General features: G+C 37.4%; 52 protein-coding genes and 3 riboswitches. Of the genes, 39 read left to right on the forward strand and 13 right to left on the reverse strand.

Annotated features, from left to right (window positions below; translation table 11 throughout):
* Positions 1–235: 235 nt before the first annotated feature.
* Complete coding sequence (ftsW, locus tag J2R98_RS12910) at positions 236–1,363, forward strand: putative lipid II flippase FtsW (protein ID WP_370872003.1); 1,128 nt, start codon at positions 236–238, stop codon at positions 1,361–1,363.
* 47 nt (positions 1,364–1,410) lie between these two features.
* On the opposite strand, the gene J2R98_RS12915 is transcribed toward ftsW, so the two are convergent.
* The 4 genes from J2R98_RS12915 to J2R98_RS12930 form a co-directional block, all read right to left on the reverse strand.
* Positions 1,411–1,821 (reverse strand): Fur family transcriptional regulator, encoded by a 411-nt coding sequence (locus J2R98_RS12915; RefSeq protein ID WP_307069649.1) that lies wholly within the window; start codon positions 1,819–1,821, stop codon positions 1,411–1,413.
* A gap of 5 nt (positions 1,822–1,826) precedes the next feature.
* Positions 1,827–2,672 carry a metal ABC transporter permease gene (locus J2R98_RS12920; RefSeq protein WP_307069652.1) on the reverse strand — a complete coding sequence of 282 codons (846 nt, stop codon included), beginning with the start codon at positions 2,670–2,672 and terminating at the stop codon, positions 1,827–1,829.
* 20 nt (positions 2,673–2,692) lie between these two features.
* Positions 2,693–3,445 (reverse strand): metal ABC transporter ATP-binding protein, encoded by a 753-nt coding sequence (locus J2R98_RS12925; RefSeq protein ID WP_307069653.1) that lies wholly within the window; start codon positions 3,443–3,445, stop codon positions 2,693–2,695.
* 108 nt (positions 3,446–3,553) lie between these two features.
* Positions 3,554–4,702 (reverse strand): metal ABC transporter solute-binding protein, Zn/Mn family, encoded by a 1,149-nt coding sequence (locus tag J2R98_RS12930; protein WP_307069655.1) that lies wholly within the window; start codon positions 4,700–4,702, stop codon positions 3,554–3,556.
* A gap of 167 nt (positions 4,703–4,869) precedes the next feature.
* Here J2R98_RS12930 and J2R98_RS12935 point away from each other — a divergent pair, with 167 nt between their 5' ends.
* From J2R98_RS12935 to J2R98_RS12985, 11 genes are all read left to right on the forward strand, one after another.
* Entirely contained in the window at positions 4,870–5,259 is a 390-nt protein-coding gene (locus J2R98_RS12935) for a DUF302 domain-containing protein (RefSeq protein WP_307069656.1), read from the forward strand.
* A gap of 74 nt (positions 5,260–5,333) precedes the next feature.
* Positions 5,334–5,819 carry a PCYCGC motif-containing (lipo)protein gene (locus tag J2R98_RS12940; RefSeq protein ID WP_307069658.1) on the forward strand — a complete coding sequence of 162 codons (486 nt, stop codon included), beginning with the start codon at positions 5,334–5,336 and terminating at the stop codon, positions 5,817–5,819.
* Positions 5,820–5,889: 70 nt separating this feature from the next.
* Entirely contained in the window at positions 5,890–6,096 is a 207-nt protein-coding gene (gene copZ / locus J2R98_RS12945) for a copper chaperone CopZ (protein ID WP_307069659.1), read from the forward strand.
* Between the two features lie 540 nt (positions 6,097–6,636).
* Positions 6,637–7,554, forward strand: a complete 918-nt coding sequence (locus J2R98_RS12950; protein ID WP_307069661.1) for a proline dehydrogenase family protein — start codon at positions 6,637–6,639, stop codon at positions 7,552–7,554.
* A 149-nt stretch (positions 7,555–7,703) separates the two neighbouring features.
* Positions 7,704–10,088: a 3-hydroxyacyl-CoA dehydrogenase/enoyl-CoA hydratase family protein gene (locus J2R98_RS12955; RefSeq protein ID WP_307069662.1), complete on the forward strand. Its 2,385-nt coding sequence runs from the start codon at positions 7,704–7,706 to the stop codon at positions 10,086–10,088.
* 30 nt (positions 10,089–10,118) lie between these two features.
* The gene (locus J2R98_RS12960; RefSeq protein ID WP_307069664.1) at positions 10,119–11,294 is read left to right on the forward strand and encodes an acetyl-CoA C-acetyltransferase; all 1,176 of its coding nucleotides are present in this window, start codon (positions 10,119–10,121) and stop codon (positions 11,292–11,294) included.
* A 24-nt stretch (positions 11,295–11,318) separates the two neighbouring features.
* Positions 11,319–13,097, forward strand: a complete 1,779-nt coding sequence (locus J2R98_RS12965; RefSeq protein WP_307069666.1) for an acyl-CoA dehydrogenase FadE — start codon at positions 11,319–11,321, stop codon at positions 13,095–13,097.
* Between the two features lie 284 nt (positions 13,098–13,381).
* Positions 13,382–13,738 (forward strand): arsenate reductase family protein, encoded by a 357-nt coding sequence (locus J2R98_RS12970; protein ID WP_307069668.1) that lies wholly within the window; start codon positions 13,382–13,384, stop codon positions 13,736–13,738.
* Positions 13,739–13,816: 78 nt separating this feature from the next.
* Entirely contained in the window at positions 13,817–14,200 is a 384-nt protein-coding gene (gene gcvH, locus J2R98_RS12975) for a glycine cleavage system protein GcvH (RefSeq protein ID WP_146818381.1), read from the forward strand.
* A 112-nt stretch (positions 14,201–14,312) separates the two neighbouring features.
* A complete protein-coding gene (locus J2R98_RS12980) occupies positions 14,313–14,693 on the forward strand; it encodes a toprim domain-containing protein (protein WP_307069671.1) in 381 nt (126 codons plus the stop codon).
* Positions 14,680–14,997, forward strand: a complete 318-nt coding sequence (locus J2R98_RS12985; protein WP_307069734.1) for a thioredoxin family protein — start codon at positions 14,680–14,682, stop codon at positions 14,995–14,997. Before J2R98_RS12980 ends, J2R98_RS12985 begins: the two co-directional genes overlap by 14 nt.
* Positions 14,998–15,041: 44 nt before the next feature.
* On the opposite strand, the gene J2R98_RS12990 is transcribed toward J2R98_RS12985, so the two are convergent.
* Positions 15,042–15,467, reverse strand: a complete 426-nt coding sequence (locus tag J2R98_RS12990) for a TlpA disulfide reductase family protein (protein WP_307069673.1) — start codon at positions 15,465–15,467, stop codon at positions 15,042–15,044.
* Positions 15,468–15,609: 142 nt separating this feature from the next.
* Positions 15,610–15,717: riboswitch (SAM riboswitch) on the forward strand.
* 99 nt (positions 15,718–15,816) lie between these two features.
* Positions 15,817–15,922, forward strand: a riboswitch (SAM riboswitch).
* A 116-nt stretch (positions 15,923–16,038) separates the two neighbouring features.
* On the opposite strand from J2R98_RS12990, the gene J2R98_RS12995 reads away from it, so the two are divergent.
* From J2R98_RS12995 to J2R98_RS13065, 15 genes are all read left to right on the forward strand, one after another.
* On the forward strand, positions 16,039–17,064 hold the full coding sequence (locus tag J2R98_RS12995; protein WP_307069674.1) for a methionine ABC transporter ATP-binding protein: 1,026 nt from the start codon (positions 16,039–16,041) through the stop codon (positions 17,062–17,064).
* The gene (locus J2R98_RS13000; RefSeq protein ID WP_307069676.1) at positions 17,057–17,725 is read left to right on the forward strand and encodes a methionine ABC transporter permease; all 669 of its coding nucleotides are present in this window, start codon (positions 17,057–17,059) and stop codon (positions 17,723–17,725) included. The genes J2R98_RS12995 and J2R98_RS13000 overlap by 8 nt, the downstream gene beginning before the upstream one ends.
* 67 nt (positions 17,726–17,792) lie before the next feature.
* Positions 17,793–18,620: a MetQ/NlpA family ABC transporter substrate-binding protein gene (locus J2R98_RS13005; protein ID WP_307069678.1), complete on the forward strand. Its 828-nt coding sequence runs from the start codon at positions 17,793–17,795 to the stop codon at positions 18,618–18,620.
* Positions 18,621–18,857: 237 nt separating this feature from the next.
* The gene (locus J2R98_RS13010) at positions 18,858–18,998 is read left to right on the forward strand and encodes a YuzK family famiily protein (RefSeq protein WP_307069680.1); all 141 of its coding nucleotides are present in this window, start codon (positions 18,858–18,860) and stop codon (positions 18,996–18,998) included.
* A gap of 430 nt (positions 18,999–19,428) precedes the next feature.
* Positions 19,429–20,214, forward strand: a complete 786-nt coding sequence (gene sufC / locus J2R98_RS13015; protein ID WP_307069681.1) for a Fe-S cluster assembly ATPase SufC — start codon at positions 19,429–19,431, stop codon at positions 20,212–20,214.
* Between the two features lie 19 nt (positions 20,215–20,233).
* On the forward strand, positions 20,234–21,541 hold the full coding sequence (gene sufD / locus J2R98_RS13020; protein ID WP_307069683.1) for a Fe-S cluster assembly protein SufD: 1,308 nt from the start codon (positions 20,234–20,236) through the stop codon (positions 21,539–21,541).
* Complete coding sequence (locus J2R98_RS13025) at positions 21,541–22,764, forward strand: cysteine desulfurase (RefSeq protein ID WP_307069685.1); 1,224 nt, start codon at positions 21,541–21,543, stop codon at positions 22,762–22,764. The genes sufD and J2R98_RS13025 overlap by 1 nt, the downstream gene beginning before the upstream one ends.
* Positions 22,754–23,212, forward strand: a complete 459-nt coding sequence (gene sufU, locus J2R98_RS13030) for a Fe-S cluster assembly sulfur transfer protein SufU (protein ID WP_307069687.1) — start codon at positions 22,754–22,756, stop codon at positions 23,210–23,212. Before J2R98_RS13025 ends, sufU begins: the two co-directional genes overlap by 11 nt.
* A gap of 34 nt (positions 23,213–23,246) precedes the next feature.
* Positions 23,247–24,644: a Fe-S cluster assembly protein SufB gene (gene sufB / locus J2R98_RS13035; protein WP_307069689.1), complete on the forward strand. Its 1,398-nt coding sequence runs from the start codon at positions 23,247–23,249 to the stop codon at positions 24,642–24,644.
* 165 nt (positions 24,645–24,809) lie between these two features.
* Entirely contained in the window at positions 24,810–25,640 is an 831-nt protein-coding gene (locus J2R98_RS13040) for a sulfite exporter TauE/SafE family protein (RefSeq protein ID WP_307069691.1), read from the forward strand.
* Positions 25,641–25,659: 19 nt separating this feature from the next.
* Positions 25,660–27,030 (forward strand): bifunctional metallophosphatase/5'-nucleotidase, encoded by a 1,371-nt coding sequence (locus tag J2R98_RS13045; protein ID WP_307069693.1) that lies wholly within the window; start codon positions 25,660–25,662, stop codon positions 27,028–27,030.
* Between the two features lie 63 nt (positions 27,031–27,093).
* Complete coding sequence (locus J2R98_RS13050) at positions 27,094–27,399, forward strand: YunC family protein (RefSeq protein ID WP_146818354.1); 306 nt, start codon at positions 27,094–27,096, stop codon at positions 27,397–27,399.
* Positions 27,400–27,473: 74 nt separating this feature from the next.
* Complete coding sequence (gene yunB, locus J2R98_RS13055) at positions 27,474–28,259, forward strand: sporulation protein YunB (RefSeq protein WP_307069696.1); 786 nt, start codon at positions 27,474–27,476, stop codon at positions 28,257–28,259.
* A gap of 58 nt (positions 28,260–28,317) precedes the next feature.
* Positions 28,318–28,486: riboswitch (Lysine riboswitch) on the forward strand.
* A 128-nt stretch (positions 28,487–28,614) separates the two neighbouring features.
* Positions 28,615–30,156 (forward strand): Na+/H+ antiporter NhaC family protein, encoded by a 1,542-nt coding sequence (locus J2R98_RS13060; RefSeq protein WP_307069698.1) that lies wholly within the window; start codon positions 28,615–28,617, stop codon positions 30,154–30,156.
* 331 nt (positions 30,157–30,487) lie between these two features.
* Complete coding sequence (locus J2R98_RS13065; protein ID WP_307069699.1) at positions 30,488–31,906, forward strand: sodium-dependent transporter; 1,419 nt, start codon at positions 30,488–30,490, stop codon at positions 31,904–31,906.
* A 45-nt stretch (positions 31,907–31,951) separates the two neighbouring features.
* Here J2R98_RS13065 and J2R98_RS13070 read toward each other — a convergent pair whose 3' ends face one another.
* Complete coding sequence (locus J2R98_RS13070; RefSeq protein ID WP_307069701.1) at positions 31,952–32,932, reverse strand: M23 family metallopeptidase; 981 nt, start codon at positions 32,930–32,932, stop codon at positions 31,952–31,954.
* Between the two features lie 115 nt (positions 32,933–33,047).
* Between J2R98_RS13070 and J2R98_RS13075 the strand changes: the two genes are divergently transcribed.
* Complete coding sequence (locus J2R98_RS13075) at positions 33,048–33,320, forward strand: YutD family protein (protein ID WP_307069703.1); 273 nt, start codon at positions 33,048–33,050, stop codon at positions 33,318–33,320.
* 29 nt (positions 33,321–33,349) lie between these two features.
* Here J2R98_RS13075 and J2R98_RS13080 read toward each other — a convergent pair whose 3' ends face one another.
* The gene (locus J2R98_RS13080) at positions 33,350–33,619 is read right to left on the reverse strand and encodes a cytosolic protein (RefSeq protein ID WP_307069705.1); all 270 of its coding nucleotides are present in this window, start codon (positions 33,617–33,619) and stop codon (positions 33,350–33,352) included.
* 16 nt (positions 33,620–33,635) lie between these two features.
* Positions 33,636–33,923: an SAV0927 family protein gene (locus J2R98_RS13085; RefSeq protein WP_307069707.1), complete on the reverse strand. Its 288-nt coding sequence runs from the start codon at positions 33,921–33,923 to the stop codon at positions 33,636–33,638.
* A 117-nt stretch (positions 33,924–34,040) separates the two neighbouring features.
* Here J2R98_RS13085 and hepT point away from each other — a divergent pair, with 117 nt between their 5' ends.
* Together hepT and nucF are read left to right on the forward strand one after the other, a co-directional pair.
* The gene (gene hepT, locus J2R98_RS13090; protein WP_307069709.1) at positions 34,041–34,490 is read left to right on the forward strand and encodes a type VII toxin-antitoxin system HepT family RNase toxin; all 450 of its coding nucleotides are present in this window, start codon (positions 34,041–34,043) and stop codon (positions 34,488–34,490) included.
* A 1-nt stretch (position 34,491) separates the two neighbouring features.
* Entirely contained in the window at positions 34,492–35,256 is a 765-nt protein-coding gene (gene nucF / locus J2R98_RS13095) for a 5' nucleotidase NucF (protein WP_307069711.1), read from the forward strand.
* Between the two features lie 4 nt (positions 35,257–35,260).
* Here the strand turns inward: nucF and J2R98_RS13100 are convergent, their stop codons facing one another.
* Positions 35,261–35,767, reverse strand: coding sequence for a phosphatidylglycerophosphatase A family protein (locus J2R98_RS13100; RefSeq protein ID WP_370872005.1), 507 nt, complete (start codon positions 35,765–35,767; stop codon positions 35,261–35,263).
* A gap of 120 nt (positions 35,768–35,887) precedes the next feature.
* Here J2R98_RS13100 and J2R98_RS13105 point away from each other — a divergent pair, with 120 nt between their 5' ends.
* Positions 35,888–36,850 carry a 2-hydroxyacid dehydrogenase gene (locus J2R98_RS13105; RefSeq protein WP_307069715.1) on the forward strand — a complete coding sequence of 321 codons (963 nt, stop codon included), beginning with the start codon at positions 35,888–35,890 and terminating at the stop codon, positions 36,848–36,850.
* A 43-nt stretch (positions 36,851–36,893) separates the two neighbouring features.
* Here J2R98_RS13105 and J2R98_RS13110 read toward each other — a convergent pair whose 3' ends face one another.
* On the reverse strand, positions 36,894–37,115 hold the full coding sequence (locus tag J2R98_RS13110; protein WP_017186767.1) for a NifU family protein: 222 nt from the start codon (positions 37,113–37,115) through the stop codon (positions 36,894–36,896).
* A gap of 174 nt (positions 37,116–37,289) precedes the next feature.
* Between J2R98_RS13110 and J2R98_RS13115 the strand changes: the two genes are divergently transcribed.
* The 4 genes from J2R98_RS13115 to J2R98_RS13130 are packed head-to-tail and all read left to right on the forward strand — an operon-like array spanning position 37,290 to position 39,219.
* Positions 37,290–37,613 carry a DUF1462 family protein gene (locus J2R98_RS13115; RefSeq protein ID WP_307069717.1) on the forward strand — a complete coding sequence of 108 codons (324 nt, stop codon included), beginning with the start codon at positions 37,290–37,292 and terminating at the stop codon, positions 37,611–37,613.
* A 58-nt stretch (positions 37,614–37,671) separates the two neighbouring features.
* Positions 37,672–37,911 (forward strand): YuzB family protein, encoded by a 240-nt coding sequence (locus J2R98_RS13120; protein WP_017186769.1) that lies wholly within the window; start codon positions 37,672–37,674, stop codon positions 37,909–37,911.
* Positions 37,912–37,934: 23 nt separating this feature from the next.
* Entirely contained in the window at positions 37,935–38,810 is an 876-nt protein-coding gene (gene dapF / locus J2R98_RS13125; RefSeq protein WP_307069719.1) for a diaminopimelate epimerase, read from the forward strand.
* Positions 38,811–38,862: 52 nt separating this feature from the next.
* Positions 38,863–39,219, forward strand: a complete 357-nt coding sequence (locus tag J2R98_RS13130) for a HesB/IscA family protein (RefSeq protein ID WP_307069720.1) — start codon at positions 38,863–38,865, stop codon at positions 39,217–39,219.
* 52 nt (positions 39,220–39,271) lie between these two features.
* Here J2R98_RS13130 and J2R98_RS13135 read toward each other — a convergent pair whose 3' ends face one another.
* Positions 39,272–40,261 carry an NAD(P)/FAD-dependent oxidoreductase gene (locus J2R98_RS13135; protein WP_307069721.1) on the reverse strand — a complete coding sequence of 330 codons (990 nt, stop codon included), beginning with the start codon at positions 40,259–40,261 and terminating at the stop codon, positions 39,272–39,274.
* 290 nt (positions 40,262–40,551) lie between these two features.
* On the opposite strand from J2R98_RS13135, the gene J2R98_RS13140 reads away from it, so the two are divergent.
* The 3 genes from J2R98_RS13140 (at position 40,552) to J2R98_RS13150 (ending at position 42,984) form a co-directional block, all read left to right on the forward strand.
* Positions 40,552–41,772 (forward strand): NAD(P)/FAD-dependent oxidoreductase, encoded by a 1,221-nt coding sequence (locus J2R98_RS13140; protein WP_307069723.1) that lies wholly within the window; start codon positions 40,552–40,554, stop codon positions 41,770–41,772.
* Between the two features lie 154 nt (positions 41,773–41,926).
* Positions 41,927–42,244 (forward strand): YuiB family protein, encoded by a 318-nt coding sequence (locus J2R98_RS13145; protein WP_307069725.1) that lies wholly within the window; start codon positions 41,927–41,929, stop codon positions 42,242–42,244.
* A gap of 77 nt (positions 42,245–42,321) precedes the next feature.
* On the forward strand, positions 42,322–42,984 hold the full coding sequence (locus J2R98_RS13150; protein WP_307069727.1) for a 3D domain-containing protein: 663 nt from the start codon (positions 42,322–42,324) through the stop codon (positions 42,982–42,984).
* A gap of 128 nt (positions 42,985–43,112) precedes the next feature.
* Here the strand turns inward: J2R98_RS13150 and J2R98_RS13155 are convergent, their stop codons facing one another.
* Positions 43,113–43,586 (reverse strand): divergent PAP2 family protein, encoded by a 474-nt coding sequence (locus J2R98_RS13155; protein WP_307069729.1) that lies wholly within the window; start codon positions 43,584–43,586, stop codon positions 43,113–43,115.
* 141 nt (positions 43,587–43,727) lie between these two features.
* Between J2R98_RS13155 and J2R98_RS13160 the strand changes: the two genes are divergently transcribed.
* Positions 43,728–45,215 (forward strand): leucyl aminopeptidase, encoded by a 1,488-nt coding sequence (locus J2R98_RS13160; protein ID WP_307069730.1) that lies wholly within the window; start codon positions 43,728–43,730, stop codon positions 45,213–45,215.
* Between the two features lie 42 nt (positions 45,216–45,257).
* On the opposite strand, the gene J2R98_RS13165 is transcribed toward J2R98_RS13160, so the two are convergent.
* Positions 45,258–45,869, reverse strand: coding sequence for a biotin transporter BioY (locus tag J2R98_RS13165; RefSeq protein WP_307069732.1), 612 nt, complete (start codon positions 45,867–45,869; stop codon positions 45,258–45,260).
* Positions 45,870–46,119: the final 250 nt, after the last annotated feature.

The raw sequence follows: 46,119 nt of genomic DNA on the forward strand, positions 1-46,119 counted from the left end.
TTTTTCTGGCATAATTACCCCTACCTTTTCTAGACTTAATTTCATGGAAACATTTTGCCTTAGAGTGTGTCCAATTTTGATACTAACCTTAATAGATATATTCAAATAGCTCATAGCCGACAAAATTCGCCAAGAAAAATCTATCGTCTTAAATTTTTTATAAAATAGTCCTAAATTCTACTATCCATATGGTTTGATTTTCCGTTATGATGGTAGATATAGGAGCGTGTTCGAATTGAAGCAACATTTACGAAATATAGATTATCCCTTATTTATCATGATTGTGATTCTATCTTGTATTGGCCTTGTTATGGTTTATAGTGCCAGCTTTGTTTATGCAGGGATGAATCCAGATATAGATAATCCATCATTTTATTTTAATAGACAACGACTTTGGGTTATTTTAGGCTTGGCGGTCTTTTTAGTCGTCAGTCTATTTTCGTATAGAAAATTAGGTAATTTTATTAAGCTATTAATCATTGCAACTCTAGTTATGCTCGTCTTAGTGTTAATTCCCGGTGTTGGGGTGGAGCGTAACTTCTCAACGAGGTGGTTAAGTTTAGGACCTGTATTATTCCAACCGTCTGAATTAGCCAAAGTAGCCATGATTTTGTATTTTGCTAAAGTTTATACGAATAAGCGAAATAAGTTGCACCATTTTGGACAAGGTGTATTGCCACCTTTATTAGTGCTAGCTTTTGTAGGTGGTTTAATCGTATTACAACCAGATTTAGGTACTGCAGCTTCAATCATTTTAGCTTGTGGGATGATTTTATTATTTGCTGGTATTAGAATTCACCACTTACTTTTTTTAGGTACTACAGCAGTTGTTGGTGTGGTTCTGTTAATTTTGGGGGCAGATTATCGAATGGGAAGGTTTACATCTTTTTTAGATCCATTTGCTGACCCTGCTGGGGATGGTTATCAGTTAATTCACTCATTAATAGCGATCGCAAACGGACAAGTTACAGGTGTCGGTTTAGCAAATAGTGTTCAAAAGTCAGGCTTCCTCCCTGAAGCACATACTGACTTTATTATGTCGATCATTGCAGAAGAACTAGGTCTTATTGGTGCAGTAGCTGTTATTAGCATATACTTTGTCTTTATGTTCAAAGGTATTTTAATTGCAAAAAGAGCACCTGATGGTTTCGGTCGATTGTTAGCATTCGGTATTACATTCCAAATCGTAACTCAAGCGATGATTAACTTTGCTGCCGTATCAGGGCTTATGCCGATTACAGGTATTACATTACCGTTAATTAGTTACGGTGGTTCATCGATGTTAATTACCTTTTTCCTTTTAGGAGTCTTAATGAATATTGCTATTAAAGGAAACATTTCAAGAAGAGAGGGAACAAATTAAATCCATTAAAAAAAGGTCTTTTCTCAATTAGAGAAAGGACCTTTACTTTATTGACAACTTGGGCAGCGTCCGTAAATTTCGAATTTATGATTTTCAATCGTATAACCAGGAAAGTCTTGTTGAATAAAATTCATAGGGCAAGCATCAATTGTTTTCGTTTTACCACAAGATTGGCATATAAAATGATGGTGGTGCTCATGATGATCACAAGCTAAACGGAAATGTTTCTCACCATTTAAATCCGTCGATTCTAAAATGTTAAGCTCACGAAATAGATGTAAGTTACGATAAATCGTGTCATAACTTAACCCACCATATCTTTCACCCATGAAGTTAAGGAGGTCACTTGCTGTACGGTAACCATCTTCTTCAGTGAAATATTCTAATATATCTTCTCTTTTCTTCGTATATTTATAGCCCTCTTGCTTCAAAAGACCTAAAGCTTTCTCAAGATTCATAACGCTCACCCTTTATAAATATAAGCCAAATACCATTTCTTAATTAATAATGTTAAGCCTAGTAATATAGCAGATGTAATAACAATCGTCCCACCTGGTGGGATCTCTAAATAATAACCTGCAATTAAACCTATTATAACAGCAAATTCACCAAAAATGATACTATAGACAATCGTTTGTTTAAAGCTTTTTGCTATACGCATTGCTGTAGCAACAGGTAAAGTCATTAAGGCAGAAACTAGTAAAACACCAACAATTCGAATTGATGCAGCAATGACTAAAGCTGTCATAATGATAAATAAATAATGAATGATTTTAGCACGTATACCTGATACTGTAGCGAATTCTTCATCAAATGATAAAGCAAATAGTTCTTTATATAAAAAAATGATAACAACGATGACGAAAACAGCAGTAAATAAAACTAAATATAAATCAGAACGGCTAACAGCAGCTACTGAGCCGAATAAATACGCATATATATCCGTATTGATTCCATCAGCCATCGCAATAAATACGACACTTAAGCCAACACCAATAGACAACGTGATTGGAATGGCAATCTCTTGGAAAGCTTTATATACGCCTCGTAAATTTTCAATGACAATCGCACCGATAATCGAAAATATAATCCCTGTGTGAAACGGTGTCAGCGCGAGTAGTGTATATTTCTTTTGCATAAATAAACCAAAAGAAATTCCTGCTAACGTCACGTGAGACAGTCCATCTGCAATGAGTGACAAGCGACGTACAACAATAAATGTCCCTAATAAAGGGGCAAGTAAACCAACAATTAATCCGGTGTAAAACGTATTTCGTAAAATTTCAAAGTTTAATATAGCATCTAACACAATTGCCCCTCCAATCGACGTTAATGATCATGCGTAATTGTGTGCATGTCGTGTCCGTAAATTTTTGACCTTTGTTCATCTGTCATATGTTCAAAGTCGCCCGGATTACCGTGATAATGAACAGATTTGTTTAAACATAATAAGTCAGTAACATGTGTCGTAATTGTTCCAATATCGTGTGAAACGAGAATTAGCGTAATCCCTAATTCTTCATTTAATTGAGATAATAGTTGGTAGAATTGCTGGACGTTTTCTGTATCAACGCCAACTGTCGGTTCATCTAAGATTAATAGACTTGGGTTGTTAACGATCGCGCGTGCGATGAAAATTCGTTGTTGTTGTCCGCCTGATAAGTCACCGATATTATGGTTAGCATACTCCATCATATTGACGCGATCTAATGCTTCAAAAATTAAATACTCATATTTTTTAGTAGTTGGACGAAGTAAGCTCACTTTAGACGTTAACCCCATACTAACGACCTCTTTAGCCGTTGCAGGAAACCCTCGACTGAACGAGTTGGCTTTTTGTGAGACGAAGCTAACATGTCCTTTATTGTGAAACTTTTCGATTGGCTTTCCAAATGCTTCAATCGAACCTTTCTGTAGCTTTTCAAGTCCAAGAATTAGTTTAATAATCGTCGTTTTACCAGAGCCGTTTGGGCCGACCAAACCGACGAATGAACCAGTTTCAATTGTAAAACTGACATCTTCAAGTACTTTGTGCTTATCATATCGGTGCGTCACACCGTTAACAGTAATTAAATTCGTCACGGTAACTCCTCCTTCCAAAGAGGTAATTAAAATTAACAATAAACAAGAAAAGAAAGGCGATGGGCGAACTATAATTAGTCCGCTTTTCGCCTTTATTATCATAACATATTATTCTTCGATTGTTTCTAGTAAAACGTCTAGGTTTTCTAGCATAATATCAATATAGTCATTGCCATTTTCAATATCTTCTTCTGTTAATGTTTCTAAGTTGTGTAATTCATATACTGCTAGATCAAATTCATCCGCAATAGTTTGCGCTAAACGGTCTTCACGATTTTTTTCCAAGATGACATGATGGATATTTAAGTCGTCTAATGACTCAAATAGCTCTTGAAGCTCTCGCTGTGATGGCTCTTGAGACGATGATAAGCCGCGGATGCCATATTGGTTAATACCGTAAGCTTGTTCCCAATAACCGAAAGCCTCGTGAGCAACTAAAATATTAACATCTTCATCAACTGTTAAAGCTTCTTGGAAAGTTGTGTCTAACTCTAGCATGTTGTTAGCAAATTGTTCATAGTTTTCTTCTAGTAAATCAGCGTGGTCTGGATAAATGTCCTTTAGTTCATCTAAAATCACTTGACCAACCGCAATCATACGAGATGGATCTAACCAAAAGTGTGGATCAAAGTCACCATGGTCATGATCATGATCGTGTCCGTGGTCATGGTCGTGATCTTCATCTTCATGGTTGTGATCATCCTCATGGTTGTGATCATCCTCATGGTTGTGATCATCTTCATGGTTGTGATCGTCTTCATGATTGTGATCATCTTCATGGTTGTGCTCATCTTCATGACCGTGGTCGTGATCATCGCTGTGCTCATCATCATATTCCATAAATAATTCCTCTTCATACTTTGAAAGGGCAAATGTATAAACACCTTCATCTTCAATAGTGTTTGCCATCGTCTCAGCGAATACTTCCATACCTTCACCGATATAGAAGAAAGCATCGCTATCTGCTAATTCGATCATTTCTCTAGTAGATGGCTCATATACGTGAGCATCTGCGCCTGGAGGAATTACTGTTTCTACACCAACTAGGTCTCCAGCAATTTCAGATATGATATATTCAATCGGGTAAATTGAAGTGACAATCGTTCCAAGTTCTTCTTCAATTATTTCTTCATCTACAGTTTCTTCTGATGGAGTGTCCCCATTGTCATCAGCTTTAGTTTCTTCTTCAGATTCTCCACCGCAAGCGGCTAAAATAAATAAAAGAGTAATAAAAATAAAACCTTTAAATAATTTCAACTTGTTTCTCTCCCTTTACTGTTATTTTCCGTTTTTTAAGTAACCAAAAGAATTATATCGTAACCATTACGATTTGTAAATAGTAATTATTACGATTTATAAAAAGTTTTCAATACCTACTATATTGGGTAGACTGAAAATAAATGATTATTAATGGAGGGTTTAGCATGTTTGATTATACGGTAACGACGAGTAAGTCAGTTGATGAAGCAGTTGAAGCGTTAACTAAGTCACTGCAAGAGGTGAAGTTCGGTGTGTTGTGGGATTTTGATGTGAAAGAGACATTACACCAAAAAGGGTTTGACGATTTTGATCAAACCTATCGCATTTTAGAAGTTTGTAATCCGAAAGCAGCAAAGGAAGTATTAGGGATGGAGGAAAAAGTAAGTTACTTCTTACCATGTAAAGTCGTTGTTTATGAAAGTGAAGGAACGACGAAAATTGGTATGCCGAAACCAACTGTATTATTGAGTTACATTGAGAAGGAAGAGGTAACACAATTTGCACAAGATATAGAAGAAACAATGGTTAAAGCAATTGATCAAGCTAAATCGTAATGAAATTGATAAAAAATAGTACTAATTTTTATGATATATTGAGTTTGTACAATATATTAGAAAGGAATAGGGCTATGAAGAAATACTTCCTAGTAATAGTGCTTCTACTTACGATCTTGGCTGCATGTTCGGATCCTATTAGCGAAAATGAGGCGGGAATTAAGTATGATTCCTCATTAGAAGGGTTAACTTATAATGTAGAAGAACAAGCTTGGTCACCGCAACTAGCTGATGTTTTTAAAGACGAAGCATTGGAGCCAATGAAAGAAGCTTATGAAATTGCGATCCATCACGGCGATTTATTGTCGTACATGCCTTGTTATTGCGGTTGTTATGAAATGGGGCATGAAAGCAATCGTGATTGTTTTGTAGAAGGTGTTAATGATGGTATAGCTGAAATTGATCAAATGGGCTTTGGTTGAACGATCTGTGTTGATATAGCCCGTGAGGCTAAACAAATGCATGATGAAGGCTATGATATAGTTGAGATTCGCGAAGCAATTGACGCTCAGTATGAAGACACAGACTTAGAACCTACACCAACTCCAATGCCTGAATAGAAGTTTATGATTGAAAAATATCAGAAAATACGCAATAATAAAGAAAAGGTTGAAAGGTAGGGGACATTAGATGGAATTAACGTTAAATGTACAAGGTATGTCTTGTGGTAATTGTAAACAAGCTGTTCAAAATGCATTGAAAAACTTAGATGGCATTGCCTCAGTAGAGGTTCATTTAGACAGTGGCAAAGTTGATGTTAGCTTTGATGAAGATACGGTTAGCACTGAAGAAGTTAAAGAAGCAATTGAAGAACAAGGTTATGATGTAACAAATTAATAAAGCATACAAGTGGATGGCACAAAAGGAAAGAAATGTTGTGAAACACTTACTTTTGGTATTTTATGTTAGTTGAGCAATTACTGAGCGGAATCAAAATGCGTAGACTCCTGTGGGAGCAAAGGCCAGGGTGAGACCCCGGGGATGCACCTGTGTCTTCTAGCTATGCTTCGAAGTAGGCTTCCTCGGTGCAAAGCACAAGGAGGTTACTCGAAGTAGTAGCTTGGCTCACCAGCCGCCCCGGCAAAGAAAACACTGCGACAAACGACCTTAGGGAGTTTGAGCAGATGTTGCACTTGTGCCCTGCGGGTGAAAGCGAAGCATTTTGATGGAGCGGTGATTAAAAGATAAACCCGAATGAAATCTATTTCTGATTTCGTTCGGGTTTTGTGTATTAATCTGGAGTTTGTCCCAGTGCTTTTTTATTTTTTAATAGTTAAACTTAGTTATTTTACATAAAAAACAATTAAAATTTTAGTCAGAAAATGATAAAATAGAAAACGGTTTCATAGAAATGCACTTACGACTGGGGGAGTAGACATGGAGAAAGTATTACGCCAATTTTTCTTATTTTTATCTAACAATAAATTATTAACAGCGCTTGCGAAGCGTTATGGGTTTAGGTTCGGAGCTAGCCGTTTCGTAGCAGGGACGAACATTGGCCATGCCGCTGAAAAGATCCGTAAGCTAAATCAAAAAGGAATGTCAGTCACATTAGACCACTTAGGTGAATATGTAACTGATAAGGAAGAAGCCATTGAACGTACAAAAGAAACGATTAAATCGATTAAAGTAATCGATAAATTAAACTTAGATTCTCAAGTATCAGTCAAAATGACGTCTATGGGTCTTGATATTTCTGATGATCTAGTATTAAATAACATGCGCCGAATTTTAGACGCAGGGAAAGAGCATAATGTGCTAGTTACAATTGACATGGAAGACTACGAACGTTGTGAAAAGACGGTAACCATTTTCGAAACGTTAAAAGAAGAGTACGATTTATTAAGCACTGTGTTACAGTCTTATTTGTATCGTACAGAAGAGGATCTACAACGTTTAAATAAGTACAGCCCCAATATACGATTGGTTAAAGGTGCATATAAAGAATCAGCAGAAGTCGCTTATCCTGAAAAGAAAGACGTTGATGAGAACTTGAAAAAACTGATTGCATTGCATTTAGACAACGGGAACTTTACTGCTCTTGGATCACACGATGATGCAATGATCGAATTTACGAAGCAATATGTTAAAGAAAATAATATTCCAACTGACCAATTTGAATTTCAAATGTTATACGGTATGAGAAACGAACTTAAAGAGGCGTTAGTTGAACAAGGTTATAACGTAAGAGTTTATGTACCTTATGGCCGTGATTGGTTCGGTTATAACATGCGTCGACTAGCTGAACGACCAGCCAATGTTTTATTTGTATTAAGAGGTGTGTTTAAGAAATAAATTTTATTATAGATAAATGTTTGCGAAATGTCTGAAAATATTTTATAGTATAAACAGATGAATTTTTTGGATAGCTTGCTATCCAAAATTTTTTAAACAAAAATGAATGAGTATTCATTCAAACTAAATAACGGATAGGGGGAGCATTCATGAATGGAAGAATTAAGCGCGCAGCAGTCCTAGGTTCAGGGGTAATGGGAGCAGGAATTGCAGCGCATTTAGCAAATTTAGGCATTCCTACGTTAATGCTTGATATTGTTCCTAAAGATTTATCAGAAGAAGAGAAACAAGATCCACGTGCGCGCAATAAAATTGCGGCAGAAAACAAGAAAAAATTATTAAAACAAAATCCATCTCCAATTACGACGAAGAAAAGTTTAGATCTAGTTTCAGTTGGTAACTTTGAAGACAACATGCAAGATCTAAAAGACGTTGATTGGATTATTGAAGTCGTTGTTGAAAACTTAGAGATTAAACAAAAAGTATACGCTCAAGTTGATGAACACCGCTCAGAAGGTAGTATCGTGAGTTCAAATACGTCAGGTATTTCAATTGAAGCAATGGCTGAAGGGCGTTCAGAAGACTTTAAGAAACATTTCTTAGGTACGCACTTCTTTAACCCACCGCGTTACTTAAAGTTATTAGAAGTGATTCCGACGAAAGATACGGACCCAGAAGTGTTAGAGAATATGAAACGCTTTAGCGAAGACGTATTAGGAAAAGGTGTAGTTGAAGCAAAAGATACACCAAACTTTATCGCAAACCGTATTGGTACATACGGCTTACTAGTCACTGTACAAGAAATGCTAAAAGGTGGCTATAGTGTCGGTGAGGTAGACTCTGTGACAGGACCAATGATTGGCCGTCCGAAGAGTGCGACATTCCGTACACTAGATGTAGTCGGATTAGATACATTTATCCACGTTGCTAAAAACGTTTATGACAAAGTCGAAGGTGAAGAACAGAAAGTATTCGACGTACCTGATTTCATGAAACAAATGAATGAAAAAGGCATGCTAGGTGCTAAATCAGGCAAAGGATTCTACCAAAAGCAAAAAGGTGAAAAAGGTAGTGTCATTTATGAACTAAACCCTGAAACACTTGAGTATGATCAAGAACAACAAAAGCTTAAAACACAAGCTTCTGGTGCTGCTAAGCAAGAAAAAGGACCGAAGCGTAAGTTGAAAGCGCTTGTATCTGCTAAAGGTGACCGTGCTGGTGACTTAGTGTGGAACATTTCGAAGCCGACATTAATTTATTCAGCAGAACTTTTAGGTGAGATTGCTGATGATATAACGCAAATCGATGACGCTATGAAGTGGGGCTTCGGTTGGGAAATCGGCCCATTTGAAATGTGGGAAGCGATTGGCGTTGAGAAAGCTGTTAAACGTATGCAAGAAGAAGGTTCTGAAGTCCCAACTTGGGTTACAGATATGTTAGACAAAGGCTTTGAGACTTTCTACAAGCGTGAAAACGGCAAACTATATTTCTACCATAATGGTGAATATGTTGAGAAGAAAGTGAATGAAAAAGAAATTAACTTAAAACTTCACAAAGATGCTAATGGTGTCATTAAGAAAAATAGTGGAGCTAGTTTAATAGACATTGGTGATGATGTTGCTTTACTTGAATTCACATCTCCAAATAACTCAATTGGTTTAGATGTCATTCAAATGATCAACCAATCCCTTGAAGAAGTAAATAACAATTACCGTGGTTTAGTAATCGGTAACCAAGGTAACAACTTCTGCGTTGGTGCTAACTTAGCGATGATTTTAATGGAAGCTCAAGAGTTTAACTTCTTTGAAATTGATATCGTTATTAAACAGTTCCAACAAGCGATGCAAAACATTAAGTTTAACGAAAAGCCAGTTGTTGCAGCACCATATGGTATGACATTAGGTGGCGGTACAGAGATTGTACTTCCGACTGCAGCACAACAAGCTTCGCCTGAAACTTATATGGGCTTAGTTGAAGCTGGTGTTGGTCTAATTCCTGGTGGTGGTGGAAACAAAGAATTCTACATTAACCAGTTGAATGGTCTACCTGAAGGTGTTGATTTAGATTTACAAAAAGTTGCAAATGACGTCTTTGAGAAAATCGCAACAGGTAAAGTATCAACTTCTGCAGCTGAGGCGGTTGAACATGGCTTCCTAAATGGACCAGAATCAATTAGCTTCAACGGTGATCACCAAATTTATGATGCGAAAAATAAAGTGCTTGCTTTAGACAAAGCGGGTTATCAGCCACCGAAACAAGAGAAAGTACCAGTAGTTGGTGAGGCTGGTTACGCAACGATGGTGTTAGGTGCAAAGCAAATGCAGTTAAGCGGCTATGCTTCAGAGCATGACATTAAGATCGCTAAGAAACTAGCAAACGTATTAGCTGGTGGCCAAATTAAATCTGGAACAAAAGTAGAAGAACAGTACTTACTAGATTTAGAGCGCGAAGCATTCTTAAGCCTAGTCGGTGAACAAAAGACACAAGAACGTATGATTCACATGTTACAAAAGGGTAAGCCTTTGCGTAACTAATAAAAATCCAACGTAAGAGGAGGATCAATCGTGAGAGAAGCAGTTATTGTATCAGGTGCAAGAACACCTGTTGGTAAAGCAAATAAAGGAACACTTGCTCATACACGTCCAGATGATTTAGCTGCTTTAACAGTAAAAGAAACGTTAAAGCGCGCTAACAATTATGATGGCAATGTCGATGATGTCATCATTGGATGTGCCATGCCAGAAGCTGAGCAAGGTATGAATATGGCTAGACAAATTGCAGGTTTAGCAGGTTTAGATAATGATGTACCAGGCATTACGATTAACCGTTATTGCTCTTCTGGACTACAAAGTATTGCCTATGCAGCGGAGCGTATTATGCTAGGTTATTCTGACACGATTATTGCTGGTGGAGCAGAATCAATGTCAATGATTCCAATGGGCGGTAACGTCATTAAGCCAAACCCAACTTTAGTTGATGAAGCACCAGAATATTATATGAGTATGGGGCATACAGCTGAAGAAGTGGCCAATCGTTACGGCGTTAGCCGCGAAGATCAAGATGCTTTTGCTGTTCGCAGTCACGAAAGAGCAGCAAAGGCACTGGCTGAAGGCAAATTCGATGACGAAATTGTCCCAGTAGAAGTAACAGACCGAACAATTGGACCAGATAACAAAGTTCAAGAGCGCACGGTAACACTTTCACAAGATGAAGGTGTACGTGAAGGTACTAGTATGGAAGGTTTAGCAAAGTTGAAGCCAGCTTTCAATGTAAAAGGTTCAGTAACAGCAGGTAACTCATCTCAAATGAGTGATGGTGCAGCATCTGTGTTAGTGATGGACCGTGAAAAAGCTGAAAAAGAAGGACTTCAACCTATGGCTAAGTTCCGCTCATTTACTGTAGCTGGTGTAGAACCAGAAGTAATGGGTGTCGGTCCAGTTGAAGCTATTCCTAAAGCTGTAGAGCTAGCTGGTCTTTCTTTAGACGACATCGGTTTATTTGAGTTAAATGAAGCATTCGCTTCACAAGCTTTACAAGTTTGCCGTGAATTAAATCTAGATGAAGAGATCGTAAACGTTAACGGTGGTGCAATTGCATTGGGCCACCCATTAGGTTGCACAGGTACGAAACTAACACTATCGCTAGTTCATGAAATGAAGCGCCGTGACGTCAAGTACGGTGTCGTGACGATGTGTATCGGTGGCGGTATGGGCGCTGCTGGTGTATTTGAATTACTATAATATAAACTTATAGGGGGAATTAGAATGATCGATGAAAAGTTATTAAAAGGTGGCTCATTCTTAGTTGAAGATGTAGATCCAGATGAGGTTTTAACACCTGAAGATTTTACAGATGAGCATAAAATGATTGCTAAAACGACTGAAGAATATATTAAAAACGATGTATGGCCAGTACTAGAAGACTTAGAGAATCACGAATTTGATAAGTCAGTCACGCTTTTACAAAAAGCAGGTGAACTAGGTTTACTAGGTATTGACGTACCAGAAGAATATGGTGGTCTAGAGCTTGATAAGATCACATCATCATTAGTAACTGAGAAGATGGCACTTGCAGGTGGATTCTCAATTACACACGGTGCTCACGTTGGAATCGGTTCACTTCCAATCGTATTTTTCGGTAACGAAGAACAAAAGCAAAAATACCTTCCTTCACTAGCGACGGGTGAGAAGATTGCAGCATACGCACTTACTGAGCCAGGTTCAGGTTCAGACGCATTAGGTGCTAAAACAACAGCAGTACTGAACGAAGAAGGTACTCATTACGTGTTAAACGGTGAAAAGCAGTGGATCACAAACTCTGCATTTGCTGATGTTTTCGTTGTATACGCTAAAATTGATGGAGAGAAATTCTCTGCATTTATCGTAGAGCGTGACTTCCCAGGCGTTTCAACTGGTCCAGAAGAGAAGAAGATGGGTATTAAGTCTTCTTCAACTCGTACGCTAGTACTTGAGGATGCACAAGTGCCAGTTGAAAACGTATTAGGTGAAATTGGCCGTGGTCACGTGATCGCATTCAACATCTTAAACGTAGGGCGTTATAAGCTAGCAATCGGTGGTGTTGGTGGTGCTAAGCGTGCACTAGAATTAGCTGTTCAGTACGCAAATGAGCGTAAACAGTTCCAAACACCAATTTCAAGCTTCTCATTAATTCAAGAGAAGTTAGCGAACATGGCGACACAAACGTACGCTAACGAAAGTGCAGTATACCGTACAGTAGGTCTATTTGAATCACGTCTAGGTCAGCTTTCTAAAGAAGAGCTTAACGACGGTTCTCAAGTAGCAAAAGGTATTGCAGAGTATGCGATTGAGTGTTCAATGAACAAGTATACAGCAACTGAACTATTAGACTATGTAGCTGACGAAGCGGTGCAGATTCATGGTGGTTACGGCTTTATGGCAGAGTATGAAGTAGAGCGCATTTACCGTGACTCAAGAATTAACCGTATTTTCGAAGGTACGAACGAAATTAACCGTCTAATTGTACCAGGAACGTTCATGAAGAAAGCGATGAAAGGTGAACTTCCATTGCTAGAAAAAGCAATGGGACTACAAAACGAACTAATGGCGATGATGCCAGAAACTCCAGGTGACGAAGCATTAGAACAAGAGAAATACCTTGTTGGTAACGCGAAGAAAATCGGCTTACTAGCAGCTGGTATTGCTGCTCAAAAGTACCAAGAAAAATTAGAGCAAGAACAAGAGTTACTATCTAACATTGCAGACATTGCAGCGGACGTTTATAACATGGAATCAGCTGTTTTACGTACAGCAAAAGCTATTGCAAGAGACGGTGAAGAGAAGAGCAAACAGAAGCTTCTTTACACTCAAGTATTCGTAGAAGAAACGTTAAACAACATTGAAGCTCATGCGAAAGAAACGTTAATTGCTGTAGAAGAAGGCGATAACCTACGTATGATGCTATCAGCACTTCGTAAGTTAACACGTCGCGAGCACATTAACGTTATTGAGAAGAAGCGTGAGATCGCAAGCACGTTAATCGAAGAAGAAAAGTACTTCGTATAATCATTAATCGATCAAAGCACTGACCGCTATAATGGCGGTTAGTGCTTTTGATTTGGTAGAAACTGTTATATCAGCGATTTTGAAGATATATCGGCGAAAAAGCCTATAATTCGGCGATAATTATAATATTCCGGCGAAAAACTAATTATATCGGCGAAAAAATAAATATATCAGCGAACGCTGATTTATATCGGCGTTCGCTGATTTATGGATATTACGACCTATGCTTTTCAAGTGAGCGATTCGATTCTTTATGGTAAACTCACATTAAGGAGGTGTCATATATGGCTTTAACCGTTTATCAGTATCCGAAGTGTGGAACGTGTCGCAAAGCTCTTAAATGGCTAGATGAAAATGAAGTGTCATATGAATCTGTACATATTGTGGACAATCCACCTTCGAAAGAAACGTTAGAAGACCTTATTCAAAAGAGTGACTTACCTGTGAAGAAGTTTTTCAATACATCAGGTAAGAAATATCGTGAATTGGAGTTGAAAGATAAGCTGAAAGATATGCCTGAAACAGATCAAATTGACTTACTCGCATCTGATGGTATGTTAATTAAGCGCCCAATCACAACAGATGGTGAACAAGTAACGGTAGGTTTTAAAGAAGAGCAATTTGACCAAACTTGGAAATAAAAAGCTAGAGAGTAATGCATTAACTAGCTGTTTGTTGTATGATAAATATGTGATATCGATATTAATGGAGGGTCAGAAATGAGTTTACCAAAAGACTTACGTTATTCTGAAGAGCACGAATGGGTAAAAGAAGAAGGGGAAAAACTACGCATCGGAATTACAGACTTCGCACAATCAGAGCTGGGTGATATCGTTTTTGTTGAGTTGCCAGAAGTAGGTGACGAAATCGAATTAGACGAGCCATTTGGTAGCGTTGAATCTGTTAAGACAGTTTCAGAGCTTTATGCTCCTGTTACAGGTAAAGTAGTTGAAGTAAACGAAGAGCTCGAGGACAGCCCTGAATATGTAAATGAATCTCCTTATGAGCAAGCATGGATGGTTGTGGTTGAGCCGAGTGACAGATCACAGCTAGATGACTTAATGGATGCTGATGCTTATAAAGAAATGACTGAAGACGAATAATATAATGTACGAAAGACTGATTCCTATTAATAGGATCAGTCTTTTTAGTACTTCTGGGCAATATAATATTATTGAGTAATACCTTCACATGAATGACAAGTAGGTGTGAATTATGGAAATGGAAACGTTGCAACAAGTATTAATCGTTGAAGGTAAGCAAGATCGAAAAAAGATCGAAAAAGTGTTGGCGAATAAAGAGGAAATCATTTGTACTTATGGCACGTTAAGTGCTTTTGCTTTAGATGAATTAATTGATGAGTATATGCTTTTTGACCGTGATGTATTTATCTTTACAGACACAGATGATCCAGGGAAAAAGTTGCGTAAATTGTTGAACCAAGAACTTTCCCATGCGGAAAACTTGTTCATTGACCCAAAGTATCGTCAAGTTGAAGATACACCTGAGCACGTGTTAGCATCAATATTGCAATCAGCTAACTTTAACGTGAAGACAAACTATTTGAAAGGGTCAGAACGTGATGCAAGAAATTAATCGAGAGCAAGCACAGTTTATTATTCGGAAGAAAAGCTATCATATTTTATTTGTTAATAGTCCTTTTTGTGGTACGTGTAAAGTGGCGAAGAGGATGTTGACTTACATTGAGGAAACATTAGAGAAGGAGTCATTCTTTGAATTAAATGCTACGTTGGCTCCTGATTTTATGCAGCATTTTAATATTAAAAGTGTTCCTTGTTTGATTGTATTCAAGGAAGGCGAACCCGTGGACAGGCTTTATACATTTAACTCAGTTCCTTATTTATTAAAAGAAATGGGTCCTTACTTAATTGAAAAATAGGCTCTGTTAAAGGTTTATTCGAACCTTCAACAGAGCCTTATTTCTTACCGAGCTGGGAAGTAGCTCCCAACGATTTTAATGACTTCTACAAAGTCGTCTTTATCTCCGAATCTGCCTACTATATTACCTTCAAGGTCAATGACAATAGTAGTTGGAACAGAGTCGCATTCAAAGAGATCATAAACTTCTGTGCCGCGATCTTTTAAAGTCGGTTGCGTTAAAAATTGGTCATGGAATTTTTGCGCTTCACCTTCTTCACGCTCACGTCCTGGCACGTTGATTGTTAGCATTTCAATATTGTCGTTACGCATCGTCTTATAGAACTGTTCTTTTTTCGGCATATCTCTGGAACAATCAGGGCACCAAGATACCCAAAATGTTAAAATGACGACTTTTTCACCGATGACGTCTTCTAATTTGAATGTTTCATCTCGATCTAAATATGGTAGCTCAAATAATGGTGCTTTCATGATTCTCATCCTTTTTCATATTTTCTATAATTTTAATTCAAACAAAATTTAAAAGAAAAGGTTTATACTTTTATTAAAAATTTAATTGACGAGTTCCATAACCTATGCTAACATACAATTTATCGAAAGTTGAATAATTAAATTCTTATCAAGAGTGGTGGAGGGAAAAGGCCCTACGAAACCCGGCAACCGTTATGTTCTGCATAATAGGTGCTAATTCCTACAATGTTTACACATTGTAAGATAAGATTGAGATCCGTACTCTTTCTTGTTCTTACAAGGGAGTTTTTTTATTTGTTAACACATTAGTCTAGTAACGTATAAAACTACTAAAATAATAAATATTAATCTCTTATCAAGAGTGGTGGAGGGACTGGCCCGATGAAGCCCGGCAACCGTTATGCTTTGCATAATAGGTGCTAATTCCTTCAAAGCAATGCTTTGAAAGATAAGAGAACAAAAAGGTTAGCCATTTCTTAACCTCTCTGTTCTCTTATCGAGCAGAGGGGTTTTCTTATTTTAGAAAAATACGACTGAACCGGCGAACCGTTCGCTCTAGGAGGGGAATAAATTGATTTCTATAAAAAACCTGTCAAAGGTGTTTAAAATGAAAGATCAAACCGTGCAAGCTGTTGATGATGTTTCAATCGATATTCCAAAAGGTGAAATATTCGGTGTCATCGGTTATAGCGGAGCGGGGAAGAGTACTTTCATCCGTTTAATCAATCGTCTCGAAGATCCATCTGAAGGAGAAATTATTTTAGATGATCAAGATATTGCAGCATTAAAGAAAGAGCCGTTACGAAAACAACGTCAAAAAATCGGGATGATCTTCCAACATTTCAATTTACTTTGGTCACGTACAGTGTTTGAAAATATTGCTTTTCCGTTAGAAATTGCGGGAGTTGCGAAAAACGAAAGAGAAGAAAAGGTTCAAGAGTTAATTGAACTTGTTGGTTTAAAAGGACGAGAAAATTCTTATCCGTCACAACTAAGTGGTGGTCAAAAGCAGCGTGTAGGAATTGCTCGCTCGTTAGCAAATGATCCGACAGTATTACTTTGTGACGAGGCAACTTCAGCATTAGATCCTGAGACTACAGATGACATTTTAGACTTATTAGTTTCAATTAATGAAAAGTTGAATTTAACGATTATTTTAATTACACACGAAATGCATGTGATTCAAAAGGTTTGCCATAGGGTGGCTGTTATGGAGCAAGGACAAGTTGTTGAGCAAGGTGAAGTGCTAAATGTTTTTGTTAAGCCACAATCGAAGACGACGAAACGTTTCGTACAGCAGTTAAGCCCGCTCGAACATCAAATTGACCGTTTAGATGAATTTATAACAGATGATCAACAATCAGAAGTTGTTAAATTACACTTTATCGGCAACAATGCAAAGCGTGCGCTCATTAGTGAAGTATCAAAGCAGCTCGATGTTGCAATCAATATACTGCAAGGTTCGATTTCACCGACACAAGAAGGCGCTTATGGAACTCTTTACGTTGAAATAAAAGGCGAACCGAAAGTGATTCAAGAAGCGATTCAATATATCGAAGCTTCTGGTGTGGAAGTAGAGGTGTTAAAGCATGTTTAATGACATATTTCCAAATGTGCAAATGGATCAAATGTGGGTTGCGACTTATGAAACGTTCTACATGACGATCATTTCAGTCGTTGGCACATTTATTTTAGGAATATTGCTAGGGTTGTTATTGTATTTAACGAATCGCGGGAACTTATGGCAAAACTCAATTATTAATTCAATTACCGCATCAGTCGTTAACATTTTCCGAGCGATTCCGTTTATTATATTAATTTTATTATTATTCCCATTTACTGATTTTTTAGTAGGTACAATCCGTGGACCAAACGCCGCATTACCAGCACTTATCATTGGTGCAGCACCGTTCTACGCACGACTTGTTGAAATTGCGTTAAAAGAAGTGGATAAAGGTGTTATTGAAGCGGCACAAGCAATGGGTGCTAAAGCTCATACGATCATTTTTAAAGTACTATTACCAGAATCGATGCCAGCGTTAATCTCTGGTATTACCGTTACAGCGATCGCGCTGATTAGTTATACAGCGATGGCTGGTGTAATTGGAGCAGGCGGTCTAGGTGACTTAGCTTACATGCAAGGGTTCCAACGCCGTAACTTTGATGTTGTCTTTTTATGCACTGTCTTTATCGTTGTCATTGTATTTATCTTTCAATTTCTTGGAGATTGGTCTTCAAGAAAAGTCGACCATCGTTAATAACAAGCTTGTTATAGCACAAACTTGTTTATAATAATATATTTAAAATTTGAGGGGAGTTTTACAGATGAAAAAATTATATTCAGCACTATTAGTAGCATTTTTAGCTGTTGTATTAGCAGCATGCGGAACAGGTGAAGCAGAAGGAGGAGACGAAGGCCCAGTTGAAATTACAGTTGGTTCAACAAACGTACCTCACTCTGAAGTACTAGAAGAAGCTAAGCCTTTACTAGAGGAAGAGGGTATTGAGTTAGAGGTTGAAGTTTATCAAGATTATGTCCTACCTAATGAGGATTTAGAGAACGGCACATTAGATGCCAATTACTTTCAACATATTCCTTATTTAGAGGATCAAATTGCAGAGGTTGGTTATGATTTCGTTCATCTTGGTGGCATTCATATTGAACCAATGGGGATTTATTCTAAAAACATTACAGACTTAGATGAAATTGAAGAAGGTACAGAAGTTATAATGAGTCGCTCAGTTGCTGATCACGGACGTATCTTATCTTTACTACAAGAAAATGGTCTAGTTGAAATTGACCCAGAAGTTGATCCAGTTGCAGCTGAGATTGACGATGTAGTAGAGAACCCATACAATTTAGAATTTGATCCAAGCATTGAAGCAGGCTTACTACCTGAATTTTATGAGCGTGAAGAAGATGCACTTGTAGCGATTAACACGAACTATGCAATTGAAGCAGGACTTGTGCCAACTGAAGATGCAGTTATTCTAGAAGGTTCAGAATCACCATATGCAAACGTTATTGCAACGCGTGCAGAGAATGAAGATTTAGAAGCGTTACACACATTAGTGGAAGTACTACGCTCAGAGGAAATTCAAACATTTATGGAAGAAGAATATGAAGGTGCGATTGTTCCCGTAAACGAATAATTTTCCAAATTTAGAGTATTTGCTAATAAATTAGAGCATCTTATATGTATTATGCATAGAAAGGGTGTGAACATAATTGAATATGTTCACACCCTTCTTCAGCTATAATAATCTCTTTAAATCACATTTTTAGAATAAACTTGTCACGTGTTATTCTTATAAATGTAAACAAAACGAAAGGATGATCTAGTCATTTTACAGATTGACATGAATTACACAAGTGATATGGAGAAAGCGATGCAACAGTCTCATGGAATTGGGTACCAAGAGTATAGTCGAAAATTAGATTACAGACTGGCTGTTGAGAAACGCAGAGAGCAAGAATACCAAAAATCACAAGTGATGGTTTCAGAAGTTGATCGGATGATTCACCGTTAATACAATATATGATAATTATTTGAAAAAGTTAATTTAGTTGATACCACATTTTATTTATAGAAAAGACCTTTAGTGAGCGACCTCGATTTAATCGAGGTCGCGTTTTTTTTCAGGGATATGACTTCTTATAACAGGGTTAAGTAAGGGTTAGGAAAAGTCAAAGCGAAAAAATTGATGTAGTTCGTATAAAAATGAGTAATCAGTCCTTATCAATTTAAAAAAAGAAATTCTCATTTATATAAACTGTTTTGTTGCATTGAAGCGGTTTTCATTTAAATTCGTCGTATTTTTTACTATAATGGAGAAGGTAGGTAATGGTTGGTTATTCTTAGTGAATAAGTTGATAATACTTTGGAAATGTTTTAAACTAATAATGATAATAAATTGAGAATAACCAGACATTGAATTAATAGAAATTGGAGGTATTCAAATGGCAGGATCAACTTTAGAGATTAAAGATCTTCATGTTGAAATCGAAGGAGAAGAGATATTAAAAGGTGTTAACCTTACAATTAATGGTGGAGAATTCCACGCAGTAATGGGACCGAATGGTACAGGTAAATCAACTTTAGCTAGTGCTATTATGGGTCACCCTAAGTATGAAGTAACTAAAGGTCAAGTACTTTTAGATGGTGAAGATGTACTTGAAATGGAAGTTGATGAGCGTGCTCAAGCTGGTCTATTCCTAGCAATGCAGTATCCAAGTGAGATCAGTGGTGTAACGAACTCTGATTTCTTACGTTCATCTATTAACGCACAACGCGAAGAAGGCGATGAGATTCCATTAATGAAGTTCATTAAAGAAATGGACGCAACAATGGATTCATTAGAAATCGATAAAAATATGGCACAGCGTTACCTAAACGAAGGTTTCTCTGGTGGTGAGAAAAAGCGTAACGAAATTTTACAGCTTATGATGTTAAAGCCAGCAATCGGAATTTTAGACGAAATTGACTCTGGTCTAGACATTGACGCGTTAAAAGTAGTATCTAATGGTATTAACCAAATGCGTGACGAGAAATTTGGTTGCTTAATCATTACACACTATCAGCGTCTACTTGACTATATTACACCAGATCACGTACACGTTATGATGCAAGGTCGCGTTGTTAAATCTGGTGGTCCAGAACTTGCACACCAACTAGAGGCTGAAGGTTATGACTGGATTAAAGAAGAACTAGGAATTGACGACGAAACAGTTGGCCAAAAAGCATAACACGATAGGAGGGTAACGAATGGCAGTGGAAACACATTTACCTTATGACAAGCAATATGTCACGGAATATTCAGAGAAACGAAACGAACCAGCTTGGTTTAAAGATATTCGCTTAAAGGCATTTGATTTAGCCGAAGAGCTGCCAATGCCTAAATTAGAAAAAACGCGCATTCGTAACTGGAATTTCACGAATTTCAAGCACGATGTAGCAGGTAACAACATCGAAAGCTTTGATGAACTACCTGAAAAAATTCGTGTACTTCTAGGTGAAGGCGTTGAAGAGCGCAACTTAATCGTTGTTCGTAATAGCGATGTTGCTTATGCAAAGTTAAGTGAAAACTTGAAAGCAAAAGGTGTCATCTTTGAAGACATCTTTACAGCTATGGAAGAACACAGTGACTTAGTTCAAAAATACTTCATGCAAGATGGTGTCTCTATTGATGAAAACAAGTTAACAGCACGCCATGCTGCGCTATTAAATAGTGGTGTATTTTTATACGTTCCGAAAAACGTAGTCGTAGATGAGCCAATTCAAGTTGTGTTCTGGCAAGAAGACAATGAAGCGGCGCTTTATAATCACGTATTATTAGTTGCTGATCAGCATAGCCAAGTAACTTATGTAGAAAACTATGTTTCAAACAACGAAGAAGAAGAAACGGTAGCCAATACCGTAAGCGAAGTATTTGCTTTAGATGGTGCAAAAGTATCTTATGGTGCAGTTGATAACTTCGCAAAAGGTACGACTTCTTACGTTAACCGTCGTGGAACAGTTGGCCGTGATGCAACATTAGAATGGGCATTAGGTCAAATGAATGACGGTAACACAATTTCTGAGAACATTACGAACTTAATGGGTGATAATTCGTTATCACACGCTAAAGCTGTAACAGTAGGGCGTGGTAACCAAAGCCAAGACTTCACAGCAAATATCCGTCACTATGGTAAGGCTTCTGAAGGGTATATTCTACAACACGGTGTTATGAAAGACCGTGCAGCTTCAATTTTTAACGGAATTGGTAAAGTTGAAAACGGCGCATCTAAATCAAACGCTGAGCAAGAGTCTCGCGTCCTAATGCTTTCTGAAGGTGCGCGTGGTGATGCGAACCCAATTCTACTAATCGATGAAGATGATGTAACAGCAGGTCACGCAGCATCTGTTGGTCGTGTTGACCCATTACAGCTGTTCTATTTAATGAGTCGTGGTATTAGCCGTAAAGAAGCAGAACGCTTAGTTATTCACGGTTTCTTAGACCCTGTTGTTAGAGAAATTCCAATCGAAACAGTACAAACACAACTTCGTGAAGTAATTGAAGGGAAAGTATACTAATGACAAACTTGGATTATGTTCGTAGCCACTTTCCGATTTTAGATCAGGAAGTCAATGAACATCCGTTAGTCTATTTAGATAGTGCTGCAACGTCTCAAAAACCAAAGTCGGTTATTGAGGCGTTAGAAGACTACTACAAACGTTATAACTCCAATGTTCACCGTGGTGTGCATACACTCGGTTCACACGCTACAGATGGATATGAAGGTGCTCGTGAAAAAGTTAAAAACTTTATTAATGCTTCAAGTATAAAAGAGACAATTTTCATGCGTGGTACGACAACAGCTCTTAATACGGTTGCTTACAGTTATGCTCGTACAAATCTGTCTGAAGGCGATGAAATAGTTTTAACTTTAATGGAACACCATAGTAATATCATCCCTTGGCAACAAGCAGCGAAAGCTACAGGGGCTACATTGAAGTATTTACCATTACAAGAGGATGGAACAATCTCGTTAGAAGATGTTCGTGAAATGGTAACAGAAAAGACAAAAATCGTTGCTATGGCACATGTATCTAATGTGCTAGGGACGATTAACCCGATTAAAGAAGTAGCTCAAATAGCTCATGAAAATGATGCTGTAATTGTTGTTGATGGTGCACAAAGTGTTCCTCATATGCGTGTGGATGTTCAAGAATTAGACGTAGACTTCTACGCTTTCTCTGCTCATAAAATGTGTGGCCCAACAGGTGTCGGGGTTCTATACGGTAAACAATCTCTTCTAGAAGAGATGGAACCAGTTGAATTTGGTGGTGAAATGATTGATTTCGTTGAACTATATGATTCAACTTGGAAAGACCTACCGTGGAAATTCGAAGGTGGTACACCAATCATTGCTGGTGCAATTGGTTTAGGTGCAGCTATTGATTACTTGAATGAAATTGGCATGGATCAAATTGAAAAACATGAGCATGAACTGGTACAATATGCACTAGAGCAGATGAATACAATCGACGGTATTATTATATATGGACCAAAAGAGCGTGCAGGATTAGTGACGTTCAATTTAGATGACGTGCATCCACATGACTTAGCGACAGCATTAGATTCATTAGGTATTGCTGTAAGAGCAGGTCACCATTGTGCACAACCATTAATGAAACATCTACAAGTTGCTGCAACTGCACGAGCTAGTTTTTACATGTATAATAGTAAGCAAGACGTTGATGTATTTGTCGAAGGACTTAAGAAAGCGAAGGAGTATTTCGGCGATGTCTTTTAATAACTTAGATACACTTTACAGACAAGTTATTATGGATCACTACAAAAATCCACGTAATCGAGGACAATTAGAAGGTGACCATATAACAGTCGAGCTAAACAATCCCACTTGTGGCGATCGTATAGACTTACAACTAAAAGTAGAAAACGGTGTTGTTAGAGATGCTAAGTATGAAGGAGAAGGTTGTTCCATTAGCATGGCTTCTGCATCTATGATGACACAAGTTATAATTGATAAACCTATAGAGGATGCTTTGAAAATTTCTGAAATGTTCTCAGATATGATGCTTGGTAAAGAAATGGAAGGTTACGAGTTCGATATTGATAGCCTAGGTGACATTCAAGCATTACAAGGTGTCTCAAAGTTCCCAGCACGAATTAAATGTGCGACATTAGCTTGGAAAGCAATGGAGCAAGGTGTTGAAAAGGACGACAAGCAAGGATCATAATGCTTGCTTACAATCTTTGAAGGAGGGTGAAAGTATGGCTAAGAAAGCACCTGAAGTCGGTGATTACAAGTACGGTTTTAATGATCGTGACGTATCCATTTTCCGTACTGAAAGAGGCCTTACAGAAAATGTTGTGCGTGAAATTTCACGACAAAAGGACGAACCTGAATGGATGTTAGAATTCCGCTTAAAAGCGTTTGAACAATTCCACAGCATGCCTATGCCGCAATGGGGTGGAGACTTAAACGAATTAGATTTTGATGAAATCACTTATTACGTTAAGCCATCCGAACAAACTGAACGTTCTTGGGATGAAGTACCTGAGGAGATTAAACAGACGTTTGATCGTTTAGGAATCCCTGAAGCAGAACAAAAGTATTTAGCTGGTGTATCAGCACAGTATGAATCAGAAGTTGTATACCACAACATGGAACAAGAACTTGAGGATATGGGCGTTGTGTTTAAGGATACAGATACAGCACTTCAAGAAAACGAAGAACTATTCCGTGAGTATTTCGGTAAAGTTATTCCACCATCTGATAACAAGTTCTCAGCATTGAACTCTGCAGTATGGTCTGGTGGTTCATTCATCTATGTTCCGAGGAATACGAAGGTTGAGACGCCATTACAGGCTTACTTCCGTATTAACTCAGAAAACATGGGTCAGTTTGAGCGTACACTCATTATTGTAGATGAAGGTGCATCAGTACACTATGTTGAAGGTTGTACAGCACCTGTTTATACAACAAACTCACTGCACAGCGCAGTTGTTGAAATTTATGTACAAAAAGATGCTTATTGCCGTTATACAACAATCCAAAACTGGGCAAACAACGTTTATAACTTAGTTACGAAGCGTGCTTCAGCTGGAGAGAATGCAACAATGGAATGGGTTGACGGTAACTTAGGTTCTAAACTTACGATGAAGTATCCAGCAGTGCTTCTAAAAGGTGAAGGTGCACGTGGTATGACACTTTCCATTGCATTAGCTGGTAAAGGACAGCACCAAGATGCTGGTGCGAAAATGCACCACTTAGCACCGAACACGTCATCAACGATCGTTTCTAAATCGATCTCTAAACAAGGTGGTAAAGTAACGTATCGTGGTATTGTACACTTCGGTAAGAAAGCAGAAGGTGCTCGTTCAAATATCGAATGTGATACGTTAATCTTAGATAACGAATCAACGTCAGATACAATTCCTTACAACGAAGTGCTTAACGAAAACATTTCATTAGAGCACGAAGCGAAGGTTTCTAAAGTATCTGAAGAGCAACTATTCTATTTAATGAGCCGTGGTATTTCAGAAGAAGAAGCAACTGAAATGATCGTAATGGGCTTCATCGAGCCATTTACGAAAGAGTTGCCGATGGAATACGCTGTAGAAATGAACCGCCTAATCAAGTTCGAAATGGAAGGTTCAATCGGTTAATAAACACTTTTCAGTAAAGGCGAGCTTATAAAAGCTCGCCTTTTTAAATTGATAAAGCAATTGTGTCAGCAAAACAAATTAACATAATATTTGCCTTTTATGATAATATAGAAGGCGTGATGTATAACATCTAGTGAATACCTCAAAGAATGAAGGGATATTATAATGGTCTTTATCATAATGTTTATAATCGGATTATTAAGTGCTTTCGTCGGCAGCATTGCTGGTTTAGGTGGAGGCGTTATTTTTGTTCCGGTTTTATTGTTTTTTGCTGAGTTTAATGATAGCTTCTCTTGGGTTACACCTCAAAATGTTGTTGCCATGTCGTTAATCGTCATGATCTTCACAGGACTATCTTCTACATTGACATTCTTAAAACGTAAACGAGTAGATGTTTATAGCGGGACGTTATTCTTAATTGGAAGTATCCCTGGAGCATTAACGGGTGTTTATATTAATCAATTTGTACATATTGATGCATTTCAGTTATATTTCGGTATGCTCATGCTTGTCGTCGTGAGTATGTTTTTTGTTAAGAAGAAGTTAGTGAAGGAACCGACACTTCCTAATGTAAAACCTGGACGTTTTCGCGTGACAAGAACATTTGATTTATATGGAAAAAGTACGACATATTCTTATTCCGCTATTTTAGGTATATTTATTGCTTATTTTGTCGGTATGATGTCAGGGTTATTTGGAGTAGGTGGCGGTTCACTAATGGTACCAGCCATGATCTTGCTATTTGGTTTCCCAGCACATATTGCAGCGCCAACCTCTATGTTTATGATCTTCTTCTCAAGTGTCGTTTCTTCAAGTGCGCACATTGCAGCAGGGCATGTCATATGGGCATTTACGTTAGCTGCTATACCAGGCGCATGGATTGGTGGACATTTAGGAGCGGTCGTCAATCAGCGCTTAAATAGTAATATTATTGAGTGGATTTTAAGAATTGTTATGATTATAATCGGCATAAGATTAATAATACAGTCTTTCTAAATGAAGGAGATTAATCTGAATGAAAGAACAAATCCATCTATATTTTACAAGTGACTTACATAGCCACTTTCAATATTGGCCTCACATAATGGACTCAATTAATAAAAAAATAGAGCAGCACAAAGTTGATGGTGAGCACTATTTATTATTTGATAATGGTGATCACGTTGATCGCGTCCATCCCATTAGTGAAGCGACTTTAGGACAAGCTAACGTAAAGCTTTTAAATAAAGCGAACTACCATGCGGTTACATTAGGCAATAATGAAGGTATTACGTTGCCAAAGGATAATTTGTATCATTTATATGATGATGCACAATTTGATGTCGTTTGTGCTAATTTAAGACCTTCAGATGCACCGAGCCCATTTTGGTTAAAGCCTTATGAAATTTACACAACACCAAATCAAACAAAAGTAGGCGTCATCGGTTTAACGGCCCCATTTAAAAAGTTTTATGAGCAATTAGATTGGGACGTAACAGATCCTTATGCTAAGTTAGATCAGTATATCCCATTCTTACGAAATGAATGTGATTTAATCGTTGTGATGTCCCATTTAGGAATGTACGATGAAGAGGCGATTGCTGAAAAATATCCAGTTGATGTAATTTTTGGTGGGCATACTCATCACCTTTATGAAGAAGCGAAAAAAGTAAATGGTACACTAATAAACGCTGTCGGTAAGCAAGGTCGTTTTTTTGGTTATGTTAATTTAGTCATTGACCATAACGATGCTAAACTATCAGCTACTGGTGAAGCTCTTCCAATCCCAGCTACAGTTGATGCCGAAACAGTGACGTACTTAAATGAGTTGGAAACATATGCTAATGATCAACTTAATCAAGTGGTTACTAACCTTGAGCATCCATATGAGATTAGCTGGTTTGAAGAAAGCGAAATCATGAGTGAGTTTGTAAAAACGCTTAAAGATTGGACCGGCGCAGATGCTGCTGCACTAAATTCAGGGGTCCTATTACAAGGTTTTAATGTTGGTGCAGTCACAAAAAAACACGTCCATGAAAGCTGTCCACATCCGATGAATCCTTGTAAAATGGTGTTAACGGGTGAAGAGTTGGTTGAGACAATTAAACTTTTTGAGAGTGAACGCTTCACTAACTTTAAGTTAAAAGGATTAGGTTTTCGAGGGCAAGTGATTGGTAAAATGATTTATTCAAATATCACTTTTGATCACAATTATTATTCTAATAAAATACAAAAAGTGTATTTAAACGGTGAAATTGTTAATCCAAATAAAAGTTACACGTTAGCAACAGCTGATACGTTTTCTTTCCCTTGGCTTATTCCACCAATTTCAAAAGTTAATGAAAAGAAATATTATATGCCAGAATTTTTACGTGATGTATTAGAGGAGTGCTTGTCTAAAAGCTGAAATTAGACAGGCACTACTTTTTTTCTCCATTCATAACTTATAAGGAGAAGGAGGTTGGTGTCATTGATTCACGTAGAGCCAATTTGGATAGAGGATCACGCTTTTACTTTCACTCATGTGGAATTACCTAAAACAGACTTACTTATTATTTCGAATGACATCGGGTATATTATGTGCGGTGCTTTAGATGTCGATTTGTTAAATGAAAAATTACACGACCGTCAAATTGTCGCAGCGCGTGCTGTAGGTGTTCGTAACCGAGATGAATTATTATATGCCCCTTTACAAAAAGTTACGAAATACTCTGAGGAGAAGTACGGATGGTATGAAGGAATGATTGGTAAGCAAGCATTACTTTCTTTAAAATAATTCGTTAGGCCCTCCGACATTTATACATGCCCCCTTAACCTAGAGCATATAGTTTAGGTAGAGGGGGTTTTTACGTGCGTCGATACAAACCGAGAACTTGGAACAGGAGAAAACCGAAGACGTTTAGCCAAATCCTCATGTTGACATTTATATCATTTATAGTGGCCATCATTTTATCTGTATGGATTATTAACCGTGGTATTGAGCCAACATTAATTGAAATTGCTGAAACGAAAACGAATCAATTCGCACGAGAAGCGATTAATGAAGCAGTTAGTAAACGAATTGCTGATGACTTACAAGCTGAAGAGCTGCTTGATATTGAAACAGATACTAATGGCAACATCGTTTCATTAAATTGGAATAGTGTCGTCATTAATCGTGTGTTGCGTAATACGACCTTTCGCGTGCAAAACTTCTTAAAGCGAATTGAACGTGGTGAAATCACACCAGAAGATACGTTAAATTTTGATTTAGACGATGATATTATTATTCAAGAAGATACGGTAGAAGAACATCGCGCTATTGTGAGGATCCCAATCGGTCAAGCGACTAATAATGCTTTACTTGCAAATTTAGGTCCACAAGTCCCGGTACATTTTAGAGTAATCGGTGATGTGCAGTCTGATGTAGAAAGAAGAGTGACAGAGTATGGGATTAATAATGCTTTAATTGAATTAGATATTCATATTCAAGCAAACGTCCAAATTGTAATCCCATTTGCAACGCGTACGACAGAAGTGGAAACGAATGTACCTGTTTTTGTCGGCGTTGTTCAAGGACAAGTGCCTGATTTCTACAACCAAGGGGCAACTGATTCTCCAAATGTTTCTATTCCATTTAGGGATTTACAAGAGTAGTTAGGCATGATATATTATCTCTTGTGTGAAAATCAAATAAACTTATAACCTTATCGATCGATGAGGTAGAGGTGCGCTTATCATGACTAACATATGTGAGGATGACAACGAAGATCATATGTGAAAGGGGTAAGTGCCGAAGTACTCAATTAGTCAATATTTGAGTATTGGTGTATTTCTGAACAAGGGGTACACTCTCGCGTGAGAAGCGGGGAGCTACTGATCGAGAAATAACCGACTTTCAAAAGTAATGGTAGATTTCTCTATCATTACTTTTTTTATTGCTCAAAAATTAATATTTGAGCATAGTGAAGAGAAGCGGAATTCTCGGAAAACAAAAAGGGAGGAAATAAACATGGAAGGAACAATTTGGTCATTGATTCCCCCGTTAGTGATGATCGTACTTGTATTACTTACTCGTAAAGTACTATTGTCATTAGGGGCTGGAATTATTGTCGGAGCTTTAATGGTTGAAAGTTTCAATATTGTAGCTACGGTTGAAACAATCTGGTTTTCTTTTCAACATTTATTCTTTATGGAAGGTGAATGGGATATTTGGAGTCTTCAATTAGTCGCCTTCTTATTATTACTTGGGATCTTAATAGCGTTTCTAACAGCTACTGGAGGCGCACAAGCTTTCGGTAATTGGGCTGTGAATCGTATTAAAACACGTAAAGGCTCGCAATATACAACAGGGTTTTTAGGTCTTGGAATCTTTATCGATGATTATTTTAATAGTTTAACGATCGGCCAAGTTTCTCGACCAGTAACGGACCGTCAAAATGTTTCTCGCGCAAAACTTGCTTATTTGATTGATTCCACATCAGCACCAGTTACGGTATTAACACCAATTTCAAGTTGGGGTGCTTATATTATTGGAATCATTGCAACGATCATTGCAACACATGAGTTAACGAATATTGGCGCTTTAGAAGCCTTTATTCAAATGATACCTTATAACTTCTATGCGATTGCAGCGATTGTTTTAGTTTTCTTAGCCGTGTACTTTAAGTTGGACTTCGGACCGATGAAAAAGCATGAAGTCCGTGCTCAAGACACAGGCGAACTGATTGATCCAAACAATTCAGATGTACCTGGTGACCTTAAAGGTGGCGTCATTGAGAATATTAATGGTAAAGTATACAACTTACTAATTCCAATTCTCGTCTTACTTGTAACGACTGTTACTTCAATGATTGTTACAGGTGTTCAAGCTTCAGAAGATGAAGTGTCATTAGTTTCGATCTTTGCCAATACAGATGTCAACTTGTCACTAGTCTTAGGTGGTACTTTCTCAGTCGTAGTGGCGATGCTATTTTACTTCGCTCAACAAGGTGAGAAAACAAACTTCTTCTTAGTTACTTGGGAGGGTATTAAAGCAATGCTTCCAGCTGTGTACATTTTAGTACTAGCATGGATGATTGTATCTGTTATAGAAGCGATTGGAACTGATCAATATTTAGTGTCTCTAGTTGAGGAAGCAAACTTAGATGCTGCCTATTTACCATTGATTATTTTCTTAGTTGCCGGTGTTATGGCGTTTGCGACGGGAACATCTTGGGGAACATTTGGTTTAATGTTACCAATAGCAGGTTCAATGGCTGTTGCGCTTGAGCCAGGCTTACTCATTCCTGCATTAGCAGCTGTGTTAGCTGGTTCAGTATTTGGAGATCACTGCTCACCAATTTCAGATACGTCCGTACTGTCATCAACAGGTGCAGGATCTAATCACATAGACCACGTGATTACTCAAATTCCTTATGCATTAACTGCAGCCGTTTCAGCAACAATTGGTTATCTAGCATTAGCATTAACGAGTTCTGTTATTGTCGGCTTAGTGACGACTTTAATTATATTAGTAGGATTTGTTTTACTAATAAAACAATTTATTAAGTAATAGAAAAGCACAAGAGGGTGATCCCTTTTGTGCTTTTTTATACTCTTAATTCTACACAAACTAAATTATTTAAAAATTTTAAATCAACTGTTGCCATATTGTGTCGTTTGTTGTTAATATAAATACCGTTGCTCTCTCAAAGGATTATTAAAATTATGACTTTTTGACTAAGACAATATATTGTTTTCTTAAAAAGCTTGCAAAAAAATTGTCAAAAAATTATAATAAAACAAAATAGTTAATATATTTATTTTGAGAGGGTTGGTACATAAAAGTAAACAAGCAAGATCATGTACCAATAAAATTTAGCAAACGAAAGGGGAATATGGTTATGCAGGGACGTGAACAGTGGGCTACAAGGCTCGGTTTTATCCTAGCAGCTGTTGGTTCGGCAGTAGGTCTAGGTAACATTTGGCGCTTCTCTTATGTACTAGGAGAAGGTGGAGGATTTGCATTTTTAATTGCTTATATTATTTGTATCTTCTTAATCGGTTTACCCGTATTACTAGCTGAAATTACAGTTGGCCGAAAAGGTCAATCAGATGCAATCGGATCCTTTGAGAAAATTGCACCAGGTAAATGGTGGAAACTCGGCGGTATTTTAGGTGTTTTATCCGGTTCACTAATTTTATCTTTCTATGGCGTAATTGCAGGTTGGGTATTCTACTATGTGTTTAGTTATCTATCTGGTTCTGCAGGTAGCGTTGAACAAGGTGGATATGCCGATTACTTTTTAGGGTTCATTGGTGGAAGTGGTGAGCTCGGTGGAGTTCTTGGCCCAGTATTCTGGCAATTATTATTTATGGCGGTTGTAATTGGAGTTGTATACTTCGGTGTTAAGAAAGGTATTGAGCTTGCGAACCGTACATTTATGCCGTTATTAGCTTTACTAGTAGTTATTTTAGCGATTTATGGTTTAACGATGGACGGTGCTGGTGAGGCGATGAATTTCATGTTCTCACCTGATTTCGGACAATTAGGTAATATGGAAGTATGGGGTATGGCGATTGGTCAGGCATTCTTTACTTTATCTCTAGGTATGGGGGCGATGATCACATATGCTTCTTATTTACCTAAAGAAACAAAGCTTCCAAGTGCAGCAGGTACCATTGTAACTTTAGATACTTTATTTGCAATTTTTGCAGGATTAATGATTTTCCCGATTGTATTTACGTTCGGTTTAGACCCATCAGCTGGGCCTGAGCTTATATTTATCACATTGCCTGAAGCATTCGGACAATGGGGAACTGGCGGTACAATCTTCGGTATTCTTTTCTTCTTCTTAGTAGGTATTGCAGCATTATCTTCTGCGATTTCACTATTAGAAGTTGGCGTATCTTGGGCTATGCGTAAGTTTGATTGGAGCCGTAGGAAAGCAGCTTTAACAGCTGGTATTATCATTGCAGCTTTCGGTGTTCCATCAGCGTTATCGCAAGGAGGACCATTAAGTCAAGAAATCCTTGGATTATCTTTCTTAGACCTTATTGATACAATTACTGACCAATATACATTAGCACTAGGTGGTATGATCACAGCGCTATTTGTAGGTTGGGGCTGGAATAAGATCGAAGTATTACGCGAAACAGGTTTACAAGAGACAACGATCGGTGCCATTTGGATTTGGTTCTTAAGAATTGTAGCACCAGTCGGTATTCTGTATATTGTTTTGAATAACTTCTATAACATGTTTATTGCTACAGAGGAGTCTATGAGCTACTTAATCATCCAAATGATTAATTACTTTCTATAAGTTTTAATATTAAAACATGAGCCTGAACTTCAGGCTCATGTTTTTTTAATTTCTTTCCCATCTTTTTAATGACTGATATGGATCAAATGCCCACTCATACTTTCCGTTATCACGGTACATGCCATAATGTAAATGTGGCGGGAATTTTCCTGATGTTCCGACAGGTCCATAACCAGATGCACCGACATAACCGATGACATCTCCAGGTTCTACCATTGTCCCTTCTTCAATGCCGTCTTCAAAACCGTTTAGGTGAGCATAGTAGTGGTAGATGTTTTGTGTATCACGAATTCCTACACGCCATCCGCCATAGCGGTTCCATCCTTTAACTTCAACAATCCCATATGAAACAGATCTTACGGGTGTTCCATAAGATGCGAATATATCTGTTCCTTCATGAATGCGTCTTCCACCATAACCTCTTCCAGCGCCCCAAGTAGAGCGGTACGAGTAGTTATGGTATTTAGGTATAGGAAAAACGCGTTCATGTAAGTCAGTTGTATTAAAGTGTTTAAAGATCTGTGCATATTGATTTATTAACGAAGCTGCTTTTTCTCGACCGAAAAACATTTCAAAAATTTCATCATAAGTTTTTCCATTGCCCAGCTCTTCGTAAATGTACAATCCTACTGTAAATAAAGCATCTTCATCATTGTTAGATTCAGCATAGCCGTTTCCATTCCCATCCTTCCCGATTCCTTCAAACATTTGAACGGTAGATTCTAAATGCTTTCTCTCAGAGTCAAATTCTAAGAAGCCATACCATTTATCCTCGGGAACTTGTATTCCAGTTATTCGTTCCTCATCATCTACATTATTTACATTTCGTTCATACTGGTCGACAGCCGCTAAAATATACCACGGTACATTTGTTAAAGCCTCAGTTTTCTTATATAGTTGAACACGCTCTTCATGAATAGATACTTCATTTTCTTCTGCTTTTAGATTTTCAAAATTATAAGTCGTTATGATGATCGAAATAAGTATGGTTGTAATCAAAAGCTTGAATATACTGCTATGGATCATATATATAAACCCCTTTTGAATCAAGTCTATTGTTTAGTGTGTTCATCTTTTTTAAAAACATGAGAGCGTTTAACAATGAATTTATGGTACACTAGGTTATGCAGAGGTGATACGAATGGAATTACAAGGACAAACTTATGAATTAATATATAATTACCGTGATGGCTTTCAACAAGAAGTGTTAGAGGAGCGATTCACAGATATTTTAACGAAATATGATTATATTGTTGGTGATTGGGGATTCGGACAACTTAGGCTAAAAGGATTTTATGATGATCATAATCAGAAAGCTACATATGATACAAAAATCTCGACATTAGAGGATTACTTATATGAGTACTGTAATTTTGGCTGTGCTTATTTCGTCTTAAAGAGAATCGAACAATAAATGACCGGAAAACTCATAACGAGTTCCGGTCATTTTTTACGTTCGTCATCTAAACCTTCATCGTGCGGGAAATTTTCTGGTTTATGAGCAAAAGGATATTTTCTTGGTAAATCTTCGTGTAATTGTTTATTTTCGTAGTTAAAGGCTGAAAAATGTCTTCGCTTTGGATCGTGCTCTCTTTCTTGTAAAGGTTGATCATCAGGTTGCCCATAGTTACCATCGGGAAACTCTTCAGGTACTTGATAATTTTGTTGTACTTCGACTGTTGCGAAGTCATCATGTTTTTTTCGTTTTCCCACTGTATAACCTCCTTATTTAGTTAACAGCAGTGGACCCTTCATTAAATACATTAGACAAATATCCATGTAATTCTTCTGCTTCGTAGTTATTTAAGTGTAAGAAGTGGCAAAAGTAATCAATGTCTTCAATTTGAGAGTCGCATACTTCTGTGTAACGCGATTTCTGTAAGTCAATAATTAAACTTTTATCATGATCACGGTCGCTTTTAACTATTGCAATGTCATAACGCCTTGCATCTCCCATAAAACTAACGTAGCGAATTTGAGCTTCGTTCGTTTCATCTGTAAGAGTTCTGTTAAGCATAAGTCTCAGCTCCTGTAATATTCTTCGGTTATAGCATGCCTCGATTTTGAAAAATTATGAGGATACAATTTATAAAGTTAAATGTGGTAAACTAATGATTGAAAGGACGTGTTTACGATGTATTTTGTAGATCAAGAAAAAATTGATGAAACATTATCATATATGGATCGACTTTTAAAAACTTATGAACAAAACACTTTCGAAAGCGATCAAGATTATTTAGCTTTAGAAAGAATGGTGCACATGACGATTGAATCAATCATTGATGTTGGCAACATGATGATTGATGGTTTTATTATGCGAGACCCAGGTAGTTATGAAGACATTATTGACATTTTAGTTGATGAAAAAGTAATCTCACAACAAGAAGAAAAAGCTTATAAAAATGTCATTTCCTTAAGAACCATGTTAGTTAAAGAATATACACACATTAATCATACTCAAATTGTGGAAGAGATGAACGAACATATAAAAACGCTTAAAACATTTTCTAATCACGTTTTCACATACTTAGAAAAGGAAATGGGGCCAATAACTGCCTTTAAAAAGAGAGAAGGTGAAGTTTAGCTTGAAACAGTATAAAGCGTATTTTATCGATTTAGATGGAACAGTGTATAGAGGAAAGGATCACATTCCTGAAGCAAAAGCTTTTATAGAATCTTTAAAGGCAAAAGGGATTCCACATTTGTTTGTTACAAATAATTCTTCACGCACTCAAAAAAAGACAGTGGAGAAGTTAAAAGAGCATGGAATTGAAGCTAAAGAAGAGCAAGTGCTTACACCTTCTATAGCGGCAGCTAACTATATTAACCAGCAGCAGAAGAATGCGGATGTTTTTATGATTGGGGAAGAGGGTGTAAAAGATGCACTCGAAAATAAAGGAATCACAATAACTGATTATGAGCCGGATTATGTTGTCGTTGGAATTGACCGTCACAACAGTTATCAAAAGATTAAGGAAGCATGTCTTATGATTCAAAATGGCGCACAATTTGTAGCTACAAACCCTGATATACGTGTACCAACTGAAGAGGGCTTTGTCCCAGGAAATGGAGCGTACGTCAATTTGATCAAACAAGTAACACAAAAAGAACCCATTATTTTAGGAAAGCCAGAGCGCTTAATGATTGACGTTGCACTCAATGAAATAGGGGTAAAACCAGAAGAGGCTGTTATGGTAGGAGATAATTACAATACAGATATTAGGGCAGGTATTAACGCTGGTTTGGATACGCTACACGTTCAAACCGGTGTGACGTCTAAAGAGGACTTAAAAGAAGTAGACATTCAACCAACGTACACTGTAGAAACGCTGGCTGAATGGGAAGTGTAGAGGTTTAGTCATCTTCAACGCGATATTCTTGACTATGAGCTAAACGGCTTGAAGCGGCAGCTGCAATAGCGCCTACTATGTCATCTAAAAACGTATGACAGCCGTTCGCTTTATCATTTAAGTCTTCAAGAATACCGGGTTTTACTTTGTCGATATATCCATAGTTAGTAAACCCAATTGAGCCGTAAACATTGATAATGGAGAAAGCGATAATTTCATCGATTCCATATAATCCTTCATCATTTTCAATCATAGTTTGTAGCGGTTCTTTCAATTTGTTTTCTTCTGCTAACTGATCAATTTGAATCCCAGTTATAATAGCATTTTGCACTTCACGTTTTTGCAATACTTTATTAACATTCAAAAGACATTCTTCTTCAGTTAACTGTTCGTGGTACTTAGATTGAAGGAAATAGACAAGGTCGGCAATGTCCTTCTTTTTTACACCACGTTCTTCTAAAAGTTGTAACGCTTTAGATTCAAGAGTTTCCATTTGTCTAACCCTTTCCATATCATTTTAATTATATTTATGCTTTTGTTAAGTTAAAAATAATATCAATTATTTGTTATATTGTACGTTCGTAGTAAAATCATTCAATTAACATATATAAAGATTATTTGAGGTGATCTTGTGACAAAGCCATTTGTATATATTACGCGGAAAATTTCAGATGATGTCGTAAAAGATTTAGAAGAACATTTTGAAGTAGAGATGTGGGAGCAAGAGGAAGAAGTCGTTCCTAGAGATCTTTTGTTACGAAAAGCAAACCAGGCAGATGCCATTCTCTCGATGTTAACTGACCAGATTGATGAAGAGTTGTTATCTCAATCACCTAACCTTAAAGTTGTCGCAAATATGGCTGTTGGCTACGATAATATTGATGTGAATGCCGCTAAGCGTCATCAAGTGGTTGTGACTAATACCCCAGACGTTTTAACTGACACGACTGCTGATTTGACTTTTGCATTATTAATGGCAACAGCTAGAAGACTGCCTGAAGCGATTGATTATATAAAGGATGATTTGTGGAAGACATGGTCACCATACATGCTAGCTGGTTCTGATCTTCATCATAAGACGTTAGGAATTGTTGGATTAGGTAGTATCGGTCAAGCGGTAGCTAAAAGGGCAACAGGGTTTGATATGAACGTTATTTATCACAATCGATCAAGAAAAGAAGACGTTGAGAGACAGCTTGGGGTTCAATATGCATCTTTTGATGAGTTGTTGCAGCAATCAGATTATGTCGTTTGTATGACTCCATTGACAGAGGAGACAGAAGGAATGTTTGATCAGGAGACGTTTCGCCGAATGAAAGATACGGCTATTTTTATTAATACTTCAAGAGGTGGCGTTGTGAACGAAGATGACCTTTATCAAGCTTTAAAGCAAGGGGATATTAAAGCAGCAGGGTTGGATGTTTTCCAAGATGAACCGATTGGAGCAGATCACCCATTAATTAGCCTAAACGAAGTTGTTGCATTGCCTCATATTGGATCATCAAGTATTGAAACAAGAACTGAGATGATGGAATTAGCAGCTCGTAATATTAAAAAGGTATTGAATGGAGAATCCCCAGTCACACCGGTATAAAAAAAGAGCTGGTTAAAGAACCAGCTCTTTTACGTATAATTGATTAGAAAATTTGTTCTACTTCTTTTACGCCAGGTACTTCTGCGACTAATGCACGTTCAATACCAGCTTTAAGAGTAATAGCTGAGCTTGGGCAATTTCCACATGCACCTTTCAAACGAAGAAGCACGATGCCTTCATCAACATCTACTAATTCAACGTCGCCGCCGTCTCTTAGTAAAAATGGGCGTAATTTACCAATAACCTCTTGCACTTGTTCGAACATCGCTCATCTTCCCCTTTCTTACTTATATTATAATGAATTCAGTTTAAAAAATCTATTCATGAATACTAAAACAATAAAATTATTGAGAACCATTTTCATTGTAACTCGAGACAAAAGTTTTGTAAAATGTAATTAAGGCAATAGAATGTTTTTTCTGCCAAGGGGAGGATTATTATGGGGAAACAAGTTGAATTAGTTGTTTATGGGGCAGAAGTATTATGTCCAAGTTGTGTTAATTTACCGAGTTCTAAGGAACAATATGATTGGTTGCAAGCTGCTATTTCTAGAAAGTTCGGTGGAAATGGTGTGACATATAAGTATGTTGATATTTTCAATCCACCTGAAGAAGAGCCGTATAAAGAATTCGCAACACGAGTTGTTGATGAAGATATGTTTTATCCAGTTGTTTTAGTAGAGGGAGAGGTAGTCGGTGAAGGCAACCCTCGTTTGAAGACTGTCTATAAAGCATTAGAAAAACATGGACTACAACCCGAATAATTAATTAATGAAGGGTTCAAATCAATATATAGAAACAGACTGAGGAGTGTACGAGACTATGAACCCGTTAGTCGAGTTTTGTGTGAATAATTTAGTTAGTGGTTCACAAGAAGCATATGAAAAGTTAAGACAAGATCCAGATTTAGATGTTGTGGAATATGGTTGTACGAGTAACTGTGGTATTTGTGCTATGAGTTTATTTGCTATTGTTGAAGGCAGAAGAATATTAGCTGATACACCAGATGAATTAGTGGACCGTATATATGAGTATTTAGACGAGGAAGAGCTAAGTATTTAAGAAAGATCGTGAGGTTATGATGGATGAAAGTACCTTTTACTAAAATGCATGGATTAGGCAATAGTTATATTTATATAGATGGCTTTCAGTTTGAATTAGAAGAACAAACTATACCTAAACTTGCACAAGAAGTTTCAAACGTTAATACAGGTATTGGCTCGGATGGCTTGATTATCGTCATGCCATCATCTCAAGCGGATGTAAGAATGCGAATTTTTAATAAAGACGGTTCAGAAGCGATGAACTGCGGTAATGGTTTACGTTGTGTTGCTAAATTTGCTTTCGAACATGGATATGTAAACACTGAAGACTTTAAAATTGAAGCTAAGTCGGGTGTTGTTGACGCCACCGTTCATACAGATGAACAAGGTCAAACGGTAAATAGTGTTTCCGTTGATATGGGACCACCGATTTTAGAACGCGAACAAATTCCGATGACAACAGAGCATGGTGGTCCTAATGACCAAGTGATCGCAGAACCTTTTGAAGTTGATGAAGAAAAATTAGTTGCGACTGCTGTATCAATGGGGAACCCTCACGTTATTTTTTATGAAGACAATATAAAAGATGCCCCAGTTAGCACATTAGGTCCTAAAGTGACGAGTGACCAACGCTTCCCAGAAGGTGTAAATGTTGAGTTTGTGGAAGTCGTTAACTCGCGTGAGATCATTTTTAGAGTGTGGGAGCGTGGCTCAGGAATAACGCAAGCTTGTGGAACAGGAGCATGTGCTGCTGTCGTTTCATCCGTTCTAAATGGTTTTGTGAAAAAAGGAGAAGAAGTGACTGTACACTTAGATGGTGGCGATTTATGGATTTCATGGCTACACAATCACCACGTCTTAATGAGAGGACCTGCTAAGACAGTAGTAGAGGGAGTTTTCTTTTCTGAAGTCACTTAATTGAATGACGTCCGTTTACCTAGTATACTAAACAAGTAGGGGAGGTATTGTGATGACAATTAATTTAACAGAACCAGCAACGTTACAAGTTAAAGAAATGTTAAAAGATGAAACTGCTGAGGAAGTTTTCTTGCGCTTCGGTGTTAAAGGTGGCGGTTGCAGTGGTTTATCTTATAAATTAGGATTCGATTATGAAAAGAAGGATACTGACCGTGAATTGGAAATTAGTGGTATTCCAGTCTTAATTGCTGAAATGGATGCACCAATTATTGAAGGAACAACGATTGACTTTAAGCAGAATATGATGGGCGGCGGATTTACGATCGATAATCCAAATGCGATTGTTTCATGTGGTTGTGGCTCTTCATTTAAAGCACCGGGTGTTGAAGGTCAGCCTGGAAATTGTTAATAAGCCTATAAATAAAAGGAGCTATGCTATTTCAGCGTAGCTCCTTCTTAATTTAATCATTAAACATGTGTGTAGAGTGTTTCGGTTGAAGGCGTGCATTAGGGTCCATTCTTTGCATTGCATTGTTTACCGCAGTTGGTCCTTCACCAAAACCAGCAGCAATTAATTTAACTTTACCTGGATAAGTAATAATATCTCCAGCCCCATATATTCCTTCAATATTAGTTTCCATTCTCGTATTAACGACAATATCATTTTTCTCTAATTCTATGCCCCAGTTTTTAATAGGTCCTAATTGTGAAATGAAGCCGTAATTAACGATTAAATCATCAACTTCAACTTCGATTGTTTCATCTGACTTTGTTTTTTGTAATTTCACCTTTTCAATTGCCTCTTCGCCTTCTAATTCATAAGGCATATAAGGTGTTAAAAGCTCAACAGAAGATTGTTTCAATTGTGCAACACTATGTTCATGGGCACGGAATTGATCTCTTCTATGCACTAAACTCACTTTGTTTGCAATTGGTTCAAGCATTAATGCCCAGTCAACAGCAGAGTCGCCGCCACCACAAATCATGACATTACGATCGCGGAAAGCTTCAATATTTGTAATGTAGTAGTGTAAGTTATGGTTTTCATATTGATCCACATGATCGATTTTTAACTTTCGTGGTTCAAAAGCACCGTTTCCTGCGGTTATTATAACGGATTTTGCATAAAATACTTCTTGATCAGTTGTTAATTTAAATAAGTTTTCTTCTAATTTCTCAATCGATTGTACGGCTTGATCAAGCGTTATAGTAGGGTTGAATGGTTTTGCTTGTTCATATAACTGGTCAACTAATTCTTGTGCTGTTACTTTTGGAAAGCCAGCGACATCGTAAATATATTTTTCAGGATATAATGCAGAAAGCTGTCCACCGATATGAGGCAAGCTTTCAATAACTTGTACATCAGCTTGACGTAACCCACCGTAGAAGGCTGTGAATAAACCAACGGGGCCAGCGCCAATAATAGCTATATCTCTAACGTGTTCGTTCATATATATTCCTCCAACTTCATAAAAAATCGTATAAGCACCATGAAACATTATAACATCAGATGTATTGATTGATAAATGTTTTGCAAACTAATCAATAACTATATAATAGGTGAATTATCAGAAACATTAGAAATCTAAGAAAGGGTTGAAAAACAGGTAAAAAAGTTCTATGATTATTTTTAGGTGAGTATTACGTTTTTAGACAAAATGTTACGTACTACGTGAAGTAATTCACAAAGAACTTATTTTTATTTTAAACTCTTAAAAATTTTTGGATGGATGTGATGTAAATGAACAAACCGAGCATTGTTGTATTAGGTGCTGGATATGGCGGAATCATGACAACAATCAAGCTACAGAAGATGATTGGTGACAATGAAGCCGACATTACATTAGTGAACAAGCATGATTACCACTACCAGACGACTTGGTTACACGAGAACGCTGCAGGAACGTTACACCATGACCGTACACGTATCCCAATTAAAGACGTTGTTGATTTTAACCGCGTAAACTTCTTACAAGATACTGTTGAGTCAATTGACCCAGAAAACAAAAAAGTAGTCTTAGAAGATGGCGAGCTTACATATGATTACCTTGTCATCGGATTAGGATTCGAATCAGCTACATTTGGAATTGAAGGATTAAAAGAACATGCCTTCTCAATTAACAACATTAATAGCGCTCGTTTAATTCGTGATCATATTGAGTATAACTTTGCTCAGTATAACAACGAAGAAGGAGACCGCCAAGATTTAGTGACGATCGTAGTTGGTGGCGCAGGGTTTACAGGAATTGAATTTGTTGGTGAAATTATTAACCGAGTTCCTGAACTTTGCCAAGAATACGACGTTGACCCTAGCAAAGTTCGCGTAATTAACGTTGAGGCAGGACCGACTGCTTTAGCTGGTTTCGATGAAGAACTTGTTGAGTATGCAATGAATCGTCTAGAAGAAAAAGGTGTTGAATTCCGTCTAGGGACAATGCTTAAGAAGTGTACAGAAGATGGTATTATCGTTGAAAAGGACGATGAACAAGAAGAAATTAAGACGAAAAACATCGTGTGGGCAGCAGGTGTACGTGGTAACTCAATCGTTGAAGAATCTGGCTTTGAAGTTAGTCGTGGTCGCGTACCAGTACGTGATGACCTACGCACTCCTGACTATGATGATGTATTTGTTGCAGGTGACTGTGCTGTCATCTTTAATAAAGAAACAGAAAAACCATATCCACCAACAGCACAAATTGCGATGCAAATGGCTGATACAATCGGTCATAACTTAAAGCAATTATTAAACGGTGGAGAAGAATTTGAATCATTTACACCTGACATTAAAGGTACAGTCGCTTCATTAGGTCATACAGATGCGATCGGTGTTGTATTTGAGGATAAGAAGTTGTATGGTCGTTCAGCTTCCATTATGAAGAAAGTAATCGATAATCGTTACCTTGTGAAGTTAGGTGGCGTTGGATTACTACTGAAAAAAGGTAAACTAGATATGTATCGCTAATATGAATGATGAGCAAAGGTAGTGACGATCACTGCCTTTGTTTTTTGTTTTAAATATGAAAAAAATGTGTCCCCTAAGCGTTCGCATTTTTTATGTTCATTAATTGTGATAGAATTAGTTTAGTTTTGTAATTGTCTAGGAGGATCTTTAGCAAATGGGGATTATACAAGTATTTGTTTTATCTGTATTGTTTTTTATATTGTTTTTCGGTATTGGATTTATTTTAAATATGTTACTACGTTCAACATGGGTTATGGCAGTTGTATTTCCAATCGTTGTTGTGTTCATAGTGGATGATGTATCATTTACATCTTATTTCTCACAGCCAGGCGAAGCATTTCCTGCTCTGTGGGATGATTTGAACAGTTTACAAGCCGTTGATATGTTTATCTTATTAACTGGATTTGCAGGTACGATTGTATCAGGTATTGTTATTAATATCTTACGTAAAAAAGGTTATCAAATGTTTTAAATATTCAAAAAAATATACCGTTCATGTATAAAAGTTTCTAATATTGGTTACGCTTTGTGGCAAAGAGGTGTTCACAAATGAGTAATCGAATTAGAAACTTTTCTATTTTAATAGTAGGTGTCATTATTACATTTTTCATGGCTTCCTACTTCGTAACGAGCTCAGTACACAGTGAAGAAAATCGTGAAACTAAAGAATTTAAAGTTAAAAGTTCAACAGAGTTAAGTCATAAATCGTTTGCTAGTTCAGAAGAGGAAGAAGCAAACCAACTTGAAGAAGTGGAGCTAGCATCTTTAGATGAAGAGGTTGCCACTGAGGTTGCATTTAGACATTTTCCTACTCGAACTGTTGTAGCAACTGGTTATACAGCTGGATATGAATCGACAGGAAAAACAGAAGGTCATCCTTTGTATGGTATAACTTACTCTGGTCTAACTGTACAACGAGACACTATTTCAACAATCGCTGCTGATATAAATGTTTTTCCGTTAGGGACAGTGCTTTATGTCCCAGACTATGGATATGGAATTGTGACAGATATCGGCGGGGCTATTAAAGGGAATAAAATTGATTTATATTACGATACCGTAGATGAAGTGTTTAATAAATGGGGTAAACGTGAAGTAGAAGTTTACGTCATTGAAGAAGGGGATGGACAAGTTACGGAATCTGATTTGCACTATTGGGAAGAAGCGATTCAGTCTGAGACAGTTCCTGTTATTGGTGGACAATATTATTAAGGTATTAGTATAGAGGCTGGGACAAAAGGGATAGAGTGTGGTGAAAACCCGAACGAAGTCAACATATGATTTCGTTCGGGTTTTGTGCATTGTTTAGTTTTGTCCCAACCTCTTTTAATGTTTTGTTATTAAAAAATACTATAAGTTATAAGAGCTAATAATATACCGGTTACTGCACCGAAGAATACTTCAATTGGTTGGTGACCTAATAATTCCTTGAGTTCTTTCTGTTTTTCGGCTTCTTCTTTTTGGTCCCAATGTTTAGCGTCTTCTACGATTCGCTGAAAGTCTTTGACGAGCTGATTTAAGATCGTTGCATGCTGACCAGCATGACGTCTAATTCCAGTTGCGTCATACATAACGATAATACTTAATACGCAAGCTATAGCAAAGTATGGTGATTCAAATCCGTGTTCAATTGCGACTGCTGTTGTTAAAGCCGATACTGCAGCTGAATGACTGCTCGGCATGCCGCCAGTGCTAAAAGCCAGTCCTAAATTAATTTCTTTTGTTGCAATAAACTGTATCGGTATTTTAACAACTTGAGCAAAGATTACTGCAAATAAAGCGATCAATAAAGGTGTGTTGTACAAAATTTCCATCTATAAAGCCGTCCTTTCTCTCTATATGTTTCATCATACCCTAAATTGATGTCGTAAAAAACGGTTTTATGAAAATATTTATTTCGAATTTTGAATTATTTTGTTATGATAAATAATAATCATAAATCGGAGGGCTGATACATGTTTAAAGTCGTTAATGAAAATTTAGAAAGTCATCAAACAGATGCTTTAATTATTGGTTTGTTTGAGGAAAACAAGGAAAGTCAAAGCTATTATCAACTTTTAAATGACAAGTTCAATGGTCATTTAGATGAGCTAGTTCAGTCAGGGGATATATCAAATAAGGAAGGATCAGTCTCTAAAGTACATACATTAGGTTTAATTGAAGCTAAAAGACTATATTTTGTAGGATTAGGCAAAAGAGATGCCAAGACCGTTAATACTGTTCGAAACACTTTCGGGAAAGTTTTTAAACAATTAGCTGAAAATGGAGTTGCTCAAGCATCGATTCAATTAAATAGTATTGTATCAGAAGAAGACCAAACTGATTACGTTGAGGCGATAGCTGAAGCGATGGCTATGGCTCCGCACCAGCTACAAACCTATCATACGGATCGTGAAGAAGAATCTGTTGATTTAGCAAATGTTCAATTTTTAACAGATCAAAGTCAAGGTGTTGTTGAAGCTGCTAATACAGGCTATGCTTTAGGTAATGGAGCAAATATTGCGCGTCATTTAGTTAATTTACCAGGAAATTTATTAACAGCATCAGACTTAGCTGCTTTCGCTGAAAACATTGCGAGTAAGCACGATATTGAAATTGAAGTGTTTGATCATGAAAAGATTAAAGCATACGGGATGGGTGCACTATTGGCCGTCAACCAAGGGTCAGAGGAACCTCCTCGTTTTATCGTTATGAAGTATCAAGGTAAAGATACTTGGGAAGATCCTGTTGCGTTTGTCGGTAAAGGTATTACGTTTGATACTGGTGGTTATTCTTTAAAACCAAAAGACGGTATTATTGGCATGAAGATGGACATGGGTGGGGCTGCTTCAGTTATTGGTGCAATGGACGCGATCGGTCATATTAAGCCGAAAGAAAACATCATGGCATTGATTCCAGCAACGGATAATATGATTAGTCATACAGCCTATAAACCTGATGATGTCATTGTAACAATGAGTGGCAAAACGGTAGAAATACGTAATACAGATGCAGAAGGACGTTTAGCAATGGCAGACGCTGTAACTTATGCTAGACAAAACGGTGCTGCTAAAATTGTTGATGTTGCAACCTTAACAGGTGGTGTCGTCGTTGCATTAGGTGATCAAGTAACAGGTGCGATGACGAATGATGAAAAATGGTTCAGTGAAATTCAAGAAGCATCCGAACAAGTAGATGAGCCAATTTGGCAGTTACCATATTTAGATGTTTATAAGAAACAAGTACGAAAGAGTCACATAGCTGATTTAAACAATTCACCAGGTCGTAAAGCACATGCGGTCATGGCGGGTGCATTTGTTGGGGCATTTGCAGAAGATACACCGTGGGTTCACTTAGACATTGCGGGTACAGCAATGGCAGAAGGTGAGCATGATTTAGGGCCTAAAGGACCAACTGGTGTTATGGCGAGAACGTTAGCTAAAACGATGATGAATGTAAAATAAGTAAAAAGCGCTAAGGGTTGATCCTTAGCGCTTTTTGTATATTTATTGAGACGTATTATGATTTGGAATTGAAGAGTTAACAACGGATAGCCGCCCTAAAATTTTCGGAAGCAGTACAGCAGCTCCCATCGTAATCACGAAATCCTTTATAAAGAATGGCAGCATAGCAATAGCACCTTGTGTCAACGTTAATGGCACTTCTAATACAAGGTTAGTTGAAGCTACCATAAATGGTGTGCCAATTAAATAGTTTGCCATTAAACCAGCAAAGGTAGCTGCGATATAGACTGTGACATTAGGTTTTTGACTTTTTTCAACGATATACCCAGTTACCCATGCTACAGCAATAAAGGATAATAAAAAGCCTCCTGTCGGGTAAATAAACGGTTGTAAACCAGAACTCATTTCAGCAAACACAGGCACTCCTGCAGCGCCAATTAATAAATAGACAATGACAGAAAAACTTCCTAACTTTCTTCCTAAAATAATACCAGCTAAGATTGCAAAAAATGTTTGTAATGAAAGTGGGACTGATCCAGCACCATATGTAATTTTTAAAAATGGAAACCAAATCGCAATGTTGGCGCCGATCATCAGTAATACAACAAATACAGAACCTAATGTTAACTCACTCGGACTGAACCTTCTCTTCATTTTCTTCCCTCCCTTTGATGATAATAATATATCGAAAGGAAAAGGGATTGTCAACTTGTTTTTGTTTTAGGTAAACAATAAAGGTGATACTTATGGGAAAATATCGGCGCACACGGGTTATTTATCAGCGCTCGCAGAAATTTATCGGCGCACACCGGCTAGGCCCCCTTAAACTGGACACAAAACAATTCACCTAGCTGTGACTCAAAATTGCTCAATTTTTTATCATTTCCCTCCATATTATAGTGGT

This window comes from Alkalibacillus filiformis (genome assembly GCF_030814115.1).
Lineage (GTDB): Bacteria > Bacillota > Bacilli > Bacillales > Alkalibacillaceae > Alkalibacillus > Alkalibacillus filiformis.

Bases quoted from the DNA above. Each gene is read 5' to 3' on its own strand.
- J2R98_RS13120 (WP_017186769.1), top strand. From the start codon at position 37,672: ATGAACCCGTTAGTCGAGTTTTGTGTGAATAATTTAGTTAGTGGTTCA.
- J2R98_RS13040 (WP_307069691.1), top strand. From the start codon at position 24,810: ATGGTCTTTATCATAATGTTTATAATCGGATTATTAAGTGCTTTCGTC.
- sufU (WP_307069687.1), top strand. From the start codon at position 22,754: ATGTCTTTTAATAACTTAGATACACTTTACAGACAAGTTATTATGGAT.
- J2R98_RS13135 (WP_307069721.1), bottom strand. From the start codon at position 40,261: ATGAACGAACACGTTAGAGATATAGCTATTATTGGCGCTGGCCCCGTT.
- J2R98_RS13010 (WP_307069680.1), top strand. From the start codon at position 18,858: ATGCAACAGTCTCATGGAATTGGGTACCAAGAGTATAGTCGAAAATTA.
- J2R98_RS12985 (WP_307069734.1), top strand. From the start codon at position 14,680: ATGCAAGAAATTAATCGAGAGCAAGCACAGTTTATTATTCGGAAGAAA.
- J2R98_RS13140 (WP_307069723.1), top strand. From the start codon at position 40,552: ATGAACAAACCGAGCATTGTTGTATTAGGTGCTGGATATGGCGGAATC.
- J2R98_RS13130 (WP_307069720.1), top strand. From the start codon at position 38,863: ATGACAATTAATTTAACAGAACCAGCAACGTTACAAGTTAAAGAAATG.
- J2R98_RS13155 (WP_307069729.1), bottom strand. From the start codon at position 43,586: ATGGAAATTTTGTACAACACACCTTTATTGATCGCTTTATTTGCAGTA.
- J2R98_RS13115 (WP_307069717.1), top strand. From the start codon at position 37,290: ATGGGGAAACAAGTTGAATTAGTTGTTTATGGGGCAGAAGTATTATGT.
- J2R98_RS12990 (WP_307069673.1), bottom strand. From the start codon at position 15,467: ATGAAAGCACCATTATTTGAGCTACCATATTTAGATCGAGATGAAACA.
- J2R98_RS12980 (WP_307069671.1), top strand. From the start codon at position 14,313: ATGGAAATGGAAACGTTGCAACAAGTATTAATCGTTGAAGGTAAGCAA.
- J2R98_RS12935 (WP_307069656.1), top strand. From the start codon at position 4,870: ATGTTTGATTATACGGTAACGACGAGTAAGTCAGTTGATGAAGCAGTT.
- J2R98_RS13085 (WP_307069707.1), bottom strand. From the start codon at position 33,923: ATGCTTAACAGAACTCTTACAGATGAAACGAACGAAGCTCAAATTCGC.
- J2R98_RS13025 (WP_307069685.1), top strand. From the start codon at position 21,541: ATGACAAACTTGGATTATGTTCGTAGCCACTTTCCGATTTTAGATCAG.
- J2R98_RS13005 (WP_307069678.1), top strand. From the start codon at position 17,793: ATGAAAAAATTATATTCAGCACTATTAGTAGCATTTTTAGCTGTTGTA.
- gcvH (WP_146818381.1), top strand. From the start codon at position 13,817: ATGAGTTTACCAAAAGACTTACGTTATTCTGAAGAGCACGAATGGGTA.
- J2R98_RS12950 (WP_307069661.1), top strand. From the start codon at position 6,637: ATGGAGAAAGTATTACGCCAATTTTTCTTATTTTTATCTAACAATAAA.
- J2R98_RS13060 (WP_307069698.1), top strand. From the start codon at position 28,615: ATGGAAGGAACAATTTGGTCATTGATTCCCCCGTTAGTGATGATCGTA.
- J2R98_RS13045 (WP_307069693.1), top strand. From the start codon at position 25,660: ATGAAAGAACAAATCCATCTATATTTTACAAGTGACTTACATAGCCAC.
- J2R98_RS12965 (WP_307069666.1), top strand. From the start codon at position 11,319: ATGATCGATGAAAAGTTATTAAAAGGTGGCTCATTCTTAGTTGAAGAT.
- J2R98_RS13100 (WP_370872005.1), bottom strand. From the start codon at position 35,767: ATGGAAAGGGTTAGACAAATGGAAACTCTTGAATCTAAAGCGTTACAA.
- J2R98_RS13160 (WP_307069730.1), top strand. From the start codon at position 43,728: ATGTTTAAAGTCGTTAATGAAAATTTAGAAAGTCATCAAACAGATGCT.
- J2R98_RS13000 (WP_307069676.1), top strand. From the start codon at position 17,057: ATGTTTAATGACATATTTCCAAATGTGCAAATGGATCAAATGTGGGTT.
- J2R98_RS12915 (WP_307069649.1), bottom strand. From the start codon at position 1,821: ATGAATCTTGAGAAAGCTTTAGGTCTTTTGAAGCAAGAGGGCTATAAA.
- J2R98_RS13150 (WP_307069727.1), top strand. From the start codon at position 42,322: ATGAGTAATCGAATTAGAAACTTTTCTATTTTAATAGTAGGTGTCATT.
- hepT (WP_307069709.1), top strand. From the start codon at position 34,041: ATGTATTTTGTAGATCAAGAAAAAATTGATGAAACATTATCATATATG.
- J2R98_RS13145 (WP_307069725.1), top strand. From the start codon at position 41,927: ATGGGGATTATACAAGTATTTGTTTTATCTGTATTGTTTTTTATATTG.
- sufC (WP_307069681.1), top strand. From the start codon at position 19,429: ATGGCAGGATCAACTTTAGAGATTAAAGATCTTCATGTTGAAATCGAA.
- dapF (WP_307069719.1), top strand. From the start codon at position 37,935: ATGAAAGTACCTTTTACTAAAATGCATGGATTAGGCAATAGTTATATT.
- J2R98_RS13075 (WP_307069703.1), top strand. From the start codon at position 33,048: ATGGAATTACAAGGACAAACTTATGAATTAATATATAATTACCGTGAT.
- J2R98_RS12970 (WP_307069668.1), top strand. From the start codon at position 13,382: ATGGCTTTAACCGTTTATCAGTATCCGAAGTGTGGAACGTGTCGCAAA.
- J2R98_RS13165 (WP_307069732.1), bottom strand. From the start codon at position 45,869: ATGAAGAGAAGGTTCAGTCCGAGTGAGTTAACATTAGGTTCTGTATTT.
- J2R98_RS13110 (WP_017186767.1), bottom strand. From the start codon at position 37,115: ATGTTCGAACAAGTGCAAGAGGTTATTGGTAAATTACGCCCATTTTTA.
- J2R98_RS13070 (WP_307069701.1), bottom strand. From the start codon at position 32,932: ATGATCCATAGCAGTATATTCAAGCTTTTGATTACAACCATACTTATT.
- J2R98_RS12955 (WP_307069662.1), top strand. From the start codon at position 7,704: ATGAATGGAAGAATTAAGCGCGCAGCAGTCCTAGGTTCAGGGGTAATG.
- copZ (WP_307069659.1), top strand. From the start codon at position 5,890: ATGGAATTAACGTTAAATGTACAAGGTATGTCTTGTGGTAATTGTAAA.
- sufB (WP_307069689.1), top strand. From the start codon at position 23,247: ATGGCTAAGAAAGCACCTGAAGTCGGTGATTACAAGTACGGTTTTAAT.
- sufD (WP_307069683.1), top strand. From the start codon at position 20,234: ATGGCAGTGGAAACACATTTACCTTATGACAAGCAATATGTCACGGAA.
- J2R98_RS13065 (WP_307069699.1), top strand. From the start codon at position 30,488: ATGCAGGGACGTGAACAGTGGGCTACAAGGCTCGGTTTTATCCTAGCA.